The following is a 57,671-nucleotide window of genomic DNA, read 5'->3' on the forward strand; positions in this document are numbered from 1 at the left end:
TCAGTAATCCTAAAATCCCAGCTACAACAAACGGCATAGAAGGGTACTTTAGCCACCTAAAAAACCACCTAGATATTCACCGCGGACTGAGTCTAAGACACAGGATAGACTTCATTAAATGGTATGTGTTTTTGTCCAATAAAAAATGAGTTTTCAAAGCCATAGAGCATATCAAAAAAAGTAAGGTCTGGCAAAAAATTACCAGACCTCTTTTTTCGTTTATGCGCTGACTTTATTGCTGACAAGTTGGTCTCCACCAGAGCCTGTTTCCTCTTCAAATCAACACTGGATATTAAGAAATTATCTCATTAAAGTCACCAACTATTTTTCAGTACATTACCTTTATTAATGATTTTCATTTTGTCTATTTATTAATTTAACAACTCATCAAATGTGATAGATAGATAATATATCGCACCAATAGTAGGACCTCCAAAGTTTTGAAAATTTCTGTTGTTGAAAATATTCGAACCGCCTAATTTGACAATAGACTTGAGCTCTTTTAGCTTGTAACTTACCTGAGCATCAAACGTATGGATCTCCGGCACATCGCCTATAGCAAATGTCGATTCCCATCTAAAGGCACTTTGATATCTATATGTCAACCCAAAGCCTACTTTCTCGGTAAGCTTTCTATTTCCAAAAGTGATATTTGTCTTATGTTCAGGAGTATTGAAATCACTCAGGAAGTCTTCTCCAATAGTTGTAATCAATTTGTTGAAATTATAATTACCCCCAATAGTAAAATCACGTGGTAAATTATATGTTAAACCAATGGCGGCACCATGTGCTCTCACGTCTTCGTCTACGATATTTGTGTAGGTTTGGAATGTGTTTTCCTGCCCTGGAGTGGTGATAGGAGTTAATAAAGTAGGTGCATTGATAGCATTTATTGCTCCTTCATCCGTATTTGGTAAAGCTCCAGGGAAAATAGGTCCAGGTGCTTTCCTTACAGAAGTTTGAGTAATGAAGTCATTGTAAATATTATAATAGTAAGCAACATCAATCAACAATCTGTTTGTTGCTAGCAAACTTTTATAGCCTATTTCAAAGGATTGAACTCTTTCAGGACGAAGCTCAGGTAAGGAAGTTATTTGCTCCAACAATCCCGTAGCTCTTGGGTCAACCGGTGATAAGCCAGTGCCTACGGCTGCTACATAATTATTGACAGATGCTAAAGAATAGGCATTGTTGAAAATGTCATACTTTTCTCTGTAGTAGGGTAGGCCACCAATCAATCGTGACGATACAACATTCAGATCAATATGCTGACCTTGAGTTGTAGGGTTTCTAAATCCAGTCTGATAGGAGACTCTTATATTATTATTCCCTTGAGAATATACTCCCGAAATTCTTGGATTCACTTGTCCATTGAAATTTTCATTTTTGTCATACCTAATCGATCCTGTCAATTTCAATTTATCATCGAGCACTGTTTTTGCGCCTTGAGCAAATGCGCCGAACTCCTGAATGGTAATTTCATTACCTTCAACGTCTGCAAAAATGGTCCCGTTTGACCTCAAATCATAAACTCTATAGGAACCGCCCACTTGAAGCTCCATAAAATCAATTTCATTCTTGAAATTATATTGACCTTCTAGCATATTCATTCTGGACTGATCGTCGAATAATGATCCACTTGGAATCACTTCAGATCTCACAGCTGTTTTAGCAGCTTCGAATTCAGGGGTTCCTGGCATCAATCTACCTGTATCAGCTGCTCCTCTTGCAAATTGGTGTGCTGTCGCCTGCTGAGCTGAAGTACCCATCTGACCAGGTGTTACGCCTTGACCGAAAAGATTTTGAAGATAAGCTCCTGCATATTGACCAAACCATGCTGTATTTGATTTCCAGGTATCATTTATCACGACACCTGTCAAGTCAGCTATATAAGAATCTCCTGAATTTTCTATCGTCGTATAACCTCTTACGAAATAGTTATCACCTTTTAACTCTAGTTTGTGTTGGATAATGGAGAAATTAGACAAAGAATACCTTTGCGCGCCTGTATATACAGATGTCCCTGCTCCATAATTCATTGTGTATGAAAGCTCAGAGTTATCGGATATTCTGTAATGAAGCGCTCCATTTAACTTCAGGTTAGTAGCATTATAATCTACCAGATTTACTTCGTCATAGCCTGTTCTGGATACAATTTGATCTGGAAGACTGTTTGCCGCTGCTCCAAATGCCTGCTGAATTGCTGCGACATTTCTTAAAAGACCAATATTATTTGAAACTTCATCACCAAAAACGTGAACTCTATTAGCTCCTGGGTTGAAAGGTAAGTCACCCTGACCTTCTACATTCAAATCAGTTTGATCAGTTCCATACCAGTCTGTTGCTTGCATATATGAAGCATTGATTTTAAATGCAAATTTGTTGTTGAATGCTTTTGCATACCGGATAGAGGCTTCATACATCGGCTGCGGACTTGTTGGTTCGCCTGCTTGTCCATTGATGTGGTTAACGCCTTGCTTGTAAAATGCACTTAGACCTTGATATTCAAATGGACTCTTGCTATTTACTAGCAATATTCCGTTGAATGCGTTGGGTCCATATAGTGCTGAGGATGCTCCTGGGATAAATTCTACAGATTCCACATCAAGTTCTGATGGCCCGTTCAAATTTCCAATTGGAAAGTTCAAAGCAGGAGCCTGTGTATCCATACCGTCAGTCAATTGAACAAACCTAGTATTACCGGTGGAATTGAATCCTCTAGCATTGACAATTTGGAAGTTGATGGATGAGGTAGTGACATCGACACCTTTGAGGTTAGCAATTCCTTTATAGTAGGTGTCTGCTGGAGATTCTCTAATCGATAAAATGTCCATTTTTTCAATCGATACTGGAGATTTCAAAATACTTTCTTCCATTCTCGATGCTGATACTACCACTTCCTGTCCAAGGATGGAAGATTCTACCATTTGGACATTTACAGTAGCTTGTGCGGAGGTCACCTCTATTTCCTGTTTAGTAAATCCTACCATCGAAAACACCAAGGTTAAAGGAGGATCTTGATTTATATTCAGTGAATACTCGCCGGAAAGGTCAGAAATGGTTCCGATTACCTTTCCTTTTACTAAGATGTTGACACCGACTAAGGTCTCTTTGGTATTTGCATCTGTGATGGTTCCAGAAACTATTGTCTGAGCAATAGCGGAACCAAATGAAAGGGAAACCAAGAATGTCAATAGGAAAACTGAGGTCCTGGCTTTAATTGTAAAATTGCTCATAGGCTATTTTAGTTATTGTTGTGGGTTTATGAATTCAGGGTGGAAATTCATTAAGTATAACGCGAAAATTACCCTAATAAATGAATAATTGACATTTAAAATCAGGATTTTGATATGAATCAAAAACTGTGAAATAGTGTTAAAACTGGAAACTGAGGCATTCAATTAAAAATCTAAAATTAATCGTTGTCTTTATTGTTAATACTCAAACGACTTACCTGTTTTGTTAGAAATTCTTAAATAATTATTTTTTTCCCAAACCGAATAAAAACAAAAAAAGCTCGGACTTTGCCGAGCTTTTCATTGTATAATATCAGATAATTATTGACCCTTGTTCTCTTCGTTAACATGCTTAACTAAGCGATCGCATAATTCCTTAATCTCTTCAGACATATATTCGTCAGCAGTACTATTCAAAATAGTTTGTGCCATTCCTCCTAAAATATCTATATAAAAACGCTTCATTTCTACCACTGACATTTCTTCTGTCCATAGATCGATTCGAAGCGTACTATGATTTTGATTGTCCCACACGTTCAAGCTAATGCTCTTTGTGTCTTCAAGGCCGGTACCTTCTTTATCTGAAGCATCCCATTTAATGGTTTTTGGAAAGCTGTTTTCGTCTAAATCTACTTCGAACTTAATCTCTGATTTTTTCATAATATGTTTTGATCCTTCTAGAATCCCGTATTGATTTTGCAAAATTAATCAGGTTAACTTCCTGAGCGCATTCGGAGTTCCTTTTTCCTTATTTTATTCAAAAATCATTTCAGGAACATCGCCTTGAACAATCAATTTTCCTGCAGTTTTCGATTTAATTTCTTCCACAGAAACTCCTGGTGCTCTTTCTTTAAGTATAAATCCGCCATCTTCTGAAACTTCTAAAACAGCTAAGTCAGTCACAATTTTCTTGACGCAGCGAATACCGGTGATAGGAAGGGAACATTCAGGTAATAATTTGGATTCTCCAGACCGAGAGCAATGCTGCATAGCCACAATGATATTATCAGCTGAAGCGACGAGGTCCATTGCGCCACCCATTCCTTTAACCATCTTCCCTGGAATTTTCCAATTGGCAATATCTCCATTTTCGGAAACTTCCATTGCTCCTAAAATGGTCAAATGCACATGTCCGCCACGAATCATAGCAAATGATTCTGCTGAATTGAAAAGTGCCGAGCCTTTAGCCATGGTAACTGTCTGTTTTCCGGCATTGATCAGGTCTGGGTCGATTTGATCTTCAGTGGGGAAAGGTCCGATTCCAAGTAATCCGTTTTCAGACTGAAGTACTACTTCCAATTCATTTGGGATATAGTTGGCTACAAGGGTGGGGATTCCTATTCCTAAATTTATGTATTGCCCATTCTTTACCTCTTTGGCAATTCTTTGGGCTATTTGATCTTTTGTAAGCATTTTGGGTATGTTTTTGGTCTTTGGATAAATACGAAAAGGGAAACGTTTAGTAACCTATTTAGAGACGGTTCTTTGCTCTATTCTTTTTTCGTAGTTTTTACCTTGGAAAATACGCTGTACATAAATCCCCGGCGTATGAATCTCATTTGGATTGAGCTGGCCAGCCTCTACAAGTTCCTCAACTTCCGCTATACAAATCTTGCCTGCAGCTGCCATCATAGGATTGAAGTTTCGTGCAGTACCTTTAAAAATCAAATTTCCGGCAGTGTCGCCTTTCCAGGCTTTAACAATGGAAAAATCTGCCTTTAGCCAGTTTTCCAACAAGTACATTTTTCCATCAAATTCCCGGATTTCTTTTCCTTCTGCGACTTCAGTTCCTACTCCTGCAGGAGTGAAAAAAGCTGGGATTCCAGCTCCACCAGCACGAACTCGCTCTGCCAGTGTTCCTTGTGGGATCAAATCCACCTCGAGTTCACCATTGAGTAATTGTCTTTCAAACTCTGCATTTTCTCCTACATAGCTTGAAATCATTTTCTTGACCATTCGCTTTTTTAGCAAAAGACCAATTCCAAAATCGTCCACTCCAGCATTGTTTGACACGATAGTCAAGCCAGAAATATCTCTTTCTAAAAGTGCTGAAATACAGTTTTCTGGAATACCTGTCAAGCCAAATCCTCCCATCATCAGCATACTATTACTGGGGATATCAGCTACTGCTTCAGTTGCATTCTTTACAGTTTTGTTGATCATATATTTTGGGTTTATAGTAAGTTCTTGGCATTCTTCTGATCGAGAAAAAGTTGTTGTTTTAAAGCTTCTAATCCATCAAATTTTTTCTCTTCTCGAAGGAATGCTTTTATATAAATAGTGATCTGTTTATCATATAAATCGCCTTGAAAATCGAATAGATTTGCTTCAACAGTTTTCTTTGTTCCGTTGACTGTCGGACGGTTTCCAATGTTCAGCATAGCTTTATACTGTGATCCATTTACTAAAGCTTCTACAGCATAAACGCCATCCTTGGGGATAAGTTTGTAATCATTCGGAATGTGAATATTGGCTGTAGGAAAACCAATTGACCTACCGATCTGCTGTCCTTTGATTACCAAGCCATTTAATTCGTAAGGTCTACCTAGGTAATTGATGGCTGTCGCTACATCACTAGTCTCTAATGCATTCCTGATTTTAGTGCTAGAAACACCTATATCTTCCACATCTTTTCTCGAAATTTCCTCCAAATCAAACCCATATTGCTTATGGTGAGCTTGCAGATACTCAAAGCTTCCTTCACGATTTTTCCCAAATCGATGATCATATCCTATTACCAGTTTTTTGGTCTGAATAGAATCTACAAGTACTGACTCGATAAATTCTTTAGAAGAAAGCTGAGAGAATTCTTTAGTAAATGGAATGGTGACTAAATGGTCAATGCCAAATTGCCGAAGTAGCTTTGCTTTCTCTTCAAAGGTGCTTAATAGTCTGAGCTTATGCTCATTGGGATAAAGTACTAGTCTTGGGTGTGGCCAAAAAGTAATCAGGACTGTCTCGCCATTTATTGAGCGAGCCAATTCCCGGATTCGGTGAAGGATTTTCTGATGACCAAGATGCACTCCATCAAACGTCCCACTTGTCACTACAGCGTTGGAGAGCTTCGGGAAATCACTTAGGCCTTCATAGATTTTCATGTGGTGTTCTTGCTTTGATTTCTTCTACCAAAGGTAAAAGCTCATGTGCTTCTGAGAGTTTGAAATTACCAATTCTTGTCCTGCAAAGCGAACTCATATACGCCCCAACATTTAATTTCTCACCAAGATCTCTAGCCAAACTCCTGATATAAGTTCCTTTCGAGCAAACAATTCTAAATTCTACGATTGGGCTTTCAAACTTAGTGATTTCAAATTCACTCACAGTCACAGGACGTGGATCCATTTTTACTTCTTTGCCTTTTCTCGCTGATTCATATACGCGTTTACCATCTACTTTGATGGCTGAGTGCATAGGAGGGACCTGAAGAATTTCTCCCGTAAGTTCTGCAACTGCTGCTTTTACATTTTCCAACGTAATATGAGTAGGATCTGCAACTGGAACAATAGGCTGTTCCAAATCAAAGGAGTCAGTAGTGGAACCGATGACGAAAGTGCCAGTATATTCTTTTTCCTGTCCCATGAATGAATCGATCTGCTTGGTCATTTTGCCTGCGCACACGATAAGCAATCCAGTAGCCAGAGGATCGAGTGTTCCAGCGTGTCCCACTTTTTTGATTTTCAGCGCATTCCGAACTTTTCTTACTACATCAAAAGATGTCCATTCGAAAGGCTTATCTATTAAAAATACTTCTCCGTAAGGTTGATCTTGCATTCTATAAATATAATCCTGCTACAATGGCTATCACACCCGCGATAAGGCAATAGATAGAAAAATAGCTGAGTTTACTGTTTTTGACTAGTTTGATCATCCAAGTACAAGCTATAATCCCAGCCACAAAAGCAGCCACAAATCCTGCGCTTAGGTATCCAATACCTTCTGTTTCCAACGATAGCCCTCCGTCCAAAATATCCTTTGCGATTTTGCCAAATATCAGAGGAACTACCATTAAGAAAGAGAATCTGGCAGCTTTTCCCTTATCAATTCCCAATAGAACTGAAGTAGAAATAGTAGCTCCTGAGCGGGAAATTCCGGGTAGAATAGCGATAGCTTGAGAGATACCAATTATCAAAGCCTGTCCGAATGTTACAGGCTGATTTGTGAATTTAGCTTTGTCTGCTAAAAAGAGAAGAACTGCTGTCAGGATGAGCATACAACCAACAAAGACAATTTGGCCATCAAATAAGGATTCCAACTCTTCTGCGAAAACAACCCCTACAATAGCTGCCGGGATCATGGATATGACTATTTTAGAGACAAATTGTGTTTCTGCATTCCATTGGAATTTGAATAATCCTGTGAAAATCTCTGCTATGTCTTTTCGGAACACAACTATGGTACTTAGAGCTGTCGCAAAATGCACCACAACTGTAAACATCAAGCCTTCTGCTGGCATATTACCCTCTCCCAAAATTGCTTTTCCCAGTTCTAAATGACCACTGGAGGAAACTGGTAAAAACTCAGTCAATCCTTGGATGATTCCAAGGATAATTGCATCAATTATTTCCACGCTTACTTACTATTTATTGCTCTCTGTTTTGGCAAAAATGGCATAGAATTCAAAAATAAATCCAGCCAAAGTAACGATTGGGCCGATAGTCAAACCCAGTATGCCATTTCCATGAGGCTCACTGTCCAGTCCTATAAGGACGAAGCCAAGAATAATAAGCCCGATGCCTATGAACATCAACTTGTAGTTTTTTCTGGAAAAGGGGAAAGATGATTTGCTCATATTTATTAATAAAGTTCGTCTAAAGACATATTTAAATACTTATTCACAGCACGCAAGGTACTTAGTACAGATAGGATTCCTCCTACAGTAATTAAAATCCCGAATAGGACCAGCAACAATTGCTGATTTTGAAGCATGGCAAACCCTTCAATATTTGCTTGAGTGTATTTCACCAATCCAAACAATATAACCGAGGCAAATCCTCCCGCCATCAATCCAAATAGAAATGCACGTGAAAGAAATGGCTTCCTAATAAATCCTCTGGTAGCTCCAACTAATTGCATCGAGCGAATCAGGAAACGTTGAGAAAATAAAGCCAATCGAATGGTGTTATTGATCAACATCACTACAGTAATAATTAAAATCAGTATAAATCCACCCAATACTAAGCTTACTTTAAGTAAGTTTTTGTTGATGGAATCCACTAGATCGGTCATGTAAGAAACCTCAAAAACTCCAGGAATTGCCTGAATTTCCGCTACAATAGCTTCCAATTGCTCTGAAGTCTGGAATTCTTCTGCAATAGTTAATACAAAGCTGTCTCGTAGTGGATTATCCTCCAAGAATTTGGTGAAGTCTTCACCGGTACTTTCAATGAAAGTTGCCGCTGCTTCCTCATCCGAAACAAACTTAAGATTCAGTGTATCACCTTTTTGAAGGATAAAAGAGCGTTTGGATAAATTTTCGTTAATGGCATCTAGTTCGTCTTGCTCCAAGTTTTTTTCCAAGAATACCTGAACTTCGATATTCTCTCTGATCATACTTGTGAGAGTTTTGGCCTGAATCAAAATCACCCCGAAAAGACCGACAATAAAAAGTGAGAGGGTAGTGCTGAATAGAACGCTTCCGAATTTGAAATGCCCTAGTGTCTTTTTCTTTCTTGGATAATTGGCCATAGATTATGATTTCTGCTCAAAAGTAACTTTCCCCAAGGATATTGCCAATCTATTCGTGAGAAAGGATTTTAATCACTTTTTCTCCACTTATTCCAAAAATTTGATCATTTGGCTTTCGCTTCACTAATGCTAGACCTGTGAACCGACCAAAAGCAGGAAGTATCAATTGATTTTCACCCAAATGGAAACAAGAGATACGAAGAGATTGTCGTCCTTTTCCCCGAAGGCGAACTCCAGGATGTAAGTGTCCACAGAGGTTTAATTTGCCTTCAGGAATTTTTCCTGCTGGCTCATGAGTGAGAAACAAATTCCCCAATTCGACAGGTTTTTCGTGAATTTCAAATAAAGATTGTTTGTAAGCAATTGGTGCTAGAACGTCGTGATTTCCTTTAACTAAATGAAACCTAGTAAGGACAAAGCTCGACAAGTAGGAGTTTAAATGATCCCATTGCTCATTCCAATCACTATGGAATAAGTCTCCTAAGACATAAAAATCAGTTGGGGTATATTTTTCAACAAGTTCTTTAATGCCCTGTAAATCATGTAGATGTATAGGTTCTGGCACTGGAATACCTGATTTCCGAAAGTGTGCTGCTTTCCCAAAATGTAAATCAGCGATAAGTAAAGTCGAAGTTTCTGCAATCCAAATTGCTTTCTCAGGTAGTAAATGAAGGGTAGTACCAAAAAACGTAATACTCGGATGCATGAATACTTGGGTATGGTTTTAGGGTATAACTGGATAAATTCAAAACTACCTCAATTATAGGTTTACTAAACTGATTTTTTATGAAAACTCGTCAATTTACTTCAATCGTTATTTTGTTGGTATTACTAGTCAGCCAAAGTGTATCAGCTCAATCCAAGTCAAAAATCATAGGTATATGGTATAATTCTGATAAAACAGCTCAGATTGAGATCATGGAAAATGCAGATGAAATGATTGGTAAACTTGTCTGGATTCAACGCGAAGATGGAGATCCAGCCGTTTTCACTGATTTAGTAAATGCAGATACTAGTTTAAGAAATCGGCCACTGATGGGTCTTACGATTTTAAAGGGCCTAAAATTTAAAAATGGGATATGGTCCGAAGGAGAAATATATGATCCAGAATCTGGATTAAGTTACAATTGCGAATTGCAACTCAAGAAGAAAGATATTCTTGAAATAAGGGGATTTCTTGGAGATACTTGGGTTAGTAGAACAGTAGAATGGAATAGGGTAAAAAAATAAGGCAGAGATTTCTGCCTTATTTTTTGTTCGATTTAAATTACTACTTAGTGCATTTGCTGCAAATAAAACGACTTCAGAATATAAGAAAGCTGCTCAAATTCAATCAGAAATGCATCATGCCCTGCCGTTGAGGTTATTTCCTTGTAAGTGCCTTTTTTTACTTTTTGACTGATATACTGAGACTCTTCTGGCAGAAAAAGCAAATCAGAGTCAACTCCAATCGCTAATACATTTGCCTCAATTTTACCAAGCGCAGCATCCAGACCGCCACGATTTCTTCCCAAATCATGGGAATCCATCGTTTTGCTTAGCGTCCAATAGGAGAGCGCATTGAAGCGTTTTGAGAGCTTTTGTCCTTGGTACCTGAGATAAGATGCAGCTCGGTAGTTATCCAATTTATCATCCGAATCAGACTGTTTTCTCAACAGATCTTTTGGATGTCTATACGTGAGCATAGCTATGGCACGAGCTGTTTCAAGACCCTTTCGACCGGCAGATTCAGTGTTTTCACCCCAGGTGCAATCAGATTCTATCGCCATGCGCTGAGTTTCATTGAAGCCAATCACCCAAGGAGTAGTTTTCCCCGTTGAGGCCAGTATTATGGCATTTTTCAATTTATTTTCTAAAGTATAAGCCCACTCAAGACCTACTTGTCCTCCAAGAGAACCACCAATCAAGGTATGAATTTGATCTAATCGAAGATGAACCCTTAAGCGTTCTAGCCCAACTGCTAGGTCTCTGCTGGTCATTTGAGGAAAATCGTAATAATATGGCTCACGGGTAGTTGGATTCTCGCTAAGCGGCTGCGTAGAGCCATAGCAAGATCCCAATAGATTTGCACAGATGATAAAATAATCTTCAGGATCGTAGAATTTATCTTCTCCGATCAGACCATTCCACCATTCTGAGGCTTTAGAATCACCAGTAAGCGCATGAATAACCCAGATCACATTGGATTTGTCTGAATTGAGCTGCCCATAAGTAGTATAGGCAATCTCAATTTCAGACAGAATTTCTCCAGATTCCAGATGCAATGGTGTACTAGAATGAAATGTTTCCTGAGTCATATTAATTAAAGCGTATTGACTTTTAAGGTTCATTTGAACAATTAGATTTTATCGAAAGCTTGCTGCAGATCAGACTTGATATCATCGATGTGTTCGATACCACACGAGATTCTTAATAGAGTAGGAGTTACGCCTGCTGCTAGCTGCTCCTCATCAGAAAGTTGCTGGTGCGTAGTGGCAGCTGGCTGGATAATTAATGTTTTGGCATCGCCTACATTTGCTAGATGAGAGATCAATTCCAGATTATTGATAAGGTTTGAGGCTTGCTCTTTATCGCCTTTGAGCTCAAAACTTAAAACACCGCCAAAGCCATTTCTCAAATATTTTTTAGCCAATGTGTGGTATGGAGAGGAGCTCAATCCAGGATAATTCACCTTCTGAACAGCTGGATGTGCTTCTAACCACTGTGCCAGAGCCAAAGTGTTCGCTGCAGTTTTGTTCACTCTTAGAGAAAGTGTCTCTATTCCTTGGAGTAATAGGAAAGAGTTGAAAGGACTGATAGCAGGCCCAAAGTCTCGAAGTCCTTCCACTCTTGCGCGAATTGCAAAAGCAATATTTGGGAGTCCTAGTGGATTGTTTTCACCAAAAACTTCCCAAAAATTCAATCCATGATATCCCTCAGAAGGTTCTGAGAATTGCTTGAATTTACCATTTCCCCAATTGAAATTACCTGCATCAACTATGATACCTCCAATGGAAGTTCCATGTCCACCGATCCATTTGGTAGCGGAGGAAGTCACAATATTGGCTCCATGAGCAATAGGCTGGCATAAGTATCCACCCGCACCAAAAGTATTATCAACTACCAAAGGAATGTGATGCTTTTTAGCAACAGCTGCAATAGCTTCAAAGTCAGGAACATTGAACTCAGGATTACCAATGGTTTCTAGATAGATCGCTTTGGTATTATCGTCAATTAGTGCCTCGAAATCAGCAGCATCTTTTCCTTTAGCAAATCTGGCATCAATACCGATTCTCTTAAATGCAACCTTAAACTGATTGAATGTACCTCCATAAAGAAATGAGCTGGAAACAAAATTATCTCCCACTTCCATGATATTATTCAAGGCTAAAAATTGGGCAGCTTGGCCTGAAGCTGTAGCCACTGCCGCGACTCCACCTTCTAAAGCCGCTATTCTCTTTTCGAAAACGTCCGTAGTCGGATTCATGATCCTGGTGTAGATATTTCCGAATTCCTTGAGCCCAAATAAATTTGCCCCATGCTCAGCTGAGTTGAACACATAGGAGGTGGTTTGATAGATAGGGACTGCACGGGAGTTAGTGGCTGCGTCGGGTTCCTGACCTGCGTGGACTTGCAGTGTGTCGAAGTGAAGGTTTTTTGACATGATGTTTTGGATTTATGGTTTGAAAAAGAAAATGCAATAAAAAGCCGACATCGAAATACATCGAGATTGGCGAAATTGTATCAACACATAAATAAAGCTAGGCGCTTTACCAATGTTAAAGTTGAGATTGAAATATGAGGGGAGTATCCTGAGTGCATTATTATATGAACTTATAGTTCCAAAAGAGAATAGCTCTATTGGCAGGAATTGGCACCTTGGACTTTCCAGGTTGCCAGAGGGTCTAGGAGCCTGTCTCTCGCCTCTTCTTTATAAATCCAAGCACTAAAAGTGAAAGGACGTTGCAAATAAAGGGTCAGCGAATAAGAAATCAAAATTTTTTCTCGTTCGCTGACCAAAAAACTAAATTTATTTTTCCAACTCAGAAGAGTCAAACCTGAATATTGGGTTAATGCTTTCTAGATCAGGTTCGATATTGACCAGTTCTTTTACCAAACCATCTTTAAGACCATAAGCCCATCCGTGTATGGTTGGTGCATTTCTGGATTTCCATGCTTTCTGAATGGTTGAGGTTTTGATCAAGTCCTGGCATTGCTCAATCACATTCAACTCTACCAGCTTGTTTACTTTATCCTCATGAACTTCAATTGCATCGATTTCCTTCTTGTGGATATTGTAAACTTCTTTGATATTAAGTAGCCATTTATTGATGATTCCGTAGCTCTTATTTCCTAGAGCGGCATCAATTCCTCCGCAACCATAGTGACCACACACAATAATGTGTTCTACTTTCAACACAACCACGGCATATTCTAACACGCTTAGAAGATTGAGATCTGTATGAACAACCATATTGGCGATGTTTCTATGGACGAATATCTCGCCAGGGTCGGTTCCTGTAATTTGATTGGCAGGAACTCTACTATCGGAACATCCAATCCAAAGAAATTTTGGTGATTGTTGTTTTTCGAGTCTTCCAAAAAAATTTGCATCAGCAAGTTTTTGATCGGAAGACCATGCTTTATTCTGAATTAATAGTTTCTCGTAAGGGCTCATAGTTTTTGGTGTGTTTGATATTGGTATCCTTCTATTGTAATTCTTATGTTTTTATCGGGACTAGATTCGATAAAGTCATTTAAGACTTCCTGTATGTCATGATCAATGAATTGTGCCTTGTGAGCACTAATAATAACTTTACTACCAGCAGGAATATTTGATAGATGTTTCATTAACAAGGCTTTATTTAGGAATGAAACGTCTTTTTGCAACTTTACAAGATAGTTACCATTCAATTCAGTCAACGTGATAGCGCGAACGAAATTTGTTTTCATGACGAAGAATAACCCGAATACCATGCCTATGCCTATCCCAACCAAAAGGTCGGTGAACAGTATGGCTATCACTGTGACAATAAAAGGAATGAATTGATCCCAGCCATTTTTGAAAATGCTGATAAATATTGAAGGTTTTGCAAGCTTGTATCCAACTAAAAATAAAACTGCTGCCAGGCAACTAAGTGGTATTAAATTTAAAATATTAGGTATGCTTAACACCAGAATCATTAACAGTATTCCGTGAAATACTGCAGACATTTTTGTTTTTGCTCCAGAAGCAACGTTGGCTGAACTTCTAACGATCACCGCTGTGACAGGAAGTCCTCCAAGAAGACCAGACACCGAATTGCCTATCCCTTGAGCTACCAGTTCTCTGCTTGGTGGGGTGATTCTTTTCATTGGATCCAGCTTATCAGCTGCATCGATACTTAGGAGTGTTTCTAGACTTCCAATGATTGCAATAGTAACGGCTACTATCCAAAAGGTGCCTTCAGTGATCATGCTAAAATCCGGAAAGGTAAGTAAATCACCGAGTTGTGAGAAATTTTCCAAAACAGGAATACTTACCAAATGATCCCCACCCAACTGCCACTCAGGCTTCCAAAATCCATAAAGGAAATTGATTAAAATCCCTGATAGAACAGCCCACAGCGCTCCTGGGACCACTCCAAAAATCGCATGATTTCTTATTTTAGGTTTTTCAAAAAGGATTAGAATAGCCATTGCTATCAATACTATTGGGATAGCACCTACACTTGAATACTGTATAGCATACCAAATTTCAGAAAAAGTGTTATGATCATCGGCTTGCAAAAATGACTCGTCACCCATCAAATCAACATCATAACCCAGTGCATGTGGAATTTGCTTTAATATGAGAATTAAGCCTATGGCTGTAAGCATTCCTTTAATAACAGCATGTGGGAAGTAATATCCAATTATACCTGCTTTGGCGACCCCTAGCCCTAATTGAATTAATCCTGCAATAACCACTGTACCTAGAAATAGCTGAAATGTCCCCATACTATTAATAGAATCCAACACGATTACTGTCAATCCAGCAGCAGGGCCACTTACGCTTACATTCGATCCAGATATAGATCCTACAACTATTCCACCCACAATTCCTGCGATAAGACCGGACATGGGAGGAGCTCCACTAGCAACCGCTATTCCTAAACATAGTGGCAATGCCACTAAAAAAACCACCAAACTGGCTTTTAAATCATACTTTAAATTACTTCCGAAAAGACTATTCATTCTAAGGGTTTATTGCAATGTGTATTTGAGAATTTTGTTCTCCATTTCTCATAAAAATAAATTATTGTATTGACTCATTCTAATTAATGACACAAAACCTATCAAATTACTTATTTTAAAAGAGCTTTTATGGCTTGATCAACGGCATAAAAATTAAATAGTTTGATAGCCGATTGCATTTTGTCCTGAATAGCGTCAAGGTTAAGATTGCCAATACTTCCCTCATGGGTGTGATTTAAAATAGTTTGATCTGGTGCAAAATTATCAGACTCTATGTCCATTCCTACTTGCTTATACGCATCTCTGAATGGCATTCCTTTTAGCACCAAGTCGTTAACTACCTCTACAGAAAATAGATGCTTGTAGAAAGGATCCGCAAGAATATCTTCTTTTACTTTAATGGATTTGAGCATAAATGTGGTCATACTCAAACAGGAATTCAAACTTTCTATAGCCGGAAAAATCTCCTCTTTCAGCAATTGTAAATCTCTGTGGTATCCCGTGGTGGTATTCGTCAAAATCATAGAAACAGCATTTGGTACTGCCTGAATCTGATTCGTTTTTGCTCTGATCAGCTCAAAAACATCAGGATTCTTCTTATGTGGCATAATGCTGCTTCCAGTTGTCAGATCATCAGGAAACTTTATAAATGCAAAGTGTTGATTCATGAAAATACATACATCTGCAGCTAATCGGTTTAGCGTTCCAGCCATTCCAGCCATGGCGAAAGACAGGGTACGCTCAGTTTTACCACGACTATTTTGAGCATTGAGCACATTATGATGAAGATCTGCAAAACCTAAAAGATGCGTAGTCATGGTTCTGTCGAGCGGAAAACTGGAGCCGTATCCAGCCGCCGAACCTAATGGGTTTTTATTGGACAAATCGAAAGCTGCTTTGAGTAAGCCTAGATCTTCGGATAAACTTTCTGCAAAGGAACTGAACCAAAGTCCAAAAGAAGACGGCATTGCAAGTTGCGTATGTGTATAACCTGGCATCAGGTCATCTTTGTGCTTTTCTGCTAACTTGATCAGTAGGTCAAATAACTCGATACTTTCTTCTACCAATCCATGAATTGCTGCTCGATAGTATAATTTTAGATCAACCAAAACCTGGTCATTTCGACTTCTTCCGCTGTGAAGTTTTTTACCTACATCACCGAATCGCTCTGTCAGCAAAAATTCTACTTGAGAGTGTACATCTTCTACTCCTGGAGCTATTTCAAATTGGCCTTTCTCAATTTCAAAATAAATATCTTTTAGGCCACCCTGAAGTATTTCATTCTCTTCGGTGGTCAAAAGACCGATAGAGGAAAGCATTTGCGCATGAGCCATAGAGCCAAGCACATCGAACGGGGCTAAAATGATATCAAACTCTGGATCTCGTCCAATAGTGAAAGATTCAACTTCCTTTTTACTTCCTATTTCTTTTTGCCAAAGTTTCATTTCTAATTAGTTTGAGTTAGCATCTCAGCATAAGTATCAAGAATCTTGATGTAGCCTTCGATACCTTTCTGAATCTCGTTCAAATAAATGTATTCATCTGCAGAATGTGACCTAGCTGAGTCTCCAGGGCCAATTTTCACAGATGGGTAGGGGATCAATGCCTGATCCGATAGGGTAGGACTCCCGTAGGTTTTTAGTTCAAGTTGCTCTCCAACTTTAAGTATCAAATGGCCTTCCGGTACATGGGAAGATTGAAGTCGTAAGGAGCGAGGAATAAGCGCTGCGCTTAAGTTGGATTTCAATTCCTCGAGTGCTTCTTCGAGGGAATAAGCATCTGTGACTCGGACGTCCAATACAAATTCACAAAGATCTGGCACTACGTTATGCTGCTCCCCAGCATGAATTACTGTTGCAGAGACTTTTGTTTTACCGAGGAATTGTGAGACTTTTTGGAATTCAAAATCTTTGATTTTCTGTAAATCGTCCAATGCAAGATAAATCGAGTTGACGCCTTCTTCACGGGCAGCATGTCCAGCTTTACCATAGACTTTCGCGTCGATGACCATCAGGCCTTTTTCGGCTACAGCCATTTCCATTAGCGTAGGTTCACCTACGATAGCTAGATCACAGGGAGGAAGTTGATCGATGACCGAAGCGATACCATTTTTACCAGAAATTTCTTCTTCAGCCGATGCAATCATGATTAGATTGTAGGGTAGATCTTCCTCATAAAAATGCGTAAAAGCAGCCATCAGACATACTAAAGGTCCTCCAGCATCATTGCTTCCAAGTCCAAAAAGCTTTCCGTCTTGGGTAATTGCATGAAAAGGGTCTTTGGTATAGCCAGCATTTGGCTTGACCGTGTCGTGATGGGAATTAAGCCAGATAGTTGGCTTGCTTTTATCAAAAGGGGCAGTAAAAGCCCAAATGTTATTTCCTGATTTATGAACTTCAATATCTCTAGCAGTGAAAAATTCCTCTAAAACCTCAGCAGTAGAACTTTCTTCCCTAGAATAGGATGGTATTTCTATTAGTTGTTTTAGAAGCTGTACCGCATCGTCATATAAACCCATTGTTGATTTCAAATTTTTGATTTAGTACAAGTCGTAGCGACTTCTCTCAATGGTAGTTCCCGATAGTTTTCCCTTTGCTGCCAAATGAAGGTTTTCTGCTTTTCCAATCCAAACATGATTTACCCCTTTTTCCAATGCCTCGAATGCATTATCCAATTTAGGGATCATACCGGAATGAATCACATTTTCCTTACGGAGCTCTTCATAGATATCCTCATTAATCAATGGAATGATGGAATTTTCATTTTTCTCATCAATCAGAACACCGCTTTTGTTAAAGCAAAAGTATAAATTAACCTGATGCTCTTTGGCTAGGCTTGTGGCTAGGGCAGAGGCAATACTGTCAGCGTTTGTGTTGAGTAACTGGCCTTTAGCATCGTGCGTGATCGCATTCACAACTGGAAGTAAATCCCCTGAAAGTAAATGATCAATCAACTTGGTATTAACTTCCTGAATATCACCTACAAATCCATAGTCAATTCCCTTGACAGGACGTTTGATGGATCGGATGATATTTCCGTCGGCTCCAGTCATTCCAATCGCATTTACTTTCAGCGCCTGAAGTTTAGCTACTAGATTTTTATTGATCAAACCTGCGTAAACCATGGTCACCACATCCAAGGTTTCCTGATCAGTAATTCTTCTCCCATCCACCATTTCTGGCATTACGCCTAGTGATTCTCCGAATCGGGAAGCCATGATTCCTCCACCATGAACCAGTATTTTGTGTCCTGGGAATTTGGCGAAAAGAGCTAAAAATTCATCCAGCTTTTCAGGAAAGTCGATGACGTTACCTCCGATTTTAATAATATTTATTTTCATTGGGCGTAAGTCTTTAATTATTTCCTAACAAATGGCTAATTACTGCCTGAGCCGCGAATATTCTATTTTTTGCTTGTTGCTGAACCAAAGATCGAGATCCATCTAAGATTTCATCTGATAATTCAAGGTTCCTACGAACCGGCAAGCAATGCATGACCTTTGCATTTTTTGCATTTGCAAAATGATTTTCCGTAAGCATCCAGGAGTCATCCGTAGAAAGAATCTTCCCGTAATCATTGAAAGATGACCAGTTCTTAACATACACAAAATCAGCTCCTTCAATCGCTTTACTTTGATCATATTCTATGGTAGCGCCTTTAGTGAATTCCGCATCTAATTCATAGCCTGAAGGATGTGTTATAGTCAAATCATGATCCATTCCAAGCGCCCATTCCGCAAAGGAATTGGCTACCGCATGGGGAATAGCTTTGATATGTGGGCCCCAAGTCAATACCACTTTTGGTTTCTTTTTACCTGACCAATTTTCACGAATTGTGATCTGATCAGCCAAGCTTTGCAATGGATGGCGAGTTGCAGATTCCAAGCTTACCACAGGAACTCCTGAATACTTTACAAATTGAGAAAATGTAAAATCACTCATATCTTCCTCCTTATTTGTCAATGAAGGAAATGCCCGAATCGCCAAAATATCAAAATACGAACCCAAAACTGCCGCTGCATCTTTGATATGCTCAACTGTTCCTCGGTTCATGACAGCACCATCCTGTAATTCCAACGCCCAACCTTCCTTATCCATATTTAGCACGATTGGCTCCATTCCTAGATTCAGCGCTGCGAGTTGAGTGGAAACTCTAGTTCTCAAGGATGGATTCAAGAATATACAGCCAATTCGTTTTCCTTGACCTTTAGTATTGTCTAGTAAGGGATTTGACTTGTAAGTAAGCGCACTTTCGATCAGTTGATTTCCCAGATCGATGTTTTCAAATTTTGTAAAATGTATAAGTGGCGATTTGTCTGCTGCCATTAGGTTGGTGGGTAGGTTTAAGCTAAAATTTCTTTCAATGCGGTTAAAAACGAATTTAATTGATTCCACTCGATATTTAAAGGTGGCAGGAGTCTTATCGTATTCTTTCCTGCTGCGCTTCCTGTGAATAGGTGGTATTTGCTCACCAATTCTGAGCGAACTGGCCCAGCTTCCCGATCAAGATCAATTCCTATCATTAAGCCTGTTCCGCGAACAGCCATGATTCCAGGTATAATTTTCAGTTCCTGAAGTAATCTTTCTCCCAAAGTGGAAGCGTTTTCCATAAGATTTTCCTTTTCAATCACTTCTACGACTGCCAATCCAGCAGCGCAAGCCAAATGGTTGCCCCCGAAAGTAGTTCCGAGCAAACCATAAGTGGCTTTGAATTCAGGAGAAATCAAGATTCCGCCAATTGGAAAGCCATTTCCCATGCCTTTTGCCATGCTGATGATATCTGGTTGAAGTCCATCTGCATGTTGGTGGGCAAAGAATTTTCCTGTTCTGCCAAAACCTGATTGTACTTCGTCCAAGATCAATTTGGCTCCGTATTGCTTAGCCAAAGAAGCTAGACCAAAAAGAAACTCAGCACTTGGAACCTGGATTCCATTGACTCCCTGAATGCCTTCGATGATAATTCCTGCGATTTCATTTGACTTCAAAGCCTCCTCTACAGCACCCAAATCTTCCCAAGGAAGAATATGGAAATCCTCTCGCGCATTACATGGAGCGACGATTTTCGGATTGTCGGTTAGTGCAACAGCACCTGAAGTTCTTCCATGAAAACTGCCTGAAAACGCAATAAACCCTGATTTTCCTGTAGCGAAAGAAGCCAACTTGATTGCATTCTCATTGGCTTCAGCGCCTGAGTTACAGAGGAAAAGTTCATAATCAGGATAGCCTGAGAGCTCGCCTAGTTTCTCTGCATAATCCTTTTGGATAGGAATCTGAACAGAATTGGAATAAAAAGCGATCTGATCCAATTGATCTTTGATCCGATTCACATAGTGAGGATGCGTGTGACCGATAGAAATGACGGCATGGCCGCCGTATAAGTCTATATATTCTAGCCCTTGATCGTCCCAAAGCTTAGCTCCATCAGCCTTAGCGATGGTCACTGGGATCAGCGGATATACGTTGAATAATTTCATAAGGATTTACGAATTACGATTTTTGATTTACGAGATAAAAGGTACCTCATACCTCAATTTCTAGGTTGGGGGAATTGCTAATGTCGAATGATGAACGTCGAATTTTGAATTTCGAAGTGCTATCCAATCGATCTTGAATCTTGATTCTAGTTTCTTTTGTCTAGAAATGTCTAGCGTCTAATATCTTAGAAAGCTATACTTTTCAGATTCAAGCCCATCCTCTCCTCAAGTCCGAAAGCTAAATTGTAATTCTGAACAGCCTGTCCTGAAGCCCCTTTCAATAGATTGTCAATAGCGGAATAAATCACCAACTGTCCGGCTTCTTTTTGCACATGAACAATCGCTTTATTCGTATTCACTGCTTGTTTCATGTCAATATCAGCATCTGAAACGTGTGTAAAAGCAGCGTTCTTATAGAATTCCTTGTATGCGGCAACTGCTTCTGCCTGAGTTCCTTCGAAAGGGAAATAAGCTGTAATCCAAATACCTCTAGGGAAATTGCCACGATAGGGAACAAAGAGAATCTCAGAAGAGAAACTAGAGTTCAATTGCTTAAAAGTCTGGTTAATCTCCTTGAGGTGCTGATGTGTAAATAGCTTATAAACAGACATATTGGATGATCTGTAACTGAAGTGAGAGGTCTCAGCCAATTTCTTGCCTGCACCTGTACTTCCCGTTACTCCTGAGATTTGAATCGTGTCTTTTACCCAGCCTTTTGCGATAGCTGGAAGCAATGCCAATTGGATCCCTGTGGCAAAGCAACCTGGATTGGCAATCTTTTTAGCAGACTTGATTTTAGTAGCATTCACTTCTGGTAACCCATATGTGAAGCCGTTGGATTCATCGCGGAAATCAGTTGACAAATCGATCAAAACTGTTTCTGGAGAGAAACTATGTTGCTCTAAAAATCCCTTAGTCTCACCATGAGGCAAGCCTAAGAATACTGCTTCAATTCCATCAGTCTGCACTTTATCTGTGAAGATCAAGTCGCAATCCCCAATCAGATCGGGATGAACCTCAGCTACTTTTTTCCCTTTCTGGCTATTGCTATGTACGTAGATCAATTCGCAAGCAGGATGATGAACGAGAAGACGAAGTAATTCACCTCCGGTATATCCCGCTGCGCCTATGATCGCTGTTTTGATTTTAGTCATTGTCTGAGTTGACCTTATGGAAAATCGAAGTTTGATTACCCAAAATTCGGGTAAAGCCTTTGACATCTTCCGCTGTATAACCTTTATTCATTTCTCCGTAGCTACCAAACTTGTTTGACATTAAGTCATGCTCAGAAGTGATTCCAAGAAGTGTAAATCGATAGGGTTGAAGCAATACTTTCACATCGCCACTTACATAAGTCTGCGTGCTTGCCATGAATTCCTCCAAGTTTCTCATCACTGGATCTAGGTAATGTCCTTCATGCAGGTGATTGCCATAGAATTCAGCCAATTGGTTTTTCCAGAATAACTGCCACTTCGTAAGCGTATGTTTTTCCAATAACTGATGCCCTTTGATGATAATGATCGGAGCAGCAGCTTCGAACCCAACCCGACCTTTGATGCCAATAATTGTATCTCCTACGTGAATATCTCTACCAATTCCGTATGGTCCAGCCAATGCCTGAAGAGCTTGAATAGCTTCTACAGAATCCTCATATTTTTTCCCATCTACTCCTTTTAATTCGCCTTGTCTAAAAGACAAAATAACTTCCAAAGGCTCGATAGCAGTAGCCTTTGTTGGCCAGGCACTATCTGGAAGGTATTCAGAGGAAGTCAAGGTCTCTTTTCCTCCTACGGAAGTCCCCCAAATTCCTTTATTGATAGAATAGGCAGCTTTCTCGAAGTTCATCGATACACCATGCTTTTTCAAATAGTCAATTTCCTCCGCACGACTTAATTTGAGATCACGGATAGGAGTGATTATCTCAATGTCAGGAACAATCGTCTGGAAGATCATGTCAAATCGAACCTGATCATTTCCAGCACCGGTGGATCCGTGTGCTACAGCTTTTGCTCCAATTGATTTGGCATATTCTGCCAAAGATTTTGCCTGTAGAATACGTTCAGCAGATACAGAAAGGGGATAGGTTTGGTTTTTTAGCACATTGCCAAAAACCAGATATTTAATCACCTCATTATAATAGGTATCCATCACATGAAGTATTTTGAAAGAAGCAACGCCTAATCCTTTTGCTCTTTCTTCTACATCTTTCAACTCTTCTTCGGAAAACCCACCTGTATTTACTAAAACTGCATGTACCTCATAGCCCAGTTCTTTGGAAAGGTGCAAAGCACAAAATGTGGTATCTAAGCCTCCACTGTAGGCTAATACTATTTTCTTCATTTTAATATGATTTTTGCTTCCAAAAGGAAGAATTGATTTATAAAAAGATGCTTGAAATGCTGTCCTTAGACTTGTTCAATTTAAGCAACACGTATTTCTTTAATCTTACCCAGCGATCAAATAATTTAAGATCTTTTTTGAAATCCTCGCGAAGAGCTAGTTCCTGAGTATGGTTTCTTTTAGAGTTGGGATCGTAAAGCATCGCTGTGCAAAGACAGTTTTGCCTGTTTTTGCTCATTAAGATCTCATAATTAATACAGCTTTGGCAGCCCTTCCAGAACTCATTGTCATCTGTAAGATCTGAGTAGGATACAGGAATATAGCCCAACTCAGAGTTGATTTTCATCACAGCGGCTCCGGTAGTCAATCCAAAAATCTTGGAATCAGGGTATTTTTTACGGCTTAGTTTGAATACTTCGTTCTTGATCTTGCGTGCAAGTCCGTATTTTCTGTATTCAGGAGAAACGATCAAGCCGGAGTTTGCCACATATTTACCATGTCCCCAAGCTTCTATATAGCAGAAGCCTGCCCATTTGCCGTCTGAGGTCAATGCAATTACAGCTTTTCCTTCATCCATTTTGGTTTCCACATAAGCAGGACTACGCTTGGCTATACCAGTGCCGCGAGCTTTTGCGGAGTTTTCCATCTCGTCAGTGATCTGAGTGGAGTAAACCTTGTGGTTAGGATTTGCTACAATAATTTGAAATGAAATGTTATCCATTAGGGATGGCATGTGTTAATTCCGAGAGTCGGAAAATTGGTAAATAAATCAAAGGGTAAAAGGGCGGGTACGTACTCCACGTAGGAATACAAAAATTTATCAAAGGGTTAAACCCTATAGAAAAATCTACACGTCCTTATAGGAGTGAAAAAAGCAATAGCATCAGCTTTCAGCGCTACAGAAGGAGCTTGAAAGAAAGTTGGCGCTATGTGATTTACTTGTGTCATGCGTAATAGGGAGGCAAAATTCATTCCTTACCAAGGAAAATGCAAGAGATTTTAGGAATTATTTAGTGTAAAAGCCCAATTATTACAGAATTCAGAAAATAATAAGGTCTATTTTGGCTAAATAAGCAATCTCAGAATAATATTTGGCTTATAATTATCAAAAAGGCAATTGTACTATGCTAAATGCAGTCATGCATTACCGGACATTTCCTTTACAGCTTGAACAAATTTGTCCATTTCACCTTCAGTGGTATAGACATTTGGGGAAATTCTGCAGCCTTTTACACCTGCTCCATCGATAGAAACAGTATAAATCTGATACTTATCCATTAATGTCTTCGCCATCTCACCAGGGCTCATAGCATCCAAACCCACATTGGCAATTGCGCAAGAGCGATGAGGTTCTTTCGGAGTATTCACGTTAATTCCTGGAAGTCCACGTACCTGATCTGACCAATAGCGCTGTATATATCTCAGGCGTTCTTCTTTTCTTTTGCTACCCATTTTATTTAAGAAATTGACTGCATCGATCATTGACAGATCAGTGGAAACAGCGTGAGTACCTGTATGATTGAGATTTAAGAGTGTTTTTTGATCCAGTTCATAAGGTGCAAGTAAAGGTCTTATTTGAGTACTCTTCCCTTTTTTTACATAAAGCATTCCACAACCAAGCGGAACGCTAAGCCACTTGTGAAGGCTAGAACCATAATAATCACAGTCCAACTCAGCCATATTGAAATCAAAATGCCCAACGGCATGGGCACCATCAAGCATGATTTCTACTCCATGTCCATGAGCCATATCAGCTATTTTGCGGACCGGCAAAATATGTCCAGTGATATTTACTATATGGGGAACCATCATTAGTTTGGTTTTCGGGGTGATGGCATTTTCGTAGGCAGCTACAATTTCTTCGTCGTTTTCTGGATGCACGGGGATGTCTATTCTGTTGACTTTAATCCCGTATCGTCTTTCTGCAAGTTCAAACATGTTGAGTAAGCTTCCATAATCCTGATTTGAGACGATTGCTTCATCACCGGCTTTCCAAGGATAGCCTGAGATGATCAAATCAATAGACTCAGTTGTATTCCTAGTCAGTACGACTTCCTCGGGAGAAGCTCCAACAAGCTCCGCAACCATGGCAGCACTTTTAGCCTTATTGTCCCATTGTACTGTTCGCATATAATTTGACGCCTGATAATTGACTTTTCTAAGATGCTTTATATAGTTTTCTAAAGTCTCTTCCGGTAAAAAACAGTAATAGCCATTCTCTAGATTGATGTAATCTGGTTTAAGCTTGTAAGCTGCCCGAATTTGAAGCCAGAAGTCAGCTGCATTAGGATCGAGATCTGCAATTGATTTTGCATGAGATTTTCCAGAGGAAAAAATTGACCCTGAACCAACTCCTAGGAAGGCTAAGGATTTTAAGAATTTTCGCTTATTCATAGGAGATCGATGTTTAAAATATGTAGCTGAAGATCCATATGATCAACAAAATAATCGCTACCCAAGTGATCCAAGGCGATCGTTGTGGAAATTCGAATTTGCAGATAGGGCAAATTTTGGCTTTGGAATCTATTTCCATGGCACAGGACGGGCATTCTTTAGTTTTCAAGATAGTCTGAACTCTTTTTGCTGGATTTCTATTTCATCCTAAGTAAAGAAAATTGATATGAAATCGAGCATGACTGCATATTAATACACTGAGATAATTATAGGATATATGCGAGATTCCATATAGCCGCTGAAAAACAATTTTAAATTTATGAAAATAGAAATATGGTCAGATGTAGCATGTCCTTTTTGCTATATCGGAAAAAGAAAAATAGAGAAGGCGATTGAAAAATTTCCTCGGAAAGATAAAATCGAAATAGAATGGAAAAGCTTTCTTCTCAATCCAGATCAAGTAACTCAACCAAATAAGAGCTCGCTTGAATATCTATCAGAAGCGAAAGGCTGGTCACTTGAGCAAACAAGAGAGATTACAGCAAATGTATCGAATATGGCTGCTCAGGAGGGTTTGGAGTATCACTTGGATAAGACAGTAGTCGCAAATACTAAGAAAGCTCACCGAGTGTTGCATCTAGCTAAAACTGCTGGAAAAGGTGATGAGATGAAAGAAAATCTGCTAAAAGCCTATTTCACTGATTCACTAAATATCGATGATGATTCAGTTTTGCTTGATTTAGGACAAGAAATTGGACTCGAACCTGCCGCGATTCAGGATGTGTTGTCTTCTGAAAAATTCGAGAGCGAAGTTGATCAGGATATTTACGAATCCCGTCAACTCGGAGTAAAGGGAGTTCCGTTCTTTGTTTTGGACAGGAAGTTTGGGATCTCAGGTGCGCAGCCTGATGAAGTATTTGACCAGACACTTGAAAAAGCCTGGAATGAGTTTGCCAAGAATAACTCTGTACTAACTATGGCTGAAGGAAATGGAGAAGCCTGTGATGTGGATGGGAAAAACTGCTAGTAATTTACTTTAAGAATTTATTGCATTTCGGCTACCAAATGAGAGAATTTGGTAGCCGATTTTATTTCTGTTGTTTTTATTTAGATTTTTTATAAATAGTAAGTAGCTGATATTTAGTCTTATGTGATTGTAGGTGCTTCCTAAGACCATGTTTTTATAATTCTTATTTAGATTAATTACAATTAAGCTTTAGATTTGCTGTCATATACAACTAAAGGCGGTTTATGAAAGCAGGTTTTACTCTTCTCTTTTTTACTGTAGGTTTCTGCATATCTCTTGTGAGCACAGCTCAAACGGGAAAATTAACTGGTTTTTTGACTTTTGAAGATGGTGAGCCGGTAGCCTATGCTGCTGTATTTATCCAAGCATTGAAAAAACAAGCATTATCCGACGAAAGGGGTAGGTATGAACTAGTAGATGTTCCATTTGGGGCTCATCAGGTGCAAGTAAGCAGCATTGAGATGCAAGGACTTAACTTCAATATCCAAATTGATAAGCCTAGAATTCAACTGGAAACTGTCGTAAAAAGAGCAGGTGAAAAGGTGCTGGATGAGGTAGAAGTGACAGGTGAATCAGTAAAAAATGAGGTTGAAAAAGCCGGATTTGCTGTAAATGTACTAGAGACAAAAAGGGCTTCATTACATTCCTTGCAAACCAATGATCTTTTAAATAGATCAGTGGGAGTGAGAGTCCGTCAAAATGGTGGACTAGGATCTCAGGTTTCCTACAACCTGAATGGTATGTCAGGCAATTCAGTCCGCATTTTCATCGACGGAGTTCCAATCTCCACCTATGGGGCATCCTTTAGTCTGAACAGTATTCCTCCTGCGTTGATTGATCGAATTGAAGTTTACAAGGGAGTAATTCCAGCTCATTTGGCCGATGATGCGCTGGGTGGAGCAATCAACGTAATCCTAAAAAAAGGGGCAATGAATAATCTGACAGCCTCCTTGTCTTATGGATCCTTCAATACACAGCAGGCAAATGTCAGCGGTTCTTACCGAAATTCAAATTCTGGATTCACCGTAAAAGCTTCGGGATTCTACAATTTCTCTGACAATGATTATCAGGTTTGGGGCAAATTCGTAAGAAATATCCTAGCAAATGGTCGCTATGAGTACGTCCGAGCAAAGCGATTCAACGATGCTTACAAATCTGCCGGAGCTAATATTCAAGTTGGTTTCACAAACGCAAAATGGGCTGATCAATTCTATCTGGGACTTAATGTATCAGACGATTACAATGAAATCCAGCATGGAACCTACATGACTATACCTTATAAAGGACGGTTTACAGAGTCTCAAGCGAAGGTTTTGAGCGTAAACTATGTGAAATCAGACTTTCTAGCTAAGGGGTTAGAAGTCAATTTCAATGGAATGATCAGTGACCGCAAGCAGGTCGTGAATGATACTGTTAAATGGAATTACAATTGGTTTGGTGAGCAAAGTGTTGGTCTAAATGGTGGTCCAATCCTGAGACCAAACGGTGCCCAACAAGGAGCTCCAACTATCAATCACATCAACCGAAATATTTCCACTTTCAGAGGCGGAGTGACTTATTCCATTTCAGAAATGCATCGAATGGTATTTAGTCATATGTATTATACAATAGATAGAACTCAGCGTGATTTGATGCGACCTGCCCGAGAGCGTGAGTTTATTGGAACACGGGATTTGACTAAAAATATATCCGCTTTTGCATATGAAGCGACACTGTTTGAATCCAAGTTTAAAGCAAATCTTTTTGGTAAATATTATCATCAGGAAATCGACCGAATGGATCCGATTTTGGTAACCCAGAATGGAGAAACTGTAAAGTCTGAAGATAAGGTATCAAGTAAAAACAACACTTTTGGCTACGGATTGGCAACTTCTTATGCATTAAATAACAGCCTGACAATGCTTCTTTCTGCAGAAAAAGCTGTGAGAATGCCTTCTGAAAATGAAATATTCGGTAGCCCAGGAGAAAATATCATTGAAAATATAGGGATCAGGCCTGAGGTCAGTAACAACCTTAATCTAGGACTACGCACCGGACCCTACCAGCTAAATTCAACAAGTAAATTGACCATTTATGCTTCAGGATTTTTACGGGATACAAAGGATAAAATCGTACGAAGAATCAATCCTAGATTGAATGATGCGGTACAGACAGATCCATTTGAAAACTTGGGAAAAACAAAGTCTATCGGGTTTGAGGGAGAAATTAATTATACCTGGAATGACAATTTCAGTGTTTTGCTCAATTTCTCCAAGTTCAATTCTGTATTCAATATTCAATATGATCCAAATGGAAATGAATACACCTATTATAATCGACAGCTACCGAACGAACCATTTTTCACAATTAATTCTACCGTACAGTACGGTTTTAAGAATGTAATCCAAAAACGTTCGGCACTGAATTTCTACTACAGTTTTGGATTTGTAGATCGATTTTATACCACCTGGTTGGAAATAGAAGATTTTCGGACCCCTCGGCAATTCATCCAAGACATAGGAGTGAATTATGTTTTCCCAAGTGAAAAGCTGGTGGTTAGCGCTGACTTGAGAAATCTTTTTGACCAGCAAGCCTACGACAATTTTGCAGTTCAAAAACCAGGTAGAGGATTTTACCTGAAATTGAATTACACCATTAATAAATTTTAAATCAACCTATTATAGTTAACCAACCACAAGTAAATTATGAAAAAGCAATTCTTAAACTTTTTGACACTTGGAGTCCTAGTGAGCTCTTTAGCGCTTATCAGCTGTAGCGATAATGGCGGTGATCCTATCATTCCTCCAGGGGAAACCGAAGGCAGATTCATCACCGTAGCAGGAGCCTTGATGGGAACTAATCCTGGAGATGGCAACGGAGGAACGATGGTTTATTCTGTGACAAAAGAGGAAGCTAAGGACCCTGAAACTCAGATTAGTGTTTATACAGGGGGCTTTGGGGTGAAATCAAACAGAACCGCTCGTCTTCAATCTTCAGAAGATGGCTCTACTTTATTCAATATCGCTTATACGGGTGATAATGGCGGGGAATTCTCCAGATACACTGTTAATGGAGGTGGCAATTTCGTCCAGTCCGATGTGTCAGTGAATATTTCCCAATATGCAGGCACTTCACCTCGCTGGCTGAAATTATTTGACGGAGACAAAACAGGTATAGCGCTAAACATGGCAAATATTGCCGCGAATAATGCCCCGACAGAAGAAAACCCTAACCCTACGACTCCATTTGAATACTATAGAGGTGTAGCTACGATCTTGGCTTTGGATTTACAGGAGTCTTTGATTAGTAACTATGTGCAATATGAAATCCCTCTTACGGAAGAGGAGGAAGCAGCAGGTCATACCATTTTCAGACTAGATGGATCGGTCCTCAATGCTGCTAAAGATAAGCTAATCATTGGTACATGGATGCGTAAGTACAATGTGGCGACTGGAGAAACTGAAGGTGACTATGAGAGACTGGGTAGCAAATCTGTGGTAGTGGATTACCCTTCATTTGCCAATCCGACCGTGATCACTTCAGCTGTAGGACATGGTGATAATAGTGGCTACAGAAGTCACTACAGCTACCTAGCTGACGATGGAAATATATATCAGGCTACTGAGCGAGATCCAAATGGCTCCCATATCCTGAGAATCAATCAGAACAATGAATATGACGATTCATATGTTTTCAGTCTGAATAATGCACTTGGATTGTCAGGAGTGACTATTGAAGCATGGAAATACGCTCAAAACGGAAAAGCATTTGCTTTAATTTCTCATGATGGAGCAGAAAATGGATTCGTAGTTTGGATGGATCTGAATGCCAGAACGGCTTCTATTGTGGACCTTCCTTATGATGCTGACTTAGAATTCAATCAATACCAAGGTTTTGTGGTTGATGGAGCAGATGTTTATATCGCCATCACTCCAGTAGGCAAAAACGGAAACATTTACATTGTTGATAGCAATTCAGGTGTTGCTAGCAAAGGTGCTACTTTGGTGAATCAGCCAGGAAATCACTACATCGGTATTTTCTAACTCATTTTCTATTATCAGCCTCCTTAAGTAGAAGCTGACAATAAAAACATAAAAAACCCGGAAGACTGATTTTCTTCCGGGTTTTGCTTTTAGGGTTTATTTCTAGAAATGTTTTTTACCAAACTCCTCTGGTTTTCATCTGTAAGGTATAAACTGCATCCGAAGCGGTGATAAATAGGGTTTTTCTATCAAGTGAACCAAATACCACATTCGCTGTCCAGCCTGCAGGAACTGGAATATGTGCGATCTGCTCACCATTTCGATTAAATACTGTAACACCATTCCCAGTGAGATAAACATTTCCCCGTTCGTCTATGGTCATACCATCTGAACCCATTTCGCAAAACAGCTCCTTGTTGATCAAGTAACCATCTTCCCGTACTTCATACTTATAGGTCTTCTTGGCTCCGATGTCAGAAACATAAAGATACTTGCTGTCTGGCGTTCCGACGATCCCATTTGGCTGAACCAAATCTTCTGCAACTGCGAAAAGTTCTGTCCTATCAGCTGACAAAAAGTACACGTTTTGCCCTTCCTGTTCGGATTCTTTGCTGCGATCCCAGTAAGGTCTTGGGTATAGTGGATCAGTAAAATAAATCCCCCCTTTTGGTCTAACCCACAAATCATTCGGGCCATTGAGTTTTTTTCCTTTGAAAGCTGAAATCCAAACCTCGTGATTGCCATCTGTATCAATAGCCCAGAGTTCGTTTTTATTGTCTGCAGCTGCAACTAGGGTGCCGTCAAGCATAAAATACATGCCATTTGATCTTCCTGTATTTTCTTTGAAAACACTGACTTCGTTAGACAAGGCATTCCATTTATGGATTCTGTTATTTGGTTGATCCGTGAAGAAAACATCCCCAAAGCGATTCACTGCTGGGCCTTCCGTGAACTCAAACCCGTCTTGCACTTTCACCAATTCAGCATTTTTGGCGACTATGCCTTTTTTGTCTTCTATTTCTTGAGAGAATCCCTGCGTTCCAATCAGAAGCGCAGCCATTAATAAGGATGATTTAATAGGGTTCATAGATTAAAGTTATTTTCTGTTCATTGCTACCACGAGCACATTTAAGTCTTTACTGTAGGCCATTCGGGTGATTTTTTCATGGGTCTCGGAAGTGATTTTTCCAATTGATTCCCATTCTGTATTGTTATATTTTCTAATAAATACTTCATTTCCTGAAGCCATTAGTAGATGATTTTTATCCAACCAGATGAAATCCTGAGAACCTTCAAGCCCCCCAAGATATACTTCTCTTTCACCATTTTCAATATCATAACTTTTAATAATTCCTGCTTCAGCAGCAGAAGATTCAGTCATGTAGGTGATCTCTGAGGTTTTTGGTCGCTTATGAATGGATCGAGAGATGGCTGAATCTATTTCTAATAAGTCATTTCTTCCTTTGGCATAGATTAACTTATTGGGATCACCTAGGATAAACATCGCTGCTTTATTTTCATACCAATCGTAGTACCCGACAGGTTCTATGTCATCGTAAAGCAATTCTGCGGGTTCAAAAGTCAGGGGATATAACCAGATTCTTTGTTTTTTATCAGGCTCAGAAACTACTGCAGAAATGTACATTCCACAGTCAGTAATCATAGGTGAGTTTTCATTCCTATCAGAAGTTCTACTCATATTGGTAAACTTCTTTAAATTGAAATTATAAACTATAATATCAAAATTGTCATTTTCATCAGCAGCAGAAAAGACCATCTGATACTCATTGATAAAACTGGGCTGATTATCATATTCAGGGCGATCCGTCAGTGCATAGGCAGTTTCAGTCAATAACTTAAGGTTACCTCCCTTTCCGCTAGTATTGATTACCCAGAGGTCAGTGCCAACTTGAGCAAAGCCTGAAAATGATCCAAACAGAATGGAAATAAGCACTAGGCACAAACGCTTTTTCATGTGTTTATAATTGTTTTTTAATGGTCATCCCGATAGCTATCGAGAGGAATTTCGCACGGTGGATAATCATCCCTCTATGTGTCGCCTCCGACTTGCTCGATTTCATATGTTTACTTAAATTTTTTAACCAAAGTACAAAATCAAGGTTAGAATGCTGTGAGTAAACTAAAACTATACCAGAATATCGAATTTGATCAATTGCGGAAAATACAAGACCCATCTGCAGATCAATTGGTTAGCCTACTAATCAAGAATCCCGAGTTAATCGCCATAATAAACTCGTGGAAGGAGATTCCCACTAAAATTGATGAATCCTATCCCCAGGAGTTTCAGAGTTTTTTTAATTTTTACCTAAGGCAAAATGAAATCCCCGAGGATATATTAATCAAAGGTCAAAAACTCTTCGATCAAAAAGGTGACTTATACCTAGCCATGTTAGGATTTTACTCACTGCCATATGCTTATGCGTTTGGAGATGGGGCAGAAGTACTGGTTAGATCTAAGCGAATTCTCAGTGATATAGGCCGAAGATTAGGAGAGACAGGTAGCTTCATCTTGGATATTTTCGAACCAGGGGCATTTCTCACAAAGAAGAAAGCCTTCCTTTCCTGCGCCAAGGTCCGTTTGATACATGCTTTTAGCCGTTATTTTATATCAAACTATGGAACAGAATGGAGGGAGGATTTTGGAAAACCTATAAATCAAGAAGATCTAATAGGAACCAATCTTTCTTTTAGTCTTATAGTCATTAGAGGCTGGAAGAAAATGGGAATTAAGGTAAGTCCTGATGAAGTTTCCTTTATTATGCAGTATTGGAAATGGGTTGGTCGATTGATGGGAATTAATGAGAAGTACTGGCCAGAAAATCCTAAAGAGGCATTTGCACTAGAAAAACTTATTCGAAAAAGGCATGTAAAAGCTACTGATGCTGGCAATCAATTGATTCAAGCCTTGATTGCTTATTATAAATCAACTATTCCAGATCCTCTTATATCAAGTCAAGTGGTACCTATCCTGAATTTTTTCTTAGGTAAGGAAGTCTCAAAAGTACTCGGAATTGAATCCTCTGTACCTGTGAATGGGGAGTTGCTAGGTTTGGTTTTTAAATTTTCTGGCTGGAAAAATTACGGTGGGAATAAAGGATACTCACAGGTAGCACGACAAAATGAATCAAATCAACTAGCGGTATACGGTGAAAAGCTGGAAATTAAACTACCGGAATTTAACCGTTCATAACCGTACACTTTTATGTACGCTCGCATTCACCTATTTTAGCTAAAACTGTTAAAAAACGTGTTTGGAGGCCTTTTTAATCAATGGCATCTTTTTCGTACATCAAGTAAACATGAAGGTAATCACCCGATGGATATCAATCCTGCCGCTAGAGTTGATCTTTTGGATCGGAAGTTTAGTAGCAATTATTCTCTTAGATCCTCATGGAGGGAGTCATTTAAGCCTCTGTCCTTTGAGTCAACTGGGAATTGATTGGTGTCCTGGATGTGGCCTGGGACGTTCTATGAGTCTTCTTTCAAAAGGAGAGTTTCAGGCTTCCTGGGAAATGCATCCACTGGCTTTGCTAGCGTATGCGGTTATTATCTCCCGAATTTGGCAACTTATTAAAAACTTAAAAACAACACACAATTATGGCTAATGTATTAAGACATCTTCCTGAACTGGAAGGAATGGAACTGGGTTACATCCAGGGTTTGATGAAAAATATGGACGAGGATCAAGCATCTCTTTTCGCACAGGTTTATCGTGCTAGAAGAAAGGACTCTCAGATGATTTTGATCTTAACTCTTCTAGGCTTCTTTGGCTTTGCCGGACTGCATAGATTTATTCTTGGTCAAATTGGATTAGGAATACTCTACATCTTGACGCTTGGACTTTGTTTCATTGGTACGATTGTCGATTTGGTAAATTACAAGAGTCTTGCCTACGAGTATAACATCAAAGTGGCTCATGAGACTATGAATATGTTAAATGCGAATTACCCTGGTGATGTTACAAACACCACCACCTAATTATAAACTTAACCAATGCAAAAGCCGGAAGTAATTCCGGCTTTTTTGGTTTGAGAGAACGCCTATTAATTTTCGATTAAATGGTCAAAAATAGTTGGTAAAATACTTCTCAACTTACTGATTTTTAGAAGATTGCAACCATCTTAATGAAACCGGTTTCAATTAGATTTTTTTGCTCATAAAAACTTCAAAAAGTGACGATTCTTGTTTACTTCAAAAATTCTGGATATAAAGGTTTTTGGAGCCATAAGACAAGAAGAATGAAGCATAAAAGGCCTTTAAGGTTGAATAACCCCATAATTCAGTTATGGTTTTTACTTTGTGGTTAACTTGTTCAAATGACTTCTTTAAAATATTCCAGTGATTTATATAAATTTTCTCGATCAAAATCACCAACTATTTTTGACCACATTACCTAATTTTCAATTATATGTATATCCGCTTTGTTACCAGTAAATAGATAAAAGCGAATTAATAGATGGTATACCCTAGCTTTGAGGCCGCTTCGGTCTTCCAGCCAACCAAGCAAAGAATCTAAGGTGACTGGCATCATTGTGGATATTCATATTCAATTATTAGGTTTTTCTATCTGATTCGGACTATTCTTTCATTACTACAGTTTTTTCAATAAGATTTTTAGTAGGGGGCAGTGAGTTTAAATATCTATAAATTGCTCGTATATCTACCTCATCCATCATTGCAAAGCTTGACCAAGGCATTGGAGTTCCCTCATGTACTAATCCAGATTTAAGACGAGTAACGAAAGAATCTTCATTCCATGTTGCTAATAACCCCGTTTCTGGATCGGGTGTCAAATTTGGGGTAGTGAAAAAGGCATCCTTTTCTTCAAAAACTAATCCTCCGGAAAATTTGGGACCAAGAAATTCTCCACTTTTTAAATCCCTTGGTGAGTGGCAACCTGCACAATTGGCTACTGAATTGGCTAAATATTCGCCATATACAGCGGTGGCTTCTTGTTTAAGAGCCTTCTTCGGTGTGGCTCCTGGTTCTGTAGGCTTTATCATTCCAAATGCAAGGACAGCTTTACCAAGGAAGGTATAATCGGAGGCTTCTATTTTTTTGGATACAGGAGGTCTTGATCTTAGAAATGAAATGATAGCATTCAGATCTTCCTCAGTCATGTTCTCAAATGGCATGAAAGGAAACAATACTCTTCCGTCATGTCCCACACCAAATCTCATCACTCGCGCAACTTCCTCATTTGTCAATGATCCTATTCCAGTTTCTACATCTGGCGTAAGATTTCTTGGCCTGAATATTCCCGGAGGAATTACTATTTCATTTCCACCTGCTAGCGGCACCAATTCTCCTGCGCTCATTGCATCGTAATCTTCAGGTGCAATATGGCATGTGGCACAATGTGCAGGTCCATAAATTAAATATTGTCCTCTTGCTAGTACAGTTGAGTCAGTGCTAACCGATACTGACGGGAATGGGGCATCATAAGATTTATTCCATGCAAAAGAGACATAGGTAAATAATGCTACACAAATGAATAAAACACCTAAAACTAGGTAACCGAGAACTTTGAAGATTTTTTTCATGGTACACTGAATTAAAAATTGAAGTGATGATAAAGAATGGTATTTCTTCCTACTAGGAAAAAGTATCCTGATTAAATCACTGTGACTAAAAATAGTGGCTTTTATTCTTGATGTTAACAGCATTAATATAAGTATAAAAAACAATAATAGTAATATATTAATCTTTGAAAAATACAACTATAAGCCTAGCAGTAAAACAATTCTAATATTGGAACAGTGAAAATAGATGATACTCCAAAAATATTTTTCGTTTGAAATACCTAAAAAATACTTTGCAACACGACTGTTAAAGTTGCAGAAATTTGCCCTTACTCGATGATAATTTGAGGGTCTTTTTGAAGGTAACCTAATGATTGAAGAAATTCATCCGTAGCTTCAACTGTCTGTTTATAATTTTCAAAATTGGCATAGTTAAAGAAACCATGCGGTTGATCATCATACAAAATCAAATCACATCTATTGCCCACTTTTTCCATGACCATTTTATAATATTCAGCTGTAACTACTGGGATTAATGCGTCTTTGGTGCCAAGTAAAAACAGGGTAGGAGGAGCTCCAGACTTAATGTTATGAAGAGGCGAAAATTCTTTGAATTGGTCCCCAATTCGCTCGTATCCATAACCTCCCGGACCATTATCTATTACAGGATTAAATAAAACCAGCGCATTGGGAATGGGACTAATCGATAAATCATCTGTCGACTCATTATAACCGTCTATCAAAGCAGTGGCAGCAGCCAAATGCCCACCCGCAGAACCTCCAGATGCGATGATTTTATCTTGGTCAATATGGAATTTACCAGCATTTTCCCTCAAAAACCGGATGGCGGATTTGGCGTCTTTTACAGATTCGTATGGACTAGTTTGATGCTGATTTCGGGTTCTATAGTCAATCAAAAAACAAACGATGCCTCTCTTAGAAAAGTAATCAGCTTGATGTTCAAATTGAGACCTACTGCCTGAATTCCATCCGCCGCCAAAAAAAAATACTAAGGCAGGATAATTTTCCTTATTTACCATTTGCTCAGGGTAATACACTTCCATAAATAGCTTAGTGGTATCAAGTTCTTTGTAGATAAAAGACTCTTGAGCTACGGAAATATGAATTGCTATGAAAATTAAGAAAATACTGATCAAAGAATTTCTCCTACACATCTCCAAAACTTGTTTTAGTGGTTGAATTAATTTTTACACCTGAGTGGTCATTTCAATGTGTTCGATGCCATCTTCTAAGTAAGTTTCTCCTGCATTTTCAAATCCCAGAGACTTATAGAATTCATTTAGATATGTTTGCGCTCCAATCCTTACAGTGCAGGAACCGTACTTTTCTGAAATAAAGGAAAGAGCGTCTTTCATCAACCTTCTTCCTGCGCCAGTACCTCGAGCTTTCATGTCGCTTACAACCCTGCCTATGGAAGGTTCATCAAAAGATGCACCTGCAGGTAGCACTCTTGAGTAGGCCACTAAAAAATCATCTGCCACGATCATCACATGGTCGGCTAATTGATCCTTATTATCAGCATCCTGAAAAACACAATTCTGCTCTACAACAAATACTTCATTACGAAGTCGGATAATAGCATACAACTCATGATTGCTGAGCTCTTCAAAAGGCTTTATTACTGTGGTTAATTCCATCTATTTGTGTGTAATCGAATGGTGAAATCTACTTTATTCTGAAATGTAAGTCAGAACAATGGCAGGAGAATTTTTATGTTTTTGCTGAATGCTCTTAGGAATTGAAACCAAAGTTCTTCCATTTTCTGTTTTCCATTTTAGAGATTTACTCTCACCAAGAATGGTGATTTTACTTCCCTTTTTAGGAGGGTTAAGGCTCCAGGAGATAGTTTCTTCTAGTTTTTCATTCTCTTCCAACGGCAGCAAAGCATACATTTCTTTGGCTTTACCTTGAGTGAAATAAAGCTTTTCATCCTGAAAAGTATCGATTGCTCGGGTATTATAGATTCCAGCGCCATTTACTTCAAGCCACTTTCCAATTTCCTCCAATCTAGCAACTTGCTCAGGAAGGAAAAGACCATCAGCTGTTGGACCAACGCCAAGTAATAAATTTCCGCCTTTGGCGACGATTTCAATTAATAGATGAATGACTTTGCGAGATGGTTTAAACTTATCATTTGGCACATAGCCCCAAGCTCCGCCTAGGGTAATGCAGCTTTCCCATGGATCTGATGACATAGTTGCAGGAATTCCCTGCTCAGGAGTTCTGTAGTTTTCGAATGGTCCATGGACCGTGCGATCCACTATGAGTATTCCTTCTTGGTTATTTCTTACCATTTCAGCCACTTTCGGCATATTGATTTCCTGATCAAAATCCGGAATCGGCGCCCCCCAACTTAGCACCTCTTCATTGACGGTGGATTTTGGTCTTACCCAGCCTCCGTCAAGCCAAAGAATATCTATATCACCATAATTGGTCGTAATCTCATTAAGTTGATTGTGGGTGAACTGCACGTACTGATTCCATCTCCAAGGATGCTTTCGGATGTCATAATTTACATTTCGATCCGGAGTAGCTCTGTAATCCCACCAATAATATTGGGAATGCCAATCAGGCTTAGAAAAATAAGCTCCAATCATCATACCTTTTTCCCGAAATGCTTCAAACACATACTTCGCTACATCAGCTTTTGGGTTGTTTTTGAATGGCCCATTAGAAATTTTGTAGTCTGTAAACTGAGTGTCAAACATATTGAAGCCATCGTGATGCTTGGTGGTAAAAACCACGTATTTCATACCGGCTTTCTCAGCTGCATTAGCCCATTGCGAGGGATCAAAACCAGTGGGATTAAACTTTTCACTTAAGCCCCAATACCATTTTTTATAATCCTCATAGCTCTGGGTGGTATCTTTTCTATTGATCCAGTCTTCATTGACTATACTCCAAGATTCTACTATTCCTGGTACTGCATAGATTCCCCAATGGATCAAAATCCCAAACTTTTGATCTCTCCATTGCTCAAGTTTCTCGGCCACTTTTGGATCAGTGGGATATTCATATTCAGAAGAAGTAGGATGCAGCGTGTTCTGTGCTTTGGCTCCAAATGATATCACAATTAATAAAAGGAATAGCCAATTTAGTTTATTGGTCATGGTAATTAAATAAAAGGAGGATTTAAGGAATGATCATTTCTAATGCTAAAGATAAAATGCTTAACAAGGCCTTACAAGTTTCCTAAATCAATTGAAGTATTTCATCTCACCAATTATCATCATCCTCAGTTTTTCCTACATCAAGTTTATCAGTCTGGCCAAAAACCTCCTGTCCTTTCTCAGAAAGTGTCAAATGAATTCCGTTCAATTTCTTATGAATTGCTTGTAAAGTTTCAAAATCAGGATGTTGAACATGGAAGGGTATACTAATCATGTTCTCTGCATTCTTCGAGAAAGGGGTTGGCGTTTCACTTCCAAAGAAGTAGGGCCAAAGCGTTTTTCCACAGCTGATTCCCCAGGTTGTAATGGCATAATTCTCCTCGTATTGCTGGAGGCGCTGGTTGATTTCTTCAAAAAACTGTTCAGATTCTCCCAGTCTTAATCGTGATCCGGCTCTGGATTTACCTTTGGTTTTGAGGTATTTAATCTGACTTTTTCCTTGTTTTTGGCGAACCATGTAAGCACGGAAAACTTTATGATCCAGCATTTCACCATTATGAAAATAGCCAGTAACCGCTATGCCAGCTCGGATCATTACCAAAGCAAGATGGAAATCATCTGTTTCAGAAAGAATTCCTGCCTCATTGGGAGACATATTCCAAGGAAGGGAAACCCGAACTAGCCAAGACTCAGAATCCGAAATTATCCACTGATGTTTAGCCTTTTCATATGATGCCTCTAAACCCTGTCTATCGCTGAGCTCCAGAATCGACTGATACGTTTCAAGACTTATTAACTTTGGATTGCCGGAAATCATAGCGGGGGAGGCTTTTCAATTATATTTGCACAAATAAACCGAAAAATCATGGACGAGGAAATCCAAAGCTTGATCAAGCGTATGAGCGATCCCAATGAAAAGGAAGCTTTTTATTTTGCAGATAAACTTGGGAAAAAGCTTGATGAAAGTGGTAGAGACGCGGTTATTGAGTTGGTTAAAGGCGATAATTGGGAGATTTCTTACTTAGCTTGTCGTGCGCTTTCGCAATCTCCATTCAATGAGGAGTCGCTCGATGCGATTTTCGAAGCTATCAACGATAAGAAAAACAGAGCCCATCAAGGCGCCTTCGTTCAGATTTTGGAGGAATTCGATTTGAGTTTGCGCTTTGTGGATATTTTTAGGGTTTTTCTTTTTGGCAACTTTAAGGCTCAGGCTTTAGCCAAAATGTATTTGGACGAGGTGGAGTTTGATATGACTCCGCGCACCCTTCGTAAAGCTGAGAAACATTGGAACCATTATTTACATAACCCAGAAGATGAGGGAAGTCTTCAGTTGAAAAAATTAGAGGTTGAACCAATCTTAGTAGAAATTCGAGAATTATTTTCAGAAGAATAACAACATTCGCCTGATTTTTGTGTTTTTATAGTACAAAAAAGGAATGTTGTCATGAGGAAAAAGGATGTTATTTGTCTGCACTCAAGTTTCTTCAAGGAAAATGGATTTGAATTAAATCAATCGCAATTGTTCTTTGAGAAGGTTTTTCCCCATGGGAAACAGATAATTTACGTCCATTTTGTAGAAGGATCCGATGAAATTTGGGTTGAATATCACCTTGGAATTCGTATAAATGAAGTGGAAGAATTGGTGAAAAAGTTTCTTCCAACACCAATTGAATACGCTGATCAATCCATAACATTAATACAAACCCCGAACAATTTGGGGAATTTTCACCCAAGAAAAATTAGGGTGTCAAATCCAAAGCAGTTGAGAGAATTAGTTTATTCAGTAGAAAATTTCTTTTTAACAACGGGTTTCAAATGGCTAGATCAAATGATAGATCCTATTATCCTTGAGCAGGAATTTTTGGATCATAAGGAAGATCCATTTGAATCTTTCAATATGGTGGAATCAGCTTTCCGATCAACTGCACTTAGTAAACTCTACAACCCAGAAGATTACCCTATCCTGCGACAGTCTTTTCTTGAGAAAATCAATTCTGAAGAAATGACACCTTTTACAATAGCCGCTTTTCTTCAATTCCTGAATTACTTAGATAACTTTAATCCTGTTGCTGCTTAAAGTTTAATTCTTCCTTTTCACACCTCTTACGGCTTCAGCAGATATTGGGTCTTCAGGCCATTCATGCTTTGGATACCGTCGTTTCAGTTCCTTTTTCACTTCAAAATACCCATTTTGCCAAAAGCTTTTCAGATCCTGAGTAAGCTGAACAGGTTTATATCCTGGTGAAAGCATCTCAATCAAGACATTTACTTTTCCATTGTTGACAGTCGGGGTTTCTAACAAACCAAAAAGCTCTTGAAGTCTAACAGCCAACAGAGGGATTTCTTCCTTTCGGTATTCCAGTTTTATTTTACTCCCAGATGGTACTTCAATACTCGCTGGTGCAAGCCTGTCTAATTCCTTTTGTTGCTCAAAATCAAGAGAATGCAACAATATTTGACTCAAGTTTAATTTTTTGAAATCATCATTTTTCTGAATTCCTTCCAAGTATGGTTTTATCCAATTTTCTGGATTTTCACAAAGTGATGCAACTGACCAGTTTGGCCAATTTTGATCAGGATACCATTGTTTTAAAGATTGTATCCGTAGGATCAATTGCTCTACGTCCTCATTGAAATCAAGTAAATACTCACCTTCTTCGCGGATCGCTTCCAGGATTGCTTCGGTCACATCTCCTTCAGAATACTTTGCCAATGGCCGCGTGCCTAGAATAATTGATCCAATCCGAATTTCAGAATGTGCCTGTAAGCCTCCTTTTTTTCTGTCCCATTTTAAGACTTCTTTTGTCTTTAACATAGGCGCCAAATCTTTGGGATTGATCGGAGCAGCCATCCAGATTTTGCCCATTCCTTCCCGTGCATCCACATGAGCTACTGCTAGCCAAGATTCATGAGCCAAATCATCCTTATGTCCTATCTGAGCGATCTTTCCATTTGCCAATTGAAACTGGGCGTTATTTCCTGGGCGAGCTGCAGCGATGCGTTCAGGATAGGCATAGGCTAGAAGCAGACCAGTTTGCCAAGGATCAACAGGGCTATTTTCTGGCTGAATAGAAAACATCCTGCGGTAAGATGCTGCCATCTTTTCTATTTTCTTAATCCTAGGAATACTGACATTATGCAGGCGGAATCTTCGAAGTGCTTCTATTCGTAGATTCAAATCCACACCGGCATCTGGCCCCAGCGGATCTCGCTCATCCAAAATCGCGGCTATATCCGTCGCCAAACCAAGCTGATCAATCTCCTCTGCATTGATCAGCATGTGCGCGATTCGTGGATGAGTTGGCAGCTTATGAACTTCCTTCCCGTGCGGGGTGAGCTCCCCATCTACTATTGCTTCTATGGATTCCAGTGTCTTTTCTGCCAAAGCTAATGTACCAGCCGGAGGGGGTGTTAGCCAAGTCATGGAACGGATGTCCTGCTTTCCCCAGGCTTTCATATCCAACACCAAACCAGTCAAATCTGCTTCCATCAATTCAGGTGTTCTATACTCATTCAGTTGATTTTGAATGGCTTGTGTCCAAAGTCTATAGCTGTGACCCGCGGTCAATCGACCAGCACGACCTGATCTTTGATCGGCTGAATCCTTGCTGATTCTATGCAAGACCAATCTTGACAAACCTGATCTTGGATCAAATCTGGATGATTTGGCGAAGCCTGAATCTACTACCACTTTTACTCCCTCGATAGTCAAAGAAGTTTCCGCAATATCTGTGGAAAGTACAATCTTTCTCTTTCCAGAAGGATGCGGCATGATCGCTCTATTCTGATCACCTGACGAAAGTTGACCGTAAAGTGGCAATACAAGATCGTCCGGAAGTGCTTTGCGTAAGATTTCCTGTGCCTTTCGGATTTCACCTTGACCAGGCAAAAACACCAAAAAATCTCCCTCATGAACTTTGGTCAATGGAATAATCTGCCTTGCGGTATCTTCTCCAATCGAATATTGATCGACCTCGTTCATATAATTCACTTCCACAGGATACTGCCGACCCTTACTTTCGATTACGGTTGATCCGAGCAAACCAGAAAGCACTTTTGCATCTATGGTGGCAGACATAAGCAGGATTCTAAGATCAGGCCTTAGCACTTGCTGCACTTCCCGACAAAGGGCGAGAGCGACTTCAGAATGAAGGTTTCTCTCATGAAACTCATCAAAAATCACCAAACCCACATCTTCTAGGGCATTGTCTGAATGAAGCATACGAGTCAATATTCCCTCAGTAATTACTTCCAATCTTGTGTTAGCAGATATAGCCGATTCGAATCGAATTCTGTAGCCAATCAGGTCTCCTAATTTAGTATCAGTCATAGACGCCATGCGCTGAGCAATCGTCTTTGTCGCCAAACGCCTAGGTTCCAGCATGATGATCTTTTTGCCAGCCAGCCAGGGTTCATCAAGCAAGGTCAAGGGAAGTAGCGTACTCTTTCCCGCACCCGGAGGGGCTTGGATGATCAGAGTGTTAGCAGAAGAAAGCTGGGATTTAACTTGAGGAATAATCTCCGCTACCGGGAGGTCAAAAGAAGAAGGATCAAAATTTTCGAGCATGGGCTGCAAAAATAGGATTTCTTGGGTAGAAAGGGAATTGTGGTAATAGGTAAAATCTTTACCCTAAAAAGACTATCAATTTTAAATAGGAAATAAAAAAATAAGAACGTGACAGATTATCTTCTAAAAAAGATTCTTCAAGGTCACTGTTCTAATAAAATCTAGGTATTTGAACTCATCCTGCAAAGAGGTCAATATTTGAATAAACGGGAACGCCTGATTACTAAATTTGAATGGTGCTAATGAGACCGTTTATATAGATTATAGTGGGATTAGGGCTCAATTCGCCTATTTTTGGGTTGAATGAATGATGATTTTTAACTTTTAAAAGACTTAATAAATTGAAAGATAAGAGAATTGCAATCCTAGGTGCTGGAGGATTAGGTGTTTGCACAGCCTTAGAGCTAGCAAATCGTGGCTATACAGTTGATGTCTATGAAGAAAATAGTGCTCCAGTAAAAAAAGCAAGTTATGTCCAAGAGGGTAAAATTCATCTAGGGCTGATTTATGCGATGGATCGAGATTTTCATACAGCTAAGGAGATGATTAATGGGGCATTACATTTTATTTCCTATTTGAAGCGATGGGTTGAAATCAATCCTGAAGATATTATTTCTACCCCTTTTTACTATGGTGTTCATACCGGTTCATTAATGAGCCCGGAAGAAGTATCTGTACATTATCAGCATTGCAGTAATTATTTTGCCGAGGCTAGAAAACATTTCAAAAAAGACTACCTCGATCTATTTGAGTCTTTAGAAGTATCAAAGCTGGCCAACTCTCAAATTGGAGATATTGCGAATCCAGAATATATGTCTGCAGTTTTTCAGACTACCGAATACGCGGTAGAGCCGAGAATTATTTCAAAAAAGCTCACAGAAGCGATTGTTTCCCACCCAAATGTTAATCTATTTCTCAATACTAAAGTCACGGCAGTTTCTGATCAGGGAAATAGCCTAAAAGTTCATTTTATTCGTGACTCCAAGGTGGATTCGGAGAGCTATTCAGAGGTAATCAATGCTACTTGGAATGGTTTGCTTGCTATAGACAAAACTATGGGTATCGAACCCGCGCAGAAATGGTCACATCGCTATAAATTTGGCAATAAAATCTTCATCCCCTTAAAGCCTGATGATTTACCATCTCTTACCATTGTACAAGGTCCTTTTGGGGATACTGTAAATTTCAGAAATAGAGGTCTTTTTATGTCTTGGTATCCAGTAGGAAGGACAGGCTGGTCTGAAGATTACCGGGCTCCTGAGTGGGATACTCAGTATTCTGAAGAGGAACGAATGGAGGTGTTCGAAAAAAGCTTGGAAAAAATTGCACTTAGGATCCCGAAGTTGAACAACCTTAAATTCGAAACTAAAGACATCAGTCCTGTAGGTGGGGTGATATACGCCCATGGCAATAAAGATGTAGATTCTGCAGAAAGTAGGTTGCATACGCGTTTTGAGGTGGGTATGCGATCCTTTGGTAATTATCACACAGTGAATACTGGTAAGTACACCATTATTCCTTTGCTGGCTGTTACCATAGCTAATCAGATTACTGGAAAAACCCTAAACTAATTTGCCTTGAAAAGTCCGCTGATATCCATCATAATAGCTACCTATAATTCCAGTCATGTGCTTCGCTATGCAATGCAAAGTGTGCTAGATTCAGATTATCAAAATTGGGAAATGATCGTGATTGGAGATTGCTGTACTGACGATACAGAAGAGGTGGTCCTAGGCTTTAATGATCCTCGGATTTCCTTTTCAAATTTGGAGCAAAATAGTGGTCAACAAGCAAGACCAACCAATGTAGCACTCGGAAAAGCAAAAGGAGAATATATTGCTTTTCTGAATCAAGATGACCTTTACTTTAAAGATCACTTAAGTAGGTGTGTGGTGGAAATCATGCAATCTCAAGCTGAGTTTATGATTGTTCCTGGGATCAAAATTTCTCCTTCGACACCCCAAGACCTAGATAATAATTCATTTGCCGCCGAAATGTATGCGGTTCATCCTCAGGGGAAATTTTCAGCGCACATATTTAGTATTGCATCTACTTGGTTTGTGCATCATTCTGTTCCAAAAAAAATTGGAGATTGGAAAATGGAGAAAGAACTGTTTGTCACTCCTTCACAAGAATGGCTTTTCCGTGCACATACAAAAGATATTGCTTTTCATTTTCCGCAGCGTGCGGGAGTTATCATTATTCATAGTGCAGAACGAAAAGGGTTTTATACAGAGAATAAAAGCTTCGAGCACGATTATTTCTTCTCTAGAATACATGATCTAGCATTTAAACTGAGCTTATTAGAAAAAGCAGCAGTGAAAAGTTCAAGTGATTACAATCATCAAGTGTTCATAAACCGCAATAATCCTATTCGAAGAATGATAGCTAAGCCTTTTCATAGGATTTTGAAAAGCTTTGGTATTCACCCAACTACTTTTCGACTTTACTTGAAATGGAAAAAAAGAGGGAAATACATAGGACATTTAAAAGCTTTTGCTGAGCAGCCTAAAGAGGAAGGCGTAATTGAAAAGTCCTAATAAAGATTTGACAGTTTCCCATTGAGTGTTAACGCTTGTTTGGTCATTAACTGTGAATTAGTAACTAAATCGTTCAATCCACCTGAATTTGGTATTCGTTTGCAGTGTCAACTACTCATCATCACCTACTTATAACTCGAATACTCAAAGCAAACATCACTTACCTCTCATCCTAAACTCCTTTTGCATAAAGCATTATCGTAGTAGATTGGATGTTTTAAATCAACCAACAACCCAAATATGAAAAAGCTAATTCTAGCAATGCTAGCCTTGACTTTCTCTTTTGCAACATTTGCTCAAGATGATTCTGCGAAGTCAGAGAAGAAAAAGGACTTACCACTTGAATCAGGAAGAACATTTGACTTTGACCTTTCTGAAGGTTCCTGGATTGCTTTAGATGTAAGTCCCGATGGAAAATCCATTGTTTTTGACTTCTTAGGAGATATTTACACTATTCCGATCACCGGTGGCGATGCAACTCAACTTACGGAAGGGATGCAGTTTGATGCACAACCTCGATATAGTCCTGACGGTAAAAAAATCATTTTTATCTCGGATGAATCAGGCGGAGAAAACGTCTGGACTCTGAACTTGGATGACAAGGAAAAAAAGCAAATCACCAAAGGAAACGACAATAGATATCAAGGTCCAGAATGGACTCCTGATGGAAAATACATGATTGCATCCCGGCAAGGTGGTGATGGATCGCATAAAATATGGCTTTATCATGTCGATGGTGGTTCAGGCGTCGCGCTGGTCAAAGAACCAAATTCATTAAGAATGCTAGAAGGAGCATTTAGTGATGACGATCAATATGTTTGGTTTTCAGAACGTAGTGGCTCTTGGACCTACAATGCACCCATGCCTCAATACCAGATTTCTAAGTACGATCGAGAATCAGGTGAGATGATTGAGCAGTCTTCTCGCTATGGTTCAGCTTTTCGTCCAACTCCTAGCAGTGATGGGAAATGGTTGGTTTATGCCACACGACATGAAACGGAAACAGGATTAATTTTGCGAGATCTGGTCACAGGAGATGAGAGTTGGTTGGCATATCCTATTCAGCATGACGATCAAGAATCCAGAGCATCAAGAGATGTACTTCCGGGATTTTCTTGGACTCCTGATAACAAAAGCATTGTGATCTCATACGGTGGTAAAATTCATCAAATAGAGGTAGCTAGTAAAAAGGCTATTGAAATTCCTTTCAGAGTAAAAAGTAGCATTCCTTTAGGTCCAGAGTTGGATTTCGACTATCCAATTTCAGATGATGAAAAATTCACTGTTACTCAAATCAGAGATATAGCCCCATCGCCTAATGGGAAGCAATTGGCATTTACGGCTCTAAATGAGTTGTATCTAGTGGATTTGCCAAATGGCACACCAAAGAAACTTGTGACTTTGGATGAAACCCAAGCAGAGCCAACATGGTCTCCTGATGGGCAATGGATTGCCTTTGTCACTTGGCAGTCTGAAGGTGGAAAACTATATAAAATAAGACCTAACGGGTCTGACTTAACTCAGCTTAACAGAGCTGATGGCGTTTTCCAAAACCCAGTCTGGAATAACGACGGGACTAAAATCGTGCTGATCAAAGGTCAGTCAGAAGATTTCAGAAATGCCCTCCAAAGAACAGCATTTAGAGGTACAAGTGATCTTATTTGGATCTCTGCCAATGGTTCTGAAAATAACTTTATTTCTTTTACCAATGGCAGATCAAATCCACACTTCACCAAAAACTCGGATCGTATTTATTTATCAGGTAGGAGTGGATTAGTTTCAATTCGCTGGGATGGGACAGACGAGAAAGAACACGTGCAGGTGACAGGAAAATCAGCTCCTGGTTCTTCCAATGCTCCAAGAGCGGATTGGATAAAAATGGCCAGAGAAGGTGATCAGGCATTGGCAGCTATTGGAACGGATTTATTTGTAGTAACTGTACCTCAGGTTAGTGAAAAAGCGCCAAGTATTTCAGTTTCTGACGCAACAAAATCGGCTTTTCCAGCTCGTCAATTGACAGATATTGGTGGACAATTCCCTGCATGGGGTTGGGACAGCAAGACAGTTCACTGGGCTATTGGAAATGCTCACGTTGCATATTCACTAGATGATGCTAAAGCTTTTGAAGTACAAAAGGAAGCTGAAGCAAAGGCGAAGAAGGAAACAGAAAAAGATACGGATACTAAAAAAGCAGCCGAAGAGAAGAAAGAAGAGGATAAAACATCAAAAGAATACGAGCCAATCGAACGGAGAATCGAAGTAAGGGCAGATCGAGATATCCCTCAGGGAACTGTACTCCTTAAAAATGCTCGTTTGCTGACAATGAAGGATAATGAGGTACTAGAAGGCACTGATATTCTAATTGAAAACAATCGCATTAAGGAAATTGGGAAAGACATTCAGGTGGGAAATAAGGTCCAGGTTATTGATGCTACTGGAAAAACCATTCTTCCGGGATTTGTAGATACTCATTCGCACTTCCGTCATCCCGTGAATTTGCACAGGGGAGAGTTCTGGCCTTACCTGACCAATTTGGCTTTTGGTGTAACAACCACCCGTGATCCTCAGACAGCAACGACTGATGTATTGACCTATGGTGACTTAGTGGATGCTGGCAAACTTATTGGACCAAGAATTTACTCTACTGGCCCAGGCATTTTTGCAAGTGAGAATGTCAGCAGCTTAGAAAATGCCCGCAAAGTAATGAAGCGCTACAGTTCTTATTACAATACCAAAACTGTGAAAATGTATGGCGCAGGAAATCGTCAGCAGCGGCAATGGATTATTCAAGCGGCTCGGGAGCATAATATTATGCCTACTACTGAAGGAGGGCTTGATTTTAAGAATAACCTTACGCAAGTAATTGATGGGTATCCAGGTCATGAGCATTCCTTTCCGATTTTCCCATTGTACAAAGACGTGATTGACTTGGTAGCTTTTTCAAGGACTGTCTACACACCAACATTATTAGTGGCTTATGGCGGACCTTGGACGGAGAACTATTTCTACGCAACAGAAAACCCTCATGACGATCCTAAGTTGACTCATTTTATGCCACATTGGAACTTGGACTCTAGAACCCGAAGACGTAACGATGGCTGGTTTATGGAAGATGAATATGTACATGTAGAGGAATCAACCTTTGCAAAGGACTTGGTAGAAGCTGGTGGTCGTGCAGGCATTGGTAGCCATGGACAATTACAAGGTTTAGGCTATCACTGGGAGCTTTGGGCGGTGCAATCTGGAGGCATGTCTGAATATGATGTACTTAGAGTTGCGACCATCCTTGGTGCCGAAGCCATAGGATTAGATCAAGATTTAGGAACACTGGAAGTAGGTAAACTAGGGGATTTGGTAATACTAAATAGCAATCCATTGGACAACATTAAAAACTCTAAAGACATCAGTCATGTGATGATGAACGGGAGATTATATGAAGGAAATACCTTGGATGAAGTGCATCCTGAAGTGAAGAAAATGCCAGAGTTTTGGTGGCAAGATTATGCTCCAAAGGATGTTCCGGGGGTAAAACCATAGGCAGGAACTCAATCCAGATCTTACGATTTGCCTTAATAATAAGCCCTTCGTATTACCCTTTCGCCTTGATAAGCATATTATAAATATTCAGTATATACTTCTTTGAATGAAAAGTAGAGATTTAGGTCAAGCAATTATTGAATTTAGCCTCATTAATTGCTTGACTTACATTTAATCCAGAAGCATTTTTTGATCTATCTCTCATTTAGCACCATTTTACGATTCTTAATTATTACCCCTCTAATTCCCGGTTTTTTAGAGTAATTTATCCAATTGGAAATCTAAATTACCCCAACTTCCTTCAGTTCTGTAGGGGATGAAATTTGCAAAAAGCTCTTCAGCGTACCAGCCCAGCTCACGCGTTTTTTTGATCACTTCCATGTGAAGAGGATTTCCATAAGCGTAATTATGCATAGCTTCATATGATTCCCAAATGCTAAAAGTAGCTTGCATAAACCAAGGGTATTCTCCTATACCAATGGAATATATCGAACCTTTGACCTCATCTACTTTTTTTCCCAAAGAGGGGACTTTACTCCAGAATTTAGGGAGGAACTTTAGCTTTATCCTTGCTCTAGTGATTACCGCTATGGGCCCAGTTGGTTTGATTTCCTGTGTTTCATAGGGGTTAGTTCCAGACCAGAGGCCATGTGCTCTCGTAGTTTTCAGAAAGATGGTGTACAGTTCGGAGGTTCTATTTCTAAATTCTAAAAAAGTCTTTGAATTTTGCATGAATTCATCTGCATACGCTTCTGATTCCCAGACACAGTGGAGCGCATAAATGTTAACATTGAGCATTTTAGAAAAACCATTCTTTCCGCCACTACCCATCAATTTGAAAAAAGTAAGCCCAAGTACTTTAGCAAATTTTTTCGGAGCCTTTTGCATTTGCGCGAATATCCAGAAGGTATTTAATCCTTCAAACCTTAATAAGGTAACTGTACTGACCTGAGAAACTGTTTGATCAATCATAGATGGAGGTTTGCTTGTATCAACTCTTCAAAGCAAGAAATTAACTTCCTGCTTAATGATTTATATAAAAAGATATGCCATCTCTAAAAGTGTGGTACCAGGTTTTGAGACATGTACCTACCAAGGCAAATTCTTATCTACATAAATCATAATGTAAATTCTCTAGTAGAGCTTATTGTTTTAAAAAGGGGCAAATAATTGAAAAGCATCCTATGATATTAATTCAACCTAAGACATAGCAACTATTAGAAGATCTTAAATTAAAAATGGCATTCATTTTTGAGGATTTGAATTCTAAATGGAATTTCCGGATTATAAGTCACCGTACTGACTAAAACCTTCAATTATCAAATCCTCAAAAGGGATTTGATATATTTTTTAAAGAAATATCCCGAACCACTAGTAAGAAAAGTATACATACTAAAATGAATATATCTGAAAAAATAAAAGTGTATCATAGCAAAATCCCGTGCTGTTTCCCGCTTTTTCTTTGATCGAAATATGCCTGAAGAATTGTACCTGTAGAACGAAGAAGTAAACGACTGACCAGCTATTTTTCCTTTATTTTTAAAATAAGAAAATAACACCATATCCATAGCGAAAGCTTTGTAGATAATAGGATTGGACAAAAGCGATTTAAGATCATTTCTAAACATCCATGTCGAGACATGCCCTAGGTAATGAATCGTTTTTAATTCTTCAGGCTCAAAGATTCTGTCCTGCACTGGCTCCACAAAGCTGCTGAGATTTTGCCTTTGATGTATGTAGCTTGAATAGACTAAACTGACCTCAGGATTTTCATTCAGAAATTGATACTGCTTTTGCAGTTTCTCATTGTCAATCCAATAGTCGTCACCATCGCAAAGACAAATGAATTTTCCTTTTGCCGCCTTTAAGTTCTCAAGGAAGTTAAACCGTCCAGTTTTCTTTCCTCGGATGAAAATCTTATTGTTTGGATCTCTTTTAAACAATCGAATTGTCTCCGGATATTTTTTTGCATATATCTCACAGATTTCTCCTGTACGATCCACACTGCCGTCTTCTCCAACAATAATTTCAAAGTCAAATTCTGTTTTTTGGCTTAGAAGACTATCCAGGCATTGCGCAATGTACTCTTCGTGTTGAAACGTCTGCACGCAGATGGATACCAAGGGTGAAGAAGTTATTGGAAGAGCTAAATCGTTTATGATCATTTTTGACGAACTACTTTACACGGATTACCGAAAGCAATGCAATTGGCAGGAATGTCTTTCGTAACTACGCTGCCAACTCCAATAGTTGTGTTTGCACCTATGCTGATGTTATCCTTAATAACCGCCCCAGATCCAATTAAACAGCCTTCTCCAATGTTAATCATCCCAGAAAGAATCACTCCAGGGTTGATATCAGTATATCGCCCAATTGAATTGTGATGCCCAATTCTACAGCCACGCTTCAGTGAAACTCCAAATTCAATTTTGCTTTGAGCGCTGATAATTACCCCAGGTTCTACTAAAACACCGGTTGAAATTAAATTAGAAGGAGCGATGTAGGCACTAGGGTGTATTACTTGAGTATACCTAGATTCTGAAATCCCATAAGAATTCAAAAAATCTTCAAAAATTGCCAATTTGTTTTCAGGGCCTGTTGCGCCAAAGAATAGCTCATCTTCTTCAGGTGGGCAACTTCCAGCTTCCTTGATCTCAATAGAGTAGATCTTCATAGGCATGAAAGGTTCTATTCCAAAGTCCTTATTTGGGTAAAACACAAACTCATTTTGCAAATTTATTTCGGATATAAGGTCCAAAAAAATTGCTGCACTGTCTCTTGAGATCCCAACAAAGCTTATTTTACTCATTTTTTACGATTGTAAAAGCCCAATTCTCCAAGCTCTTTTGGTGAAAAAAGTTGTTTCGAATGAAGGGACATTATTTCATGAACTCGTAATAACAAGTTCTTATTGGTAGCTAATTTTCCTCCTTTGTGATCAAACCAGATGTTATCTTCTAATCCTACTCGAACTCCATGTCCCATAGCAATAGAAGCCCCATTTACTACAAGTTGATTTTCTCCTAATCCTGCTAAGCTTGTGAAATGATCTGATGGAATGTCTTGTAAAGCTGCTCCTATGTGCGAAAAACTAGCCTGCATCCCTGCAATATTTCCAAACAACAGGTTCCAGTAAAAGGGACCCTCAATCAAATTCTTTTTGATCAGGTATTTCCCATAATTTATCATACCCAGATCAAAACATTCTAATTCAGGCACAACCCCATATTCTTTCATCTTGCTGGCTAGACCTAATATTGTGTCCGGGGAGTTAGTTGAGGCTTGGTGTTGGAAATTTAGTGATGATAGTGTTAAAGAACACATATCTGGCTGGAGTTCTATCACTTCAGATCTTTTGTGTAATTCGGGAAAATTTCTTCCTGAGCTACTGCCACAAATGATCAAGTCAGGACAATGCTTTCGTACGCCTTCAAATATCTCCTGATAAACAGATTTTCTATACGTAGGAGTGCCATTTAAGTCACGCGCATGGAGATGAGCAATGGTAATTCCAATTTCGTATGCTTCGTGGGTTTGCTCAATAATTTCACTTGGACTAATCGGAATGTGGGGAGTTTCTAATTTGGTAGGAACCATCCCAGTAGGGCAAAAATTAATTATTGTTTTTTTAGAATTCATTTTTATAAAAAGCGTTTCAAGATCAAAAATTAGTGAATATTTCTTCAATTTTCTTTGACTATGATTATTGAGGTCATGTTCTCAAATTAATAGTAATCTAAATGTAATGGTAATTAAAGTGCTATTCGAATACAAAAAAAAACAGTCTTTTAAACGTTGGATTAGCAAAGCTTAGGTTTTTAAAATAATAATATTTTGTTTAAAGCCCTATTCAAATTTTGACTCCACCTTGAGTAATTCCTGCGCTCAAAACTCTTGAATCATACCAAAAAAAAACCACGAGATAAATCCCGTGGTTCAAAATTAATATAGAATGAACGTCTTATGAACCTAGCTTTGCAGATGCTTTTCCGTATTCCCATCTGATTTCAAAGCTTGCTGGCTTCACTTCATAAACTAGACGCTCTTCCAACGAAGAAGTTTGTCCTGAAGGAACTGAAACTCTTAACACATCCTCTGCAGAGTTATAGTCAAATGCTCCCCATTGCTTCGCAACTTTATTGAAGATAAGGGTCGAAGAGGTTTCACCTGGAATCACAAAAAAACTATAAGTGCCAGCTGGCAACTTTTTTCCTTCTACCATGATATCCTTGGTAGTAGTGAACGTAGTAGCTTCATTAGCACCAGCTCTCCATACTTCTCCCAGAGGAACTAAATCACCCCAGATTACACGACCTTTAACTGCCGGGCTGCTGTAATTAATTGTGATTTTAGCATCGCCTACCATTCCTTCTGCAGTTTTGGCAGGACTAGCTTTTTCTTGAGCGTTAGCCGCAAAGCCTACAAATACAAGTAGGACTAAGGCTAAAAGATTCTTTTTCAAATTCATTGTCATTGGTTTTAGATTTGCCTTCAAAATACGACATTTTATCAAATCAGAAAGTCATTCATTATAGGAAAGTTGTCTAATGTCGAGTGTGCGATGTTTTTCAGTTATAAATTATCTTTCATTAACATTTGACTCAAGCAACCCATCCTCCAACTTACTTTTTAAATCTTAACCCAAGCTTCTTTGCTGTTACTTTCTACAATCGCCTCACCAATGATTAATTCTCTCAAGCCATCAGCAAAAGTAGGGAAGGTAGGAGCATCAGGTTGCTTGCCATCTCTTATAGCCGCGTATACTTCTTTGAAAAGTTGCTTGGAAGTATCTGGGAAACCCTCTTGGTGGCCTCCTGGGAAACTTACCAAAGATCGAGCTCCTTCATCCACCAATGCAGGATCTTTCATCAAGATTGAGTTTGCAGAATCTCTCTTACCAATCCATAATTCGTTTGGTTTCTCTGCATTGAATTCGTAGTTGGCTTTGGAACCAGAAATTTCAATATTCAAACGGTTTTTTCGACCCGCGTTCACTTGGCTTACCACTATAGAACCTGTTCGTCCATTGTCAAAGCGAAGCATAATCGTAGCGTAATCTTCAGACGTTACTTCATACTCCTCATAATCCTTTGGATCAAGAGCTTTTCCAGAGAATGACTCCACTGCCTTCAAAGGCTTCAAACGAGTAGGATGGACGATAGAAAAATCAGCCATAACCGCTGTAACTTTCAACCCAGTCACATATTCTGTCATATCCAAAAGGTGAGATCCAATATCTGCAACCACTCTGGATCCACCGGATTGCTTAGGGTCTAATCTCCAGCTGTAATCAGTTTTGTGAATCAACCAATCCTGAAGATATGAGCCCATCACGGAGTAAACATCACCCAATTCGCCTTTTTGACGCATCACTCGCATCTGCCGTACCATTGGGTAATATCTTAAATTGAAATGAACTGCATTAATTAGTTCGGTTTCCTTTGCCACCTTCACAAGCTCTTCAGCTTCTTCGATTGTCATCGAAAGTGGTTTTTCACACACCACATGTTTACCGGCTAGCATACATGCTTTAGCTTGCGGAAAGTGAAGGAAATTCGGCGTACAAATATGTACTACTTGTATGCTGTCATCTTTCAGCATGTTATCAAAAGTGTAGGCATTAGGAATACCAAGCTCTGCGGCTTTGGCATCTGCCACTTCCTGATTTACTTCTACGAGGCCAGTTACCTCGATATTAGGAATTCTTCTAAGTGCTTCTAAATGAGCTGGGCCGATAAATCCGGTTCCCACGATAGCTGCTTTGATTGTCTGAGCCATAGGTTTTTTAGGTTGTTTTTTGTTTTATTTCAAAATGTCAAATTAGGAAAAATGCCTCAAAACATTCCAATTCCTAGAAAGTGATTTCAATACACTATCTAATTGGGTTTTGAAAATGACTTTAAAAATATATAAAATCTGGATTTTTACTGTTTGGAAATCATCTGTTTAGACAGAACTGAAGGCTCTAGCCACCATTTACGTCTTGTCTGAAGATTTTTATCCAATTCAATGAATTCTCCTATCTCTGGAATATAAACCGGTTGGTTTATTTCATTGGACTTTGCGATTACTCGTTCTACTGGATCTGTCCATGAGTGCATGGCTAGCGTAAATGCTGCCCAATGTATTGGCATAAAAGTTTTAGCTCCGATGTCTTGGGCCGCCTGTGCAGTCTCCTCCGGAATCATATGAATATCTGTCCATCGGTAATTATACTGACCGCATTCCATCATAGCGAAATCAAATGGACCATATTTCTCACCGATTTGTTTGAAATGAGGACCATAGCCACTGTCCCCACTGAAAAAGATATTATCAGAATTGCCTTGAATAACCCAAGAACCCCACAACGTAGAAAAACGATTGTTCAACCCCCGACCTGAAAAATGACGCGCTGGAGTTAAGGCGAGAAGCAAGCCATCCGCTTGAATCTCATCCCACCAGCCTAATTCATGGATTTGCGAAGCATCAACTCCCCAATCTTCAAAATGAGCACCCATTCCAAGAGGCATGTAAAAAGACTTTGTTTTGTCTTTTAGCTTTTGAATAGAGCCGTAGTCTAGGTGATCGTAGTGATCATGGGACATTATGATCATATCGATTTGAGGTAACTTTTCAACTTCAATTGGAAGCTCCTTGCTATATCTTTTTTTGCCAAGCAATGGATTTGGAGCAGGAACATCACCAAACATTGGGTCGATCAGGATAGTTTTTCCATCAATTTGAAGTAAAAAAGATGAGTGTCCAAACCAAACCAGTCTTGTAGGATGATCCTCATTTACTAATTCTAAGGAGTCCCTTCGTTCAATTGGTAGTTCAAAATCCGGTCTTCGGGTAGGATCATTTTTGAAAAACTCAGGAAGCATTTTGATGGCTTCAGTAAAGTCCATATCCATGTTTGTAGGAATGAGATTACTGAATTTCCCATCTTTGAAATAGTCTAGCTTTTCATACTGAAGGACTTTTTCCTTTGAAGGATTTGCACCGAATTCAGGACTGAGATTTACAAAGAGTATAGCGACAATGGCTATTATTACTATAATAGAAATGACGGTGATCATTAGGTATTTTATTGTTTTAAATAAAAACTTAAGCATATAGAGCTGTAAAAGCGGGGATTAAACTATTGGGTTTAACTGAATATTAGCACAAAAGGTGCGAAGAGGTGGATTTTTATTTATTTCAAATAGCAATGAATTTGGTGATTTATCCAAAGCTATAAATTATGTGTGCTATTAAAACGCAGCGTTGTTGTGTCGCCGTGAGAGATTTACCTATCATTTTATATAATCGGTTTCTATACTCCTCTCATTTTCTTTATCTTAAACGTGTTAAACTTAATTAATAACCCATGGCAATAATAAATCTTAAAATTAACGGAAAGGCTCATTCGGTTGATGTAGAAGAAGATACCCCTCTTCTTTGGGTGCTTCGCGATCATCTAGGATTAGTCGGCACGAAATACTCTTGCGGAGTGGCTCAATGTGGCGCCTGCACTGTTCACCGAAATGGAGAAGCAATGTTTTCTTGCATTACTCCTGCAGCAAGTCTTACTGAAGATGAAATAACAACTATCGAAGGACTTTCAGAAAATGGAGACCATCCGGTCCAAAAAGCCTGGGCAGAAGTAGACGTGGCTCAATGTGGTTATTGTCAGGCTGGACAGATCATGAATGCTTCAGCTTTTCTAGCTAAAAATCAAACTCCATCTATGGAAGAAATAGATGAGGCAATGAACAGAAATATCTGTCGCTGTGGTACATATCATAAAATCAGAGAAGCCGTTGCAATGGCTGCTAAATCCAAATAATCATGGCAACACTGACAAAAGCATCAAGAAGAGATTTCCTCAAAATAGCAGGTACAACAGCCGGAGGATTATTTATTGGCTTCAATTGGATGAGTTGCGACTCACCAAAAATGGAAGTGCTGAGCAATGAAGAAGTGCTTGCAAATGCACAAAAATTCAATGCATATCTTTCCATAGCTCCTTCCGGAGATGTGGTGATTTATTCTCCGAATCCTGAATTGGGACAAAATA

The 57,671-nt window shown here is 39.2% G+C and carries 52 protein-coding genes and 1 riboswitch (1 of these 53 running past the window's edge); of the genes, 14 read left to right on the top strand and 38 right to left on the bottom strand.

The features are described from left to right. Positions 1-371: 371 nt before the first annotated feature. The 10 genes from LV83_RS07500 to pdeM all read right to left on the bottom strand — a co-directional run bounded on the left by LV83_RS07500 (position 372) and on the right by pdeM (position 9,627). Positions 372-3,236 (bottom strand): TonB-dependent receptor, encoded by a 2,865-nt coding sequence (locus LV83_RS07500; protein ID WP_111610940.1) that lies wholly within the window; start codon positions 3,234-3,236, stop codon positions 372-374. A gap of 321 nt (positions 3,237-3,557) precedes the next feature. Continuing rightward, positions 3,558-3,896, bottom strand: a complete 339-nt coding sequence (gene gldC / locus LV83_RS07505; protein WP_111610941.1) for a gliding motility protein GldC — start codon at positions 3,894-3,896, stop codon at positions 3,558-3,560. Positions 3,897-3,989: 93 nt separating this feature from the next. Continuing rightward, the gene (locus LV83_RS07510) at positions 3,990-4,649 is read right to left on the bottom strand and encodes a 3-oxoacid CoA-transferase subunit B (RefSeq protein ID WP_111610942.1); all 660 of its coding nucleotides are present in this window, start codon (positions 4,647-4,649) and stop codon (positions 3,990-3,992) included. Between the two features lie 54 nt (positions 4,650-4,703). Further along, positions 4,704-5,399: a CoA transferase subunit A gene (locus tag LV83_RS07515; protein ID WP_111610943.1), complete on the bottom strand. Its 696-nt coding sequence runs from the start codon at positions 5,397-5,399 to the stop codon at positions 4,704-4,706. Between the two features lie 11 nt (positions 5,400-5,410). Further along, complete coding sequence (locus tag LV83_RS07520) at positions 5,411-6,334, bottom strand: bifunctional riboflavin kinase/FAD synthetase (RefSeq protein ID WP_111610944.1); 924 nt, start codon at positions 6,332-6,334, stop codon at positions 5,411-5,413. Further along, positions 6,321-7,007: a tRNA pseudouridine(55) synthase TruB gene (gene truB / locus LV83_RS07525; RefSeq protein ID WP_111610945.1), complete on the bottom strand. Its 687-nt coding sequence runs from the start codon at positions 7,005-7,007 to the stop codon at positions 6,321-6,323. The genes LV83_RS07520 and truB overlap by 14 nt, the downstream gene beginning before the upstream one ends. Position 7,008: 1 nt before the next feature. Beyond that, positions 7,009-7,803, bottom strand: coding sequence for an undecaprenyl-diphosphate phosphatase (locus tag LV83_RS07530; RefSeq protein WP_111610946.1), 795 nt, complete (start codon positions 7,801-7,803; stop codon positions 7,009-7,011). A gap of 9 nt (positions 7,804-7,812) precedes the next feature. Next, on the bottom strand, positions 7,813-8,025 hold the full coding sequence (locus LV83_RS07535; protein WP_111610947.1) for a DUF3098 domain-containing protein: 213 nt from the start codon (positions 8,023-8,025) through the stop codon (positions 7,813-7,815). 5 nt (positions 8,026-8,030) lie between these two features. Continuing rightward, on the bottom strand, positions 8,031-8,921 hold the full coding sequence (locus tag LV83_RS07540) for a cell division protein FtsX (RefSeq protein WP_111610948.1): 891 nt from the start codon (positions 8,919-8,921) through the stop codon (positions 8,031-8,033). A gap of 49 nt (positions 8,922-8,970) precedes the next feature. Continuing rightward, positions 8,971-9,627: a ligase-associated DNA damage response endonuclease PdeM gene (gene pdeM, locus LV83_RS07545; RefSeq protein WP_111610949.1), complete on the bottom strand. Its 657-nt coding sequence runs from the start codon at positions 9,625-9,627 to the stop codon at positions 8,971-8,973. A gap of 80 nt (positions 9,628-9,707) precedes the next feature. Between pdeM and LV83_RS07550 the strand changes: the two genes are divergently transcribed. Next, positions 9,708-10,151 carry a DUF2147 domain-containing protein gene (locus tag LV83_RS07550; protein WP_111610950.1) on the top strand — a complete coding sequence of 148 codons (444 nt, stop codon included), beginning with the start codon at positions 9,708-9,710 and terminating at the stop codon, positions 10,149-10,151. Between the two features lie 44 nt (positions 10,152-10,195). On the opposite strand, the gene LV83_RS07555 is transcribed toward LV83_RS07550, so the two are convergent. From LV83_RS07555 to LV83_RS07615, 13 genes are all read right to left on the bottom strand, one after another. Continuing rightward, the gene (locus LV83_RS07555) at positions 10,196-11,251 is read right to left on the bottom strand and encodes a homoserine O-acetyltransferase family protein (protein ID WP_111610951.1); all 1,056 of its coding nucleotides are present in this window, start codon (positions 11,249-11,251) and stop codon (positions 10,196-10,198) included. Positions 11,252-11,259: 8 nt separating this feature from the next. Then, positions 11,260-12,564, bottom strand: a complete 1,305-nt coding sequence (locus LV83_RS07560; RefSeq protein WP_111610952.1) for an O-acetylhomoserine aminocarboxypropyltransferase/cysteine synthase family protein — start codon at positions 12,562-12,564, stop codon at positions 11,260-11,262. A 167-nt stretch (positions 12,565-12,731) separates the two neighbouring features. Next, a riboswitch (SAM riboswitch) is annotated at positions 12,732-12,840 on the bottom strand. Between the two features lie 90 nt (positions 12,841-12,930). Then, positions 12,931-13,578, bottom strand: a complete 648-nt coding sequence (locus LV83_RS07565; protein WP_111610953.1) for a carbonic anhydrase — start codon at positions 13,576-13,578, stop codon at positions 12,931-12,933. Then, positions 13,575-15,116 (bottom strand): SulP family inorganic anion transporter, encoded by a 1,542-nt coding sequence (locus tag LV83_RS07570; protein WP_111610954.1) that lies wholly within the window; start codon positions 15,114-15,116, stop codon positions 13,575-13,577. The genes LV83_RS07565 and LV83_RS07570 overlap by 4 nt, the downstream gene beginning before the upstream one ends. Positions 15,117-15,226: 110 nt before the next feature. After that, a complete protein-coding gene (gene argH / locus LV83_RS07575; protein WP_111610955.1) occupies positions 15,227-16,561 on the bottom strand; it encodes an argininosuccinate lyase in 1,335 nt (444 codons plus the stop codon). A gap of 2 nt (positions 16,562-16,563) precedes the next feature. Continuing rightward, complete coding sequence (locus LV83_RS07580; RefSeq protein WP_111610956.1) at positions 16,564-17,634, bottom strand: M20 family metallo-hydrolase; 1,071 nt, start codon at positions 17,632-17,634, stop codon at positions 16,564-16,566. A gap of 21 nt (positions 17,635-17,655) precedes the next feature. Next, positions 17,656-18,456, bottom strand: coding sequence for an acetylglutamate kinase (argB, locus tag LV83_RS07585; RefSeq protein ID WP_111610957.1), 801 nt, complete (start codon positions 18,454-18,456; stop codon positions 17,656-17,658). A 13-nt stretch (positions 18,457-18,469) separates the two neighbouring features. Then, entirely contained in the window at positions 18,470-19,441 is a 972-nt protein-coding gene (locus tag LV83_RS07590; RefSeq protein WP_111610958.1) for a Rossmann-fold NAD(P)-binding domain-containing protein, read from the bottom strand. Positions 19,442-19,458: 17 nt separating this feature from the next. Next, positions 19,459-20,589: an aspartate aminotransferase family protein gene (locus tag LV83_RS07595; RefSeq protein ID WP_111610959.1), complete on the bottom strand. Its 1,131-nt coding sequence runs from the start codon at positions 20,587-20,589 to the stop codon at positions 19,459-19,461. 185 nt (positions 20,590-20,774) lie between these two features. Continuing rightward, positions 20,775-21,743 carry an N-acetyl-gamma-glutamyl-phosphate reductase gene (gene argC, locus LV83_RS07600; protein ID WP_111610960.1) on the bottom strand — a complete coding sequence of 323 codons (969 nt, stop codon included), beginning with the start codon at positions 21,741-21,743 and terminating at the stop codon, positions 20,775-20,777. Further along, entirely contained in the window at positions 21,736-22,929 is a 1,194-nt protein-coding gene (locus tag LV83_RS07605) for an argininosuccinate synthase (protein ID WP_111610961.1), read from the bottom strand. The genes argC and LV83_RS07605 overlap by 8 nt, the downstream gene beginning before the upstream one ends. Before the next feature lie 37 nt (positions 22,930-22,966). Beyond that, positions 22,967-23,650 carry a GNAT family N-acetyltransferase gene (locus LV83_RS07610; protein ID WP_111610962.1) on the bottom strand — a complete coding sequence of 228 codons (684 nt, stop codon included), beginning with the start codon at positions 23,648-23,650 and terminating at the stop codon, positions 22,967-22,969. A 416-nt stretch (positions 23,651-24,066) separates the two neighbouring features. Further along, positions 24,067-25,323: an aminotransferase class V-fold PLP-dependent enzyme gene (locus tag LV83_RS07615; RefSeq protein ID WP_111610963.1), complete on the bottom strand. Its 1,257-nt coding sequence runs from the start codon at positions 25,321-25,323 to the stop codon at positions 24,067-24,069. A gap of 319 nt (positions 25,324-25,642) precedes the next feature. Between LV83_RS07615 and LV83_RS07620 the strand changes: the two genes are divergently transcribed. The 3 genes from LV83_RS07620 (at position 25,643) to LV83_RS07630 (ending at position 30,372) form a co-directional block, all read left to right on the top strand. Further along, positions 25,643-26,350, top strand: coding sequence for a DsbA family oxidoreductase (locus LV83_RS07620; RefSeq protein WP_111610964.1), 708 nt, complete (start codon positions 25,643-25,645; stop codon positions 26,348-26,350). 224 nt (positions 26,351-26,574) lie between these two features. Further along, entirely contained in the window at positions 26,575-28,998 is a 2,424-nt protein-coding gene (locus LV83_RS07625) for a TonB-dependent receptor (RefSeq protein WP_111610965.1), read from the top strand. 36 nt (positions 28,999-29,034) lie between these two features. Then, on the top strand, positions 29,035-30,372 hold the full coding sequence (locus LV83_RS07630; RefSeq protein WP_111610966.1) for a hypothetical protein: 1,338 nt from the start codon (positions 29,035-29,037) through the stop codon (positions 30,370-30,372). Between the two features lie 115 nt (positions 30,373-30,487). Here the strand turns inward: LV83_RS07630 and LV83_RS07635 are convergent, their stop codons facing one another. Continuing rightward, positions 30,488-31,399: an SMP-30/gluconolactonase/LRE family protein gene (locus LV83_RS07635; RefSeq protein ID WP_111610967.1), complete on the bottom strand. Its 912-nt coding sequence runs from the start codon at positions 31,397-31,399 to the stop codon at positions 30,488-30,490. Between the two features lie 9 nt (positions 31,400-31,408). Next, a complete protein-coding gene (locus LV83_RS07640; protein WP_111610968.1) occupies positions 31,409-32,287 on the bottom strand; it encodes a hypothetical protein in 879 nt (292 codons plus the stop codon). 156 nt (positions 32,288-32,443) lie between these two features. Here LV83_RS07640 and LV83_RS07645 point away from each other — a divergent pair, with 156 nt between their 5' ends. The 3 genes from LV83_RS07645 (at position 32,444) to LV83_RS07655 (ending at position 34,311) form a co-directional block, all read left to right on the top strand. Next, on the top strand, positions 32,444-33,523 hold the full coding sequence (locus tag LV83_RS07645) for an oxygenase MpaB family protein (RefSeq protein ID WP_111610969.1): 1,080 nt from the start codon (positions 32,444-32,446) through the stop codon (positions 33,521-33,523). 280 nt (positions 33,524-33,803) lie between these two features. After that, a complete protein-coding gene (locus LV83_RS21785) occupies positions 33,804-33,938 on the top strand; it encodes a DUF2752 domain-containing protein (protein ID WP_245947028.1) in 135 nt (44 codons plus the stop codon). Further along, positions 33,931-34,311, top strand: a complete 381-nt coding sequence (locus LV83_RS07655) for a TM2 domain-containing protein (RefSeq protein WP_111610970.1) — start codon at positions 33,931-33,933, stop codon at positions 34,309-34,311. The genes LV83_RS21785 and LV83_RS07655 overlap by 8 nt, the downstream gene beginning before the upstream one ends. A 599-nt stretch (positions 34,312-34,910) precedes the next feature. On the opposite strand, the gene LV83_RS07660 is transcribed toward LV83_RS07655, so the two are convergent. The 5 genes from LV83_RS07660 to LV83_RS07680 form a co-directional block, all read right to left on the bottom strand. After that, complete coding sequence (locus tag LV83_RS07660; protein ID WP_111610971.1) at positions 34,911-35,876, bottom strand: c-type cytochrome; 966 nt, start codon at positions 35,874-35,876, stop codon at positions 34,911-34,913. 308 nt (positions 35,877-36,184) lie between these two features. Further along, positions 36,185-37,030 carry an alpha/beta hydrolase gene (locus LV83_RS07665; RefSeq protein WP_211320464.1) on the bottom strand — a complete coding sequence of 282 codons (846 nt, stop codon included), beginning with the start codon at positions 37,028-37,030 and terminating at the stop codon, positions 36,185-36,187. Positions 37,031-37,063: 33 nt separating this feature from the next. Continuing rightward, positions 37,064-37,513, bottom strand: a complete 450-nt coding sequence (locus LV83_RS07670; RefSeq protein WP_111610972.1) for a GNAT family N-acetyltransferase — start codon at positions 37,511-37,513, stop codon at positions 37,064-37,066. 33 nt (positions 37,514-37,546) lie between these two features. Further along, positions 37,547-38,986, bottom strand: coding sequence for an alpha-L-fucosidase (locus LV83_RS07675; RefSeq protein ID WP_111610973.1), 1,440 nt, complete (start codon positions 38,984-38,986; stop codon positions 37,547-37,549). Between the two features lie 106 nt (positions 38,987-39,092). Continuing rightward, on the bottom strand, positions 39,093-39,803 hold the full coding sequence (locus LV83_RS07680) for a hypothetical protein (protein WP_111610974.1): 711 nt from the start codon (positions 39,801-39,803) through the stop codon (positions 39,093-39,095). A gap of 48 nt (positions 39,804-39,851) precedes the next feature. Here LV83_RS07680 and LV83_RS07685 point away from each other — a divergent pair, with 48 nt between their 5' ends. Further along, positions 39,852-40,379, top strand: a complete 528-nt coding sequence (locus LV83_RS07685; protein WP_111610975.1) for a HEAT repeat domain-containing protein — start codon at positions 39,852-39,854, stop codon at positions 40,377-40,379. A gap of 51 nt (positions 40,380-40,430) precedes the next feature. Beyond that, positions 40,431-41,063 carry a hypothetical protein gene (locus tag LV83_RS07690; RefSeq protein WP_111610976.1) on the top strand — a complete coding sequence of 211 codons (633 nt, stop codon included), beginning with the start codon at positions 40,431-40,433 and terminating at the stop codon, positions 41,061-41,063. Between the two features lie 3 nt (positions 41,064-41,066). Here the strand turns inward: LV83_RS07690 and hrpB are convergent, their stop codons facing one another. Beyond that, the gene (gene hrpB, locus LV83_RS07695) at positions 41,067-43,553 is read right to left on the bottom strand and encodes an ATP-dependent helicase HrpB (RefSeq protein WP_111610977.1); all 2,487 of its coding nucleotides are present in this window, start codon (positions 43,551-43,553) and stop codon (positions 41,067-41,069) included. 341 nt (positions 43,554-43,894) lie between these two features. Here hrpB and LV83_RS07700 point away from each other — a divergent pair, with 341 nt between their 5' ends. From LV83_RS07700 to LV83_RS07710, 3 genes are all read left to right on the top strand, one after another. Next, positions 43,895-45,124: an FAD-dependent oxidoreductase gene (locus LV83_RS07700; RefSeq protein WP_111610978.1), complete on the top strand. Its 1,230-nt coding sequence runs from the start codon at positions 43,895-43,897 to the stop codon at positions 45,122-45,124. A gap of 6 nt (positions 45,125-45,130) precedes the next feature. Beyond that, positions 45,131-46,093: a glycosyltransferase family 2 protein gene (locus tag LV83_RS07705; RefSeq protein ID WP_111610979.1), complete on the top strand. Its 963-nt coding sequence runs from the start codon at positions 45,131-45,133 to the stop codon at positions 46,091-46,093. A 240-nt stretch (positions 46,094-46,333) separates the two neighbouring features. After that, entirely contained in the window at positions 46,334-49,630 is a 3,297-nt protein-coding gene (locus LV83_RS07710) for an amidohydrolase family protein (protein ID WP_111610980.1), read from the top strand. A 255-nt stretch (positions 49,631-49,885) separates the two neighbouring features. Here the strand turns inward: LV83_RS07710 and LV83_RS07715 are convergent, their stop codons facing one another. The 7 genes from LV83_RS07715 to LV83_RS07745 form a co-directional block, all read right to left on the bottom strand. Beyond that, the gene (locus LV83_RS07715) at positions 49,886-50,602 is read right to left on the bottom strand and encodes a hypothetical protein (protein ID WP_111610981.1); all 717 of its coding nucleotides are present in this window, start codon (positions 50,600-50,602) and stop codon (positions 49,886-49,888) included. A gap of 347 nt (positions 50,603-50,949) precedes the next feature. Beyond that, positions 50,950-51,795, bottom strand: coding sequence for a glycosyltransferase family 2 protein (locus LV83_RS07720; RefSeq protein ID WP_111610982.1), 846 nt, complete (start codon positions 51,793-51,795; stop codon positions 50,950-50,952). Beyond that, positions 51,792-52,439 carry an LbetaH domain-containing protein gene (locus LV83_RS07725; protein ID WP_111610983.1) on the bottom strand — a complete coding sequence of 216 codons (648 nt, stop codon included), beginning with the start codon at positions 52,437-52,439 and terminating at the stop codon, positions 51,792-51,794. The genes LV83_RS07720 and LV83_RS07725 overlap by 4 nt, the downstream gene beginning before the upstream one ends. Beyond that, positions 52,436-53,317, bottom strand: coding sequence for a BKACE family enzyme (locus LV83_RS07730; protein ID WP_211320465.1), 882 nt, complete (start codon positions 53,315-53,317; stop codon positions 52,436-52,438). Before LV83_RS07730 ends, LV83_RS07725 begins: the two co-directional genes overlap by 4 nt. 274 nt (positions 53,318-53,591) lie before the next feature. Further along, positions 53,592-54,098 carry a DUF2911 domain-containing protein gene (locus LV83_RS07735; protein WP_394335796.1) on the bottom strand — a complete coding sequence of 169 codons (507 nt, stop codon included), beginning with the start codon at positions 54,096-54,098 and terminating at the stop codon, positions 53,592-53,594. 161 nt (positions 54,099-54,259) lie between these two features. Beyond that, positions 54,260-55,408 (bottom strand): Gfo/Idh/MocA family protein, encoded by a 1,149-nt coding sequence (locus LV83_RS07740; RefSeq protein WP_111610986.1) that lies wholly within the window; start codon positions 55,406-55,408, stop codon positions 54,260-54,262. 146 nt (positions 55,409-55,554) lie between these two features. Next, on the bottom strand, positions 55,555-56,691 hold the full coding sequence (locus LV83_RS07745; RefSeq protein ID WP_111610987.1) for an MBL fold metallo-hydrolase: 1,137 nt from the start codon (positions 56,689-56,691) through the stop codon (positions 55,555-55,557). A gap of 290 nt (positions 56,692-56,981) precedes the next feature. Here LV83_RS07745 and LV83_RS07750 point away from each other — a divergent pair, with 290 nt between their 5' ends. After that, a complete protein-coding gene (locus LV83_RS07750; protein WP_111610988.1) occupies positions 56,982-57,440 on the top strand; it encodes a (2Fe-2S)-binding protein in 459 nt (152 codons plus the stop codon). A 2-nt stretch (positions 57,441-57,442) separates the two neighbouring features. After that, positions 57,443-57,671 carry the beginning of a xanthine dehydrogenase family protein molybdopterin-binding subunit gene (locus LV83_RS07755; RefSeq protein WP_111610989.1) on the top strand. It continues 1,937 nt past the right edge of the window, so the window shows 229 of its 2,166 coding nt (coding positions 1-229); the start codon lies at positions 57,443-57,445; the stop codon falls past the right edge of the window.

The organism is Algoriphagus yeomjeoni, assembly GCF_003259505.1.
Classification (GTDB): domain Bacteria; phylum Bacteroidota; class Bacteroidia; order Cytophagales; family Cyclobacteriaceae; genus Algoriphagus; species Algoriphagus yeomjeoni.

Excerpts from the sequence above, each read along its gene's own strand:
- LV83_RS07625 (WP_111610965.1), top strand. The coding sequence starts at position 26,575 with ATGAAAGCAGGTTTTACTCTTCTCTTTTTTACTGTAGGTTTCTGCATA.
- LV83_RS07605 (WP_111610961.1), bottom strand. The coding sequence starts at position 22,929 with ATGAAGAAAATAGTATTAGCCTACAGTGGAGGCTTAGATACCACATTT.
- LV83_RS07515 (WP_111610943.1), bottom strand. The coding sequence starts at position 5,399 with ATGATCAACAAAACTGTAAAGAATGCAACTGAAGCAGTAGCTGATATC.
- LV83_RS07710 (WP_111610980.1), top strand. The coding sequence starts at position 46,334 with ATGAAAAAGCTAATTCTAGCAATGCTAGCCTTGACTTTCTCTTTTGCA.
- LV83_RS07655 (WP_111610970.1), top strand. The coding sequence starts at position 33,931 with ATGGCTAATGTATTAAGACATCTTCCTGAACTGGAAGGAATGGAACTG.
- LV83_RS07675 (WP_111610973.1), bottom strand. The coding sequence starts at position 38,986 with ATGACCAATAAACTAAATTGGCTATTCCTTTTATTAATTGTGATATCA.
- LV83_RS07630 (WP_111610966.1), top strand. The coding sequence starts at position 29,035 with ATGAAAAAGCAATTCTTAAACTTTTTGACACTTGGAGTCCTAGTGAGC.
- LV83_RS07750 (WP_111610988.1), top strand. The coding sequence starts at position 56,982 with ATGGCAATAATAAATCTTAAAATTAACGGAAAGGCTCATTCGGTTGAT.
- LV83_RS07560 (WP_111610952.1), bottom strand. The coding sequence starts at position 12,564 with ATGTCAAAAAACCTTCACTTCGACACACTGCAAGTCCACGCAGGTCAG.
- LV83_RS07740 (WP_111610986.1), bottom strand. The coding sequence starts at position 55,408 with ATGGCTCAGACAATCAAAGCAGCTATCGTGGGAACCGGATTTATCGGC.
- LV83_RS07725 (WP_111610983.1), bottom strand. The coding sequence starts at position 52,439 with ATGAGTAAAATAAGCTTTGTTGGGATCTCAAGAGACAGTGCAGCAATT.
- LV83_RS07565 (WP_111610953.1), bottom strand. The coding sequence starts at position 13,578 with ATGAGCCCTTACGAGAAACTATTAATTCAGAATAAAGCATGGTCTTCC.
- LV83_RS07500 (WP_111610940.1), bottom strand. The coding sequence starts at position 3,236 with ATGAGCAATTTTACAATTAAAGCCAGGACCTCAGTTTTCCTATTGACA.
- hrpB (WP_111610977.1), bottom strand. The coding sequence starts at position 43,553 with ATGCTCGAAAATTTTGATCCTTCTTCTTTTGACCTCCCGGTAGCGGAG.
- LV83_RS07680 (WP_111610974.1), bottom strand. The coding sequence starts at position 39,803 with ATGATTTCCGGCAATCCAAAGTTAATAAGTCTTGAAACGTATCAGTCG.
- LV83_RS07535 (WP_111610947.1), bottom strand. The coding sequence starts at position 8,025 with ATGAGCAAATCATCTTTCCCCTTTTCCAGAAAAAACTACAAGTTGATG.
- LV83_RS07610 (WP_111610962.1), bottom strand. The coding sequence starts at position 23,650 with ATGGATAACATTTCATTTCAAATTATTGTAGCAAATCCTAACCACAAG.
- LV83_RS07580 (WP_111610956.1), bottom strand. The coding sequence starts at position 17,634 with ATGGGTTTATATGACGATGCGGTACAGCTTCTAAAACAACTAATAGAA.
- LV83_RS07715 (WP_111610981.1), bottom strand. The coding sequence starts at position 50,602 with ATGATTGATCAAACAGTTTCTCAGGTCAGTACAGTTACCTTATTAAGG.
- LV83_RS07620 (WP_111610964.1), top strand. The coding sequence starts at position 25,643 with ATGAAAATAGAAATATGGTCAGATGTAGCATGTCCTTTTTGCTATATC.
- LV83_RS07540 (WP_111610948.1), bottom strand. The coding sequence starts at position 8,921 with ATGGCCAATTATCCAAGAAAGAAAAAGACACTAGGGCATTTCAAATTC.
- LV83_RS07590 (WP_111610958.1), bottom strand. The coding sequence starts at position 19,441 with ATGGCAGCAGACAAATCGCCACTTATACATTTTACAAAATTTGAAAAC.
- LV83_RS07595 (WP_111610959.1), bottom strand. The coding sequence starts at position 20,589 with ATGAAATTATTCAACGTATATCCGCTGATCCCAGTGACCATCGCTAAG.
- LV83_RS07570 (WP_111610954.1), bottom strand. The coding sequence starts at position 15,116 with ATGAATAGTCTTTTCGGAAGTAATTTAAAGTATGATTTAAAAGCCAGT.
- LV83_RS21785 (WP_245947028.1), top strand. The coding sequence starts at position 33,804 with ATGAGTCTTCTTTCAAAAGGAGAGTTTCAGGCTTCCTGGGAAATGCAT.
- LV83_RS07745 (WP_111610987.1), bottom strand. The coding sequence starts at position 56,691 with ATGATCACCGTCATTTCTATTATAGTAATAATAGCCATTGTCGCTATA.
- LV83_RS07660 (WP_111610971.1), bottom strand. The coding sequence starts at position 35,876 with ATGAAAAAAATCTTCAAAGTTCTCGGTTACCTAGTTTTAGGTGTTTTA.
- LV83_RS07555 (WP_111610951.1), bottom strand. The coding sequence starts at position 11,251 with ATGAACCTTAAAAGTCAATACGCTTTAATTAATATGACTCAGGAAACA.
- pdeM (WP_111610949.1), bottom strand. The coding sequence starts at position 9,627 with ATGCATCCGAGTATTACGTTTTTTGGTACTACCCTTCATTTACTACCT.
- argB (WP_111610957.1), bottom strand. The coding sequence starts at position 18,456 with ATGAAAATAAATATTATTAAAATCGGAGGTAACGTCATCGACTTTCCT.
- argC (WP_111610960.1), bottom strand. The coding sequence starts at position 21,743 with ATGACTAAAATCAAAACAGCGATCATAGGCGCAGCGGGATATACCGGA.
- LV83_RS07720 (WP_111610982.1), bottom strand. The coding sequence starts at position 51,795 with ATGATCATAAACGATTTAGCTCTTCCAATAACTTCTTCACCCTTGGTA.
- LV83_RS07665 (WP_211320464.1), bottom strand. The coding sequence starts at position 37,030 with ATGTGTAGGAGAAATTCTTTGATCAGTATTTTCTTAATTTTCATAGCA.
- argH (WP_111610955.1), bottom strand. The coding sequence starts at position 16,561 with ATGAAACTTTGGCAAAAAGAAATAGGAAGTAAAAAGGAAGTTGAATCT.
- LV83_RS07690 (WP_111610976.1), top strand. The coding sequence starts at position 40,431 with ATGAGGAAAAAGGATGTTATTTGTCTGCACTCAAGTTTCTTCAAGGAA.
- LV83_RS07550 (WP_111610950.1), top strand. The coding sequence starts at position 9,708 with ATGAAAACTCGTCAATTTACTTCAATCGTTATTTTGTTGGTATTACTA.
- gldC (WP_111610941.1), bottom strand. The coding sequence starts at position 3,896 with ATGAAAAAATCAGAGATTAAGTTCGAAGTAGATTTAGACGAAAACAGC.
- LV83_RS07615 (WP_111610963.1), bottom strand. The coding sequence starts at position 25,323 with ATGAATAAGCGAAAATTCTTAAAATCCTTAGCCTTCCTAGGAGTTGGT.
- LV83_RS07685 (WP_111610975.1), top strand. The coding sequence starts at position 39,852 with ATGGACGAGGAAATCCAAAGCTTGATCAAGCGTATGAGCGATCCCAAT.
- LV83_RS07520 (WP_111610944.1), bottom strand. The coding sequence starts at position 6,334 with ATGAAAATCTATGAAGGCCTAAGTGATTTCCCGAAGCTCTCCAACGCT.
- LV83_RS07670 (WP_111610972.1), bottom strand. The coding sequence starts at position 37,513 with ATGGAATTAACCACAGTAATAAAGCCTTTTGAAGAGCTCAGCAATCAT.
- LV83_RS07635 (WP_111610967.1), bottom strand. The coding sequence starts at position 31,399 with ATGAACCCTATTAAATCATCCTTATTAATGGCTGCGCTTCTGATTGGA.
- LV83_RS07510 (WP_111610942.1), bottom strand. The coding sequence starts at position 4,649 with ATGCTTACAAAAGATCAAATAGCCCAAAGAATTGCCAAAGAGGTAAAG.
- truB (WP_111610945.1), bottom strand. The coding sequence starts at position 7,007 with ATGCAAGATCAACCTTACGGAGAAGTATTTTTAATAGATAAGCCTTTC.
- LV83_RS07640 (WP_111610968.1), bottom strand. The coding sequence starts at position 32,287 with ATGAAAAAGCGTTTGTGCCTAGTGCTTATTTCCATTCTGTTTGGATCA.
- LV83_RS07735 (WP_394335796.1), bottom strand. The coding sequence starts at position 54,098 with ATGAATTTGAAAAAGAATCTTTTAGCCTTAGTCCTACTTGTATTTGTA.